General features: G+C 58.4%; 56 protein-coding genes (2 of these 56 cut by a window edge). 25 read left to right on the top strand and 31 right to left on the bottom strand.

Annotated elements, in window-relative coordinates; translation table 11 throughout:
* Both algB and BM395_RS13520 read left to right on the top strand, forming a co-directional pair.
* Window positions 1-508 carry the end of a sigma-54-dependent response regulator transcription factor AlgB gene (algB, locus tag BM395_RS13525; RefSeq protein ID WP_090512630.1) on the top strand. The gene continues 839 nt to the left of window position 1, outside the view, so 508 of the gene's 1,347 nt are visible here — the last part of the coding sequence; the start codon falls outside the window, past its left edge; it ends in the stop codon at window positions 506-508.
* The gene (locus BM395_RS13520; protein WP_090512627.1) at window positions 505-2,292 is read left to right on the top strand and encodes a KinB sensor domain-containing domain; all 1,788 of its coding nucleotides are present in this window, start codon (window positions 505-507) and stop codon (window positions 2,290-2,292) included. Before algB ends, BM395_RS13520 begins: the two co-directional genes overlap by 4 nt.
* Window positions 2,293-2,321: 29 nt before the next feature.
* Here the strand turns inward: BM395_RS13520 and BM395_RS13515 are convergent, their stop codons facing one another.
* From BM395_RS13515 to BM395_RS13490, 6 genes are all read right to left on the bottom strand, one after another.
* Entirely contained in the window at window positions 2,322-2,507 is a 186-nt protein-coding gene (locus BM395_RS13515) for a PA3371 family protein (RefSeq protein ID WP_090512625.1), read from the bottom strand.
* A 65-nt stretch (window positions 2,508-2,572) separates the two neighbouring features.
* Window positions 2,573-2,860 (bottom strand): hypothetical protein, encoded by a 288-nt coding sequence (locus tag BM395_RS13510; RefSeq protein ID WP_069900879.1) that lies wholly within the window; start codon window positions 2,858-2,860, stop codon window positions 2,573-2,575.
* Window positions 2,861-3,043: 183 nt separating this feature from the next.
* Window positions 3,044-4,264 carry a hybrid sensor histidine kinase/response regulator gene (locus BM395_RS13505; RefSeq protein WP_090512622.1) on the bottom strand — a complete coding sequence of 407 codons (1,221 nt, stop codon included), beginning with the start codon at window positions 4,262-4,264 and terminating at the stop codon, window positions 3,044-3,046.
* Window positions 4,258-4,875 (bottom strand): chemotaxis protein CheB, encoded by a 618-nt coding sequence (locus tag BM395_RS13500; protein ID WP_090512620.1) that lies wholly within the window; start codon window positions 4,873-4,875, stop codon window positions 4,258-4,260. Before BM395_RS13500 ends, BM395_RS13505 begins: the two co-directional genes overlap by 7 nt.
* On the bottom strand, window positions 4,872-5,693 hold the full coding sequence (locus tag BM395_RS13495; protein WP_090512617.1) for a CheR family methyltransferase: 822 nt from the start codon (window positions 5,691-5,693) through the stop codon (window positions 4,872-4,874). Before BM395_RS13495 ends, BM395_RS13500 begins: the two co-directional genes overlap by 4 nt.
* The gene (locus BM395_RS13490; RefSeq protein WP_090512614.1) at window positions 5,693-9,187 is read right to left on the bottom strand and encodes a response regulator; all 3,495 of its coding nucleotides are present in this window, start codon (window positions 9,185-9,187) and stop codon (window positions 5,693-5,695) included. Before BM395_RS13490 ends, BM395_RS13495 begins: the two co-directional genes overlap by 1 nt.
* Before the next feature lie 250 nt (window positions 9,188-9,437).
* Here BM395_RS13490 and BM395_RS13485 point away from each other — a divergent pair, with 250 nt between their 5' ends.
* The gene (locus tag BM395_RS13485; protein WP_090512724.1) at window positions 9,438-9,842 is read left to right on the top strand and encodes a response regulator; all 405 of its coding nucleotides are present in this window, start codon (window positions 9,438-9,440) and stop codon (window positions 9,840-9,842) included.
* Window positions 9,843-9,955: 113 nt separating this feature from the next.
* Complete coding sequence (locus BM395_RS13480) at window positions 9,956-10,366, top strand: DUF1330 domain-containing protein (protein WP_090512611.1); 411 nt, start codon at window positions 9,956-9,958, stop codon at window positions 10,364-10,366.
* A gap of 5 nt (window positions 10,367-10,371) precedes the next feature.
* Here the strand turns inward: BM395_RS13480 and BM395_RS13475 are convergent, their stop codons facing one another.
* From BM395_RS13475 to BM395_RS13445, 7 genes are all read right to left on the bottom strand, one after another.
* A complete protein-coding gene (locus tag BM395_RS13475; RefSeq protein ID WP_090512609.1) occupies window positions 10,372-11,148 on the bottom strand; it encodes an N-acetylmuramoyl-L-alanine amidase in 777 nt (258 codons plus the stop codon).
* A complete protein-coding gene (locus BM395_RS13470; RefSeq protein WP_069900892.1) occupies window positions 11,145-11,738 on the bottom strand; it encodes a MarC family protein in 594 nt (197 codons plus the stop codon). The genes BM395_RS13475 and BM395_RS13470 overlap by 4 nt, the downstream gene beginning before the upstream one ends.
* 101 nt (window positions 11,739-11,839) lie before the next feature.
* On the bottom strand, window positions 11,840-13,726 hold the full coding sequence (locus tag BM395_RS13465; protein WP_090512606.1) for a GGDEF domain-containing protein: 1,887 nt from the start codon (window positions 13,724-13,726) through the stop codon (window positions 11,840-11,842).
* A complete protein-coding gene (locus BM395_RS13460; RefSeq protein WP_090512604.1) occupies window positions 13,723-14,604 on the bottom strand; it encodes an endonuclease/exonuclease/phosphatase family protein in 882 nt (293 codons plus the stop codon). Before BM395_RS13460 ends, BM395_RS13465 begins: the two co-directional genes overlap by 4 nt.
* Window positions 14,605-14,632: 28 nt before the next feature.
* Window positions 14,633-15,262: a thiol:disulfide interchange protein DsbA/DsbL gene (locus BM395_RS13455; RefSeq protein ID WP_090512600.1), complete on the bottom strand. Its 630-nt coding sequence runs from the start codon at window positions 15,260-15,262 to the stop codon at window positions 14,633-14,635.
* A gap of 154 nt (window positions 15,263-15,416) precedes the next feature.
* Window positions 15,417-16,022, bottom strand: a complete 606-nt coding sequence (locus BM395_RS13450; protein ID WP_090512597.1) for a c-type cytochrome — start codon at window positions 16,020-16,022, stop codon at window positions 15,417-15,419.
* Window positions 16,023-16,068: 46 nt separating this feature from the next.
* The gene (locus tag BM395_RS13445; protein ID WP_069900902.1) at window positions 16,069-16,359 is read right to left on the bottom strand and encodes a c-type cytochrome; all 291 of its coding nucleotides are present in this window, start codon (window positions 16,357-16,359) and stop codon (window positions 16,069-16,071) included.
* Between the two features lie 255 nt (window positions 16,360-16,614).
* On the opposite strand from BM395_RS13445, the gene yihA reads away from it, so the two are divergent.
* On the top strand, window positions 16,615-17,250 hold the full coding sequence (gene yihA, locus BM395_RS13440) for a ribosome biogenesis GTP-binding protein YihA/YsxC (protein WP_069900904.1): 636 nt from the start codon (window positions 16,615-16,617) through the stop codon (window positions 17,248-17,250).
* A gap of 1,122 nt (window positions 17,251-18,372) precedes the next feature.
* Here yihA and polA read toward each other — a convergent pair.
* Complete coding sequence (polA, locus tag BM395_RS13435) at window positions 18,373-21,225, bottom strand: DNA polymerase I (RefSeq protein WP_090512595.1); 2,853 nt, start codon at window positions 21,223-21,225, stop codon at window positions 18,373-18,375.
* Between the two features lie 201 nt (window positions 21,226-21,426).
* On the opposite strand from polA, the gene BM395_RS13430 reads away from it, so the two are divergent.
* Complete coding sequence (locus BM395_RS13430; protein ID WP_069900908.1) at window positions 21,427-21,711, top strand: DUF2782 domain-containing protein; 285 nt, start codon at window positions 21,427-21,429, stop codon at window positions 21,709-21,711.
* 12 nt (window positions 21,712-21,723) lie between these two features.
* The gene (locus tag BM395_RS13425) at window positions 21,724-22,674 is read left to right on the top strand and encodes a homoserine kinase (RefSeq protein WP_069900910.1); all 951 of its coding nucleotides are present in this window, start codon (window positions 21,724-21,726) and stop codon (window positions 22,672-22,674) included.
* Between the two features lie 66 nt (window positions 22,675-22,740).
* Here BM395_RS13425 and znuA read toward each other — a convergent pair whose 3' ends face one another.
* The gene (gene znuA / locus BM395_RS13420) at window positions 22,741-23,736 is read right to left on the bottom strand and encodes a zinc ABC transporter substrate-binding protein ZnuA (RefSeq protein WP_090512592.1); all 996 of its coding nucleotides are present in this window, start codon (window positions 23,734-23,736) and stop codon (window positions 22,741-22,743) included.
* Window positions 23,737-23,765: 29 nt separating this feature from the next.
* On the opposite strand from znuA, the gene zur reads away from it, so the two are divergent.
* The 6 genes from zur to BM395_RS13390 all read left to right on the top strand — a co-directional run bounded on the left by zur (window position 23,766) and on the right by BM395_RS13390 (window position 28,582).
* Window positions 23,766-24,251 carry a zinc uptake transcriptional repressor Zur gene (gene zur / locus BM395_RS13415; protein WP_069900912.1) on the top strand — a complete coding sequence of 162 codons (486 nt, stop codon included), beginning with the start codon at window positions 23,766-23,768 and terminating at the stop codon, window positions 24,249-24,251.
* Complete coding sequence (znuC, locus tag BM395_RS13410) at window positions 24,248-25,021, top strand: zinc ABC transporter ATP-binding protein ZnuC (RefSeq protein ID WP_090512590.1); 774 nt, start codon at window positions 24,248-24,250, stop codon at window positions 25,019-25,021. Before zur ends, znuC begins: the two co-directional genes overlap by 4 nt.
* Window positions 25,014-25,805 carry a zinc ABC transporter permease subunit ZnuB gene (gene znuB, locus BM395_RS13405; protein ID WP_069900916.1) on the top strand — a complete coding sequence of 264 codons (792 nt, stop codon included), beginning with the start codon at window positions 25,014-25,016 and terminating at the stop codon, window positions 25,803-25,805. Before znuC ends, znuB begins: the two co-directional genes overlap by 8 nt.
* A 227-nt stretch (window positions 25,806-26,032) precedes the next feature.
* The gene (locus BM395_RS13400) at window positions 26,033-27,040 is read left to right on the top strand and encodes a methionine ABC transporter ATP-binding protein (protein WP_069900918.1); all 1,008 of its coding nucleotides are present in this window, start codon (window positions 26,033-26,035) and stop codon (window positions 27,038-27,040) included.
* Window positions 27,040-27,705, top strand: a complete 666-nt coding sequence (locus BM395_RS13395) for a methionine ABC transporter permease (protein WP_069900920.1) — start codon at window positions 27,040-27,042, stop codon at window positions 27,703-27,705. Before BM395_RS13400 ends, BM395_RS13395 begins: the two co-directional genes overlap by 1 nt.
* 97 nt (window positions 27,706-27,802) lie before the next feature.
* Complete coding sequence (locus BM395_RS13390; protein ID WP_090512587.1) at window positions 27,803-28,582, top strand: MetQ/NlpA family ABC transporter substrate-binding protein; 780 nt, start codon at window positions 27,803-27,805, stop codon at window positions 28,580-28,582.
* A 37-nt stretch (window positions 28,583-28,619) separates the two neighbouring features.
* Here the strand turns inward: BM395_RS13390 and BM395_RS13385 are convergent, their stop codons facing one another.
* On the bottom strand, window positions 28,620-29,489 hold the full coding sequence (locus BM395_RS13385; protein ID WP_090512583.1) for a LysR family transcriptional regulator: 870 nt from the start codon (window positions 29,487-29,489) through the stop codon (window positions 28,620-28,622).
* A 111-nt stretch (window positions 29,490-29,600) separates the two neighbouring features.
* On the opposite strand from BM395_RS13385, the gene BM395_RS13380 reads away from it, so the two are divergent.
* Window positions 29,601-30,026: a VOC family protein gene (locus BM395_RS13380; RefSeq protein WP_090512581.1), complete on the top strand. Its 426-nt coding sequence runs from the start codon at window positions 29,601-29,603 to the stop codon at window positions 30,024-30,026.
* A gap of 551 nt (window positions 30,027-30,577) precedes the next feature.
* Here the strand turns inward: BM395_RS13380 and BM395_RS13375 are convergent.
* A complete protein-coding gene (locus tag BM395_RS13375) occupies window positions 30,578-30,793 on the bottom strand; it encodes a dodecin (protein ID WP_090512578.1) in 216 nt (71 codons plus the stop codon).
* Window positions 30,794-30,877: 84 nt separating this feature from the next.
* Window positions 30,878-31,768 carry a LysR family transcriptional regulator gene (locus BM395_RS13370; protein ID WP_090512575.1) on the bottom strand — a complete coding sequence of 297 codons (891 nt, stop codon included), beginning with the start codon at window positions 31,766-31,768 and terminating at the stop codon, window positions 30,878-30,880.
* A gap of 135 nt (window positions 31,769-31,903) precedes the next feature.
* Here BM395_RS13370 and trpB point away from each other — a divergent pair, with 135 nt between their 5' ends.
* Together trpB and trpA are read left to right on the top strand one after the other, a co-directional pair.
* Window positions 31,904-33,127 carry a tryptophan synthase subunit beta gene (gene trpB / locus BM395_RS13365; RefSeq protein WP_090512573.1) on the top strand — a complete coding sequence of 408 codons (1,224 nt, stop codon included), beginning with the start codon at window positions 31,904-31,906 and terminating at the stop codon, window positions 33,125-33,127.
* On the top strand, window positions 33,124-33,933 hold the full coding sequence (gene trpA / locus BM395_RS13360) for a tryptophan synthase subunit alpha (RefSeq protein ID WP_069900085.1): 810 nt from the start codon (window positions 33,124-33,126) through the stop codon (window positions 33,931-33,933). The genes trpB and trpA overlap by 4 nt, the downstream gene beginning before the upstream one ends.
* A gap of 73 nt (window positions 33,934-34,006) precedes the next feature.
* On the opposite strand, the gene BM395_RS13355 is transcribed toward trpA, so the two are convergent.
* From BM395_RS13355 to pbpG, 3 genes are all read right to left on the bottom strand, one after another.
* Window positions 34,007-34,990 (bottom strand): fatty acid desaturase family protein, encoded by a 984-nt coding sequence (locus BM395_RS13355; RefSeq protein ID WP_090512570.1) that lies wholly within the window; start codon window positions 34,988-34,990, stop codon window positions 34,007-34,009.
* A 26-nt stretch (window positions 34,991-35,016) separates the two neighbouring features.
* Complete coding sequence (locus BM395_RS13350; RefSeq protein WP_090512568.1) at window positions 35,017-35,850, bottom strand: PaaX family transcriptional regulator C-terminal domain-containing protein; 834 nt, start codon at window positions 35,848-35,850, stop codon at window positions 35,017-35,019.
* 175 nt (window positions 35,851-36,025) lie between these two features.
* The gene (gene pbpG / locus BM395_RS13345) at window positions 36,026-36,940 is read right to left on the bottom strand and encodes a D-alanyl-D-alanine endopeptidase (protein ID WP_069900082.1); all 915 of its coding nucleotides are present in this window, start codon (window positions 36,938-36,940) and stop codon (window positions 36,026-36,028) included.
* Window positions 36,941-37,233: 293 nt separating this feature from the next.
* On the opposite strand from pbpG, the gene BM395_RS13340 reads away from it, so the two are divergent.
* On the top strand, window positions 37,234-38,802 hold the full coding sequence (locus BM395_RS13340) for a SulP family inorganic anion transporter (protein WP_090512565.1): 1,569 nt from the start codon (window positions 37,234-37,236) through the stop codon (window positions 38,800-38,802).
* Window positions 38,803-38,876: 74 nt separating this feature from the next.
* Here BM395_RS13340 and aroE read toward each other — a convergent pair whose 3' ends face one another.
* The 3 genes from aroE to hemF form a co-directional block, all read right to left on the bottom strand.
* Complete coding sequence (aroE, locus tag BM395_RS13335) at window positions 38,877-39,695, bottom strand: shikimate dehydrogenase (RefSeq protein WP_090512562.1); 819 nt, start codon at window positions 39,693-39,695, stop codon at window positions 38,877-38,879.
* Window positions 39,696-39,795: 100 nt separating this feature from the next.
* Window positions 39,796-40,398, bottom strand: a complete 603-nt coding sequence (locus BM395_RS13330; protein ID WP_069900079.1) for a transglycosylase SLT domain-containing protein — start codon at window positions 40,396-40,398, stop codon at window positions 39,796-39,798.
* 11 nt (window positions 40,399-40,409) lie between these two features.
* Window positions 40,410-41,324, bottom strand: a complete 915-nt coding sequence (gene hemF / locus BM395_RS13325; protein WP_090512558.1) for an oxygen-dependent coproporphyrinogen oxidase — start codon at window positions 41,322-41,324, stop codon at window positions 40,410-40,412.
* Window positions 41,325-41,582: 258 nt separating this feature from the next.
* On the opposite strand from hemF, the gene BM395_RS13320 reads away from it, so the two are divergent.
* Window positions 41,583-42,560, top strand: a complete 978-nt coding sequence (locus tag BM395_RS13320; RefSeq protein WP_069900077.1) for an NADPH:quinone reductase — start codon at window positions 41,583-41,585, stop codon at window positions 42,558-42,560.
* Between the two features lie 847 nt (window positions 42,561-43,407).
* On the opposite strand, the gene tsaC is transcribed toward BM395_RS13320, so the two are convergent.
* The 3 genes from tsaC to BM395_RS13305 all read right to left on the bottom strand — a co-directional run bounded on the left by tsaC (window position 43,408) and on the right by BM395_RS13305 (window position 46,328).
* The gene (gene tsaC, locus BM395_RS13315; RefSeq protein WP_090512555.1) at window positions 43,408-43,965 is read right to left on the bottom strand and encodes an L-threonylcarbamoyladenylate synthase type 1 TsaC; all 558 of its coding nucleotides are present in this window, start codon (window positions 43,963-43,965) and stop codon (window positions 43,408-43,410) included.
* Window positions 43,966-44,103: 138 nt separating this feature from the next.
* Entirely contained in the window at window positions 44,104-45,216 is a 1,113-nt protein-coding gene (gene dprA / locus BM395_RS13310; RefSeq protein WP_170860594.1) for a DNA-processing protein DprA, read from the bottom strand.
* Between the two features lie 86 nt (window positions 45,217-45,302).
* Window positions 45,303-46,328: a LysM peptidoglycan-binding domain-containing protein gene (locus tag BM395_RS13305; RefSeq protein ID WP_090512552.1), complete on the bottom strand. Its 1,026-nt coding sequence runs from the start codon at window positions 46,326-46,328 to the stop codon at window positions 45,303-45,305.
* A 150-nt stretch (window positions 46,329-46,478) separates the two neighbouring features.
* On the opposite strand from BM395_RS13305, the gene def reads away from it, so the two are divergent.
* From def to BM395_RS13280, 5 genes are all read left to right on the top strand, one after another.
* Complete coding sequence (gene def, locus BM395_RS13300; RefSeq protein WP_069900074.1) at window positions 46,479-46,985, top strand: peptide deformylase; 507 nt, start codon at window positions 46,479-46,481, stop codon at window positions 46,983-46,985.
* A gap of 89 nt (window positions 46,986-47,074) precedes the next feature.
* Window positions 47,075-48,016, top strand: a complete 942-nt coding sequence (gene fmt / locus BM395_RS13295) for a methionyl-tRNA formyltransferase (RefSeq protein WP_090512550.1) — start codon at window positions 47,075-47,077, stop codon at window positions 48,014-48,016.
* Complete coding sequence (gene rsmB, locus BM395_RS13290) at window positions 48,013-49,326, top strand: 16S rRNA (cytosine(967)-C(5))-methyltransferase RsmB (RefSeq protein ID WP_090512547.1); 1,314 nt, start codon at window positions 48,013-48,015, stop codon at window positions 49,324-49,326. Before fmt ends, rsmB begins: the two co-directional genes overlap by 4 nt.
* Before the next feature lie 13 nt (window positions 49,327-49,339).
* The gene (gene trkA / locus BM395_RS13285; protein WP_069900071.1) at window positions 49,340-50,713 is read left to right on the top strand and encodes a Trk system potassium transporter TrkA; all 1,374 of its coding nucleotides are present in this window, start codon (window positions 49,340-49,342) and stop codon (window positions 50,711-50,713) included.
* 442 nt (window positions 50,714-51,155) lie between these two features.
* Window positions 51,156-51,476 carry a tetratricopeptide repeat protein gene (locus BM395_RS13280; RefSeq protein WP_090512544.1) on the top strand — a complete coding sequence of 107 codons (321 nt, stop codon included), beginning with the start codon at window positions 51,156-51,158 and terminating at the stop codon, window positions 51,474-51,476.
* 82 nt (window positions 51,477-51,558) lie between these two features.
* Here the strand turns inward: BM395_RS13280 and BM395_RS13275 are convergent, their stop codons facing one another.
* From BM395_RS13275 to BM395_RS13260, 4 genes are all read right to left on the bottom strand, one after another.
* Complete coding sequence (locus BM395_RS13275) at window positions 51,559-52,200, bottom strand: 7-cyano-7-deazaguanine/7-aminomethyl-7-deazaguanine transporter (RefSeq protein WP_425287613.1); 642 nt, start codon at window positions 52,198-52,200, stop codon at window positions 51,559-51,561.
* A gap of 140 nt (window positions 52,201-52,340) precedes the next feature.
* Complete coding sequence (locus BM395_RS13270; protein ID WP_090512541.1) at window positions 52,341-52,604, bottom strand: PilZ domain-containing protein; 264 nt, start codon at window positions 52,602-52,604, stop codon at window positions 52,341-52,343.
* A 120-nt stretch (window positions 52,605-52,724) separates the two neighbouring features.
* Entirely contained in the window at window positions 52,725-53,612 is an 888-nt protein-coding gene (locus BM395_RS13265; RefSeq protein ID WP_069900067.1) for a lysophospholipid acyltransferase, read from the bottom strand.
* A gap of 66 nt (window positions 53,613-53,678) precedes the next feature.
* Entirely contained in the window at window positions 53,679-54,233 is a 555-nt protein-coding gene (locus tag BM395_RS13260) for a DNA-3-methyladenine glycosylase I (protein WP_090512540.1), read from the bottom strand.
* Between the two features lie 84 nt (window positions 54,234-54,317).
* On the opposite strand from BM395_RS13260, the gene glyQ reads away from it, so the two are divergent.
* Both glyQ and glyS read left to right on the top strand, forming a co-directional pair.
* Complete coding sequence (gene glyQ / locus BM395_RS13255; RefSeq protein ID WP_069900122.1) at window positions 54,318-55,310, top strand: glycine--tRNA ligase subunit alpha; 993 nt, start codon at window positions 54,318-54,320, stop codon at window positions 55,308-55,310.
* Window positions 55,307-56,396, top strand: partial view of a glycine--tRNA ligase subunit beta gene (glyS, locus tag BM395_RS13250; RefSeq protein WP_090512537.1) — the 5' portion only. Its footprint extends 965 nt past the window's final position; 1,090 of the gene's 2,055 nt are visible here — the first part of the coding sequence; it begins with the start codon at window positions 55,307-55,309; the stop codon falls past the right edge of the window. The genes glyQ and glyS overlap by 4 nt, the downstream gene beginning before the upstream one ends.

Below are 56,396 nucleotides of genomic sequence, written 5' to 3'. Positions count from 1 at the left end.
CGTGCGCATCGTCGCGGCCACCAACCTCAATCTTGACGAGATGGTTCGTCAGGGGCGTTTCCGCGAAGACCTGCTCTACCGCCTCAATGTAATCACCCTGAAACTGCCGGCGCTGCGCGAACGCACTGAAGACGTGCTGACGCTAGCCGAGCGCTTCCTTGCCCGCTTCGTCAAGGACTACGCCCGCCCCGCGCGCGGTTTCAGCGATGAGGCATTGAGCGTACTGGCGAATTACTCATGGCCGGGCAATATCCGCGAACTGCGCAACGTGATCGAACGGGCGAGCATCATCTGCCAGGAAGAAATGGTTCAGGTGATTCATCTGGGCCTGACCGAATCTACCAGCAATCAGGCGCCACGCGTGGGCGGCGCACTGAGCCTTGAAGAGCTGGAAAAAAGCCATATCGCCGCCGTCATGGCCAGCAGCGAAACCCTCGATCAAGCTGCCAAGGCACTGGGTATCGACGCTTCAACCCTGTATCGCAAACGCAAACAGTACGACCTATGAAGTTAAGAACCCGGCTGTTCGTCAGCGGCAGTGCGCTGCTAACCGTGGCGCTGATCGGCCTGATACTGGGCATGGTCAGCGTGTGGCAGATCACCCGCGTACAAAACCAGGCCATGAGTCGCAACCTCGAGATCATTGATGCGACCATCGGCTTTCGTCAGGAAATGGGCACGCAGGTGATCCTGCTGCTGGAGGATAGCTTCGACCCACTGGCGTTGAAGGAATCAGATGTACGTTTTCGCAACTGGTTGACTCAAGCGCTTGAAAGCAGCACCGAAGAGGCCGATCGTCAGGCCATCAGCGAAATCGCCCGCTCCTATGAGCTGTTCGGCAAACTGCTCGACTCACCGGTGCAAGTACGCCGCGATTTACTGCATAACGATGCGTTCACGCGTGCCTTGCAAGCGCTGCGTGATCGCATCAATGCCGTGCAAATGCGCTACGTCGAAGCCGTGCAGAATGCCCAGCAAAGCTCCCGCGAACGCGCGACCATCGTCAGCGCCCTGCTCGGTTTGATCGGCCTGGCGTTGTTGCTGATCGGCTTCATTACCGCACACAACATTGCCAAACGCGTCGCCCGGCCAATCGAGGCGCTGGCCAGTGCCGCCGACCAGATTGGTAAGGGGGACTTGCAGATATCCCTGCCCACCTCGCCAGTGGCTGAACTCTCGGCGCTGAGCCGGCGCTTTGGCCTCATGGCGCAATCGCTGCAACAGTTCAAGGACAGCAATATCGAAGCCTTGATGGCCGAACAGCAACGCCTGCAAGCGGTACTCGACAGCATTGATGACGGCCTGCTGATGTTCGACCGCAACGGCTTGCTGCAACACTTCAATCCGGTTGCCGGGCGTCAGCTTGGTTGGGGCCTGGAACACATTGGTGAACGCCTTGATCAGGCGTTAGGCAAAGAAGGCCTCGATGAACAGATCAGCCGCGTTTTGCAGGGCAAAACCCTGGAATCGGCGATAGCCGACCTTGAGATAGACGCCCATGGCGAACATCGCCTGCTCAGCTACAGCCTGACGCCCGTAAGCCAAGGTGGCGGGAATATTCAGGGCGCGGTGATGGTGCTGCGCGATGTGACCAAACAGCGGGCTTTCGAGCGAGTGCGCAGCGAGTTCGTGCTGCGCGCCTCGCATGAGCTGCGCACGCCAGTCACCGGCATGCACATGGCCTTTGCCCTGCTTCAGGAGCGGCTCAAGTTCGCCCCGGATTCACGCGAGGCAGATCTGACCCAGACGGTTGACGAGCAAATGCAGCGACTGGTTGATCTGATCACCGACCTGCTGAATTTCTCGCGTTATCAAAGCGGCTTGCAGAAGCTTGATCTGGCGCCATGCGACCTTGCGGACCTGATCAATCAGACAGGCCAACGCTTCGCCAATGAGGCCGCCGAGAAAGGCATTACCCTGCGCTGTGAACCGGATGATGACCTGCCGTTGTTGCCCATCGACCGTGCTCAGATTGAACGCGTGCTCGACAACCTGCTGGTCAACGCTTTGCGCCACACGCCGGCAGGCGGCGATATTCTGCTGAATGCGCAGTACCAGAACAACGAGATCATCATCTGCGTCAAGGATAACGGCGACGGGGTGGTGTTCAGCCAACAGTCACGGATATTTGAACCGTTCGTACAAGTCGGCAAACGTAAAGGCGGGGTTGGGTTGGGCTTGGCGCTCTGCCAGGAGATCATTCAGTTGCACGGTGGCCACATCACCCTTGAATCACGCCCGGGTGAAGGCGCGCTGTTCTGCATCAACTTGCCGATGCGCAGCTTGAGCTAACGCTCAGAGAGGTTTGGACGGGTGCTGCCTTAACGCAGCACCGGGTCAAACTTGATCCGCCGGCCCAAAGCCAGCGCAACAATTGATGCACCCAATGTCAGGCCAAACAGGCCCTTGATCACTGCTGAACTGGATACGCCGGTGATCGCGTCCGTTGCCAGTACAGCCCCGAGCACAACGCTCAGTATCAATAATCCCAGTCCTGCTTTCGACATATTCCCCTCCAGTGTGCACGCAGATAAATCGGTTGGCGCACGGTAAAATCCGCGCTGAACCTAAATCAGAAAACCCAACGCTGATTAGCCTCGCGATCCAGCTCAAACTGCAGCGGCTGGCTGTCGACCAGACTGTCAGCAGAAGAATTAGCTGAAGAATCACTGACCGAAGGTATGAACGACGCTGTGCGCGCCGCCGAATTAGCCGGCAACTGGGTCGGCAAAGTAGGCTGGGTATGAATAATCACCTGAGCGCTTTGTGGCGCGGTGCTTTCGATGGTCGGCGCTGTGGATGCAACCGTTCCGGTGACCACAACTGCTGCAGCACTTAGCAAGTTCAGTACAGTATTCATCGGCGCGACACCCTTCTTAGATTTTGATAATGCAGGGTGTTTTGCAGGCAGCGTGCCAATCAATCTGTAAAAATAAATCCTTATATATCAACAACTTACAAAATTAAAATCGTGCATATAGTTGCATCCTGCACGATAGCATTTTGCATGCATTGCAAAATGCACGACCGAATCCCCGCTAGCTTATTGCGTAGCCGCTACCGGCTCAGAGCTCTCAGCCTGCTTGAGCGGCAAGATCACCTCGAAGGTTGAGCCAGCACCCAGCTCACTGTGCAGCTTGATCGTGCCGTTATGCGCGGTGACGATTTGCTCGGTGATAAACAAGCCAAGCCCCAACCCTTGCGCCGAATGGTTGGCATTGACCCGCTCGAACTGCTCGAAAATCCGCGCCTGATCTTCAGCAGAAATGCCCACACCGTTATCACGCACCTGCACATGCGCCTGATCATTATCGGCAAACACCCGCACCGCCACCGGTTGCTTGGCGCCATAACGCATGGCATTGGTGAGTAGGTTAATCACCACCTGTTCGATCCGGAAAGCGTCCCAATAACCCACAACGCCTTCGCTGATATCGCGCTCCAGTGTGCAACCCGCCTCTGCGAGTTGGGCGCTGTAACTTTCGAGCACGTGCTCGACCAGCACACCGAGATCCACCTCAGCGGGGCGAATCGACAGTTTGCCGGTGCGAATCCGCGAAACATCGAGAATATCTTCGATAAGGCGGATAAGACTGTTGATCTGGCGCTCATCGCGCGTGGTCATGATTTCCAGTCGCTCTGGGGTAAAGGCCTGCAGATTGCCGTTTTGCAGGTGCAGTTTGCGCAACTGGGTTTCCAGAATCAGACCGTTAAGCGGGGTGCGCAGCTCGTGCGAGACTATCGACATGAAGTCATCGCGCATGCGCACCGCCAACTTGAGTTCTTCCTGCGCGCAGCGCAGTTCGCTCAACAGCGCTTCCTGTTCCCGGCGGCTCTGCTCAAGTGCCTGCACCTGGATTTTAATGGCCTGACGCTGGCGATAGAGATCGACAAATACCGCAACCTTGCTCATCACCGCCTGCACATCCAGCGGCTTCTGCAGAAAGTCCACGGCGCCGGTTTCGTAGCCCTTGAAGGCGTAGTTCAGCTCGCGGCCGGCGGCACTGACAAAGACAATCGGAATATTCTTGGTTTTCTCGGTGCCGCGCATCAGCTCGGCCAATTCAAAGCCGTTCATGCCCGACATCTGCACATCGAGAATCGCCAGCGCGAACTCATGCTGGAGCAATAGCCCGAGCGCCTCTTCGCCGCTGCTGGCGTGATAGATGATGCGATCCTTACCCCGAATCAGCGCATCCAGTGCAACCAGATTTTCGGGGGTGTCATCGACAATCAACAGTTTTGTTTCGATCTTGCTCAGCATGTTCGAGTAGCTTCCAGTTCGGCGAGCAATGCTCGGATTTCGACCAGCCCGGCGATAACATCCGGCTGCTGCAAAGCCAGTGCGGCCATAGGCATGGTCGGTACATGTGCCTCGTTCGGGTCTTGCACGACGGTAAAACCGCCCTGTTGCTTGATGGCGGCCAGCCCGGCAGCGCCATCCTGATTCGCTCCGGTCAGGAGAAAACCCGCCAGCGCGGGGCCATAAACATCCGCTGCTGATTCAAATAGAAAATCAATCGCAGGCCGCGAGTAATACACCGGCTCTTCCCGGCTAAACGACAAACTGCGATCAGCCTCCACCGACAGGTGATAGCCAGGCGCTGCAAAATAGATCATGCCGGGCTGCAACTGCTCGCCGCTGTCCGCCTCTTTGGCCGGCAGCCCGAGCCGCCGTCCAAGCACCTCAGCCAGGCTGCTGCGGTGCTTGGACGGCAGGTGCAAAACCACCACGATGGGCACGCCAAAGCCCGGTTGCAGGCCGGCAAAAATCGCCAGCAACGCATTCACGCCTCCCGCCGAGGCGCCCACCACCAGCGCTTCGATTGCTGCCGGATGCGCCGCCAGTGCGGCCCGCCATGCCTGCTGGCTCATAACTTGCGGAAAATCCGCTCGGGTCGGCAGAGCGTCTCAAAACTACGTGCGTAGCTGGAAAAGTCGATGCTTTCCTTACCGCCCAGACCGAGAAAACCACGGTGGCAAAGGGACTCGTGAAACAGACCGAATGCACGATCCTGCAGCGGCTTGTTGAAATAGATGAGCACGTTGCGGCACGACACCAGATGGGTCTCGGCGAACACCGTATCCGTGGCCAGGCTGTGGTCGGCAAAGGTCACGTTGGCGCGCAGGCTTTTGTCGAAAATAACCCCGTCGTAGGCTGCGGTGTAATAGTCGGACAATGCCTGGCGGCCACCCGCAGCCTGATAGTTCTCGGTGTAGGCGCGCATGTTGTCCTGAGCAAAAATCCCGCGCTCGGCGCGCTCCAGTGACACCGGATTGATGTCCGTGGCATAGATGATCGAACGTTCCAGCAGGCCTTCTTCCTTGAGGAGGATGGCCATCGAATAGACCTCTTCGCCGGTGCTGCAACCGGCAATCCAGATCTTCAGCGATGGGTAGGTGTGCAGCACCGGCATGACCTGTTGGCGCAACGCCAGAAAGTAATCGGGGTCGCGAAACATCTCGCTCACCGGAATGGTCAGGTATTGCAGCAGCTGCATGAACGCGCCCGCATCGTAGAGAATTTTCTCTTGCAGGGCGGAAATGCTCTGGCATTCAAGCTGCACCAGCGCATGGCGCACACGGCGCTTAAGCGAAGCCCCGGAGTAGTCGCGAAAGTCATAGTTGTACTTGAGGTAGATCGCCTCGATCAGCAGGCGCAACTCAATATCGCGAGTTCTCTCGGGTGCCATCAGATCCGTTCCAGTTTGGGCATCCATACCCGTATCAATGAAAACAGCCGGTCGAGATCGATTGGCTTGGCCAGATAATCATTGGCGCCGGCCTTGAGGCAGCGGTCCTGATCGTCCTTCATCGCCTTGGCGGTCACCGCAATGATCGGCAGCTTGCGCCAGCGCGGGTCTTTGCGAATGATCTGAGTGGCTTCGTAGCCATCCATTTCGGGCATCATGATGTCCATCAACACCAGGTCAATATCGTCGATCTGATTCAGCTTTTCGATCGCCTCACGGCCATTACACCCAACCTCGACCACCGCGCCCTTCTGTTCCAGCGCGCTGGTGAGGGCGAAGATGTTTCGTACATCGTCATCAACAAGCAGAATGCGCCGGCCTTCAAATACCTTGTCGCGACTGCGGGCAGACTTAAGCATGGTCTGGCGTTCAGTAGACAACTGCGACTCAACTTTGTGCAGGAACAGCGTAACCTCGTCGAGCAGGCGTTCCGGGGAACGCGCACCCTTGATGATGATCGACTTGGAGTACTTCATCAGGTCGGCTTCTTCATCACGCGTGAGGTTACGACCGGTATAGACGATCACCGGCGGGAACGCGCAAATATCTTCACCGGCCATGCGCTTGAGCAACTGATTGCCCTGCATATCCGGCAGTTTGAGGTCGATGATCATGCAATCGAAGATGGTCGTGCGCAGCAACTCCAGCGCCTCTTCACCGAACTCGACGGCGGTGATTTCGATATCGTCATCACCAATCAGGCGGGCAATGCTGTCACGCTGCAAGGCGTCGTCTTCAACCAGCAGGACGCGTTTAACTTGCTGCGAGAGCTTGGCTTCGAGCTTGGCAAATACCGCTTTCAGATGTTCGCGCGTGGTCGGCTTCACCGCGTATCCGATGGCCCCCAACTGCAACGCGGCTTCCATGCGGTCTTCCACCGAGATCACGTGCACCGGAATGTGCCGGGTCAGCGGATTGTTCTTCAGGCGCTGCAAGACAGTCAGGCCGGAAGCATCCGGCAGGCGCATGTCGAGCAGAATGCCTTGTGGCAGCAACCGCCCGGCCAGCTCGACGCCTTCATCGGCGCCATGCGCAACCAGGCAGCTGTATTCCAGCTCATGGGCCAGATCAAAGAGGATTTGCGCAAATTTCGGTTCATCCTCGATCACCAGCACGCAGCGACCGGCTGCTGGCAAGCGCTCGCGGTCGTCGGCAAAGGTTGGCAACGCTGCCGACAGCGCCGGGACAGGCTCATGCGCGACGACTGTCTGCAACTTGGGCGACTCGATTGCGCGAACCGGCTCACTGGCGGGCTCTGCAGACGGCGACTCTTCGAAGGTTTCCGGCAATACCAGAGTGAAGGTACTGCCCTCGCCCGGCGTGCTCTGCAAGCTGATAGAGCCGCCGAGCAATGCCGCCAGATCACGTGAAATCGACAGCCCCAGGCCGGTGCCGCCGTAGCGACGGTTAATCGCCCCATCCGCCTGACGGAAAGCCTCGAACACCGTCTCGTGTTGTTCATCGCTGATGCCAATACCCGAATCCTGCACGGCAAAGGCAACGCCTGCGCCCGGCTGTCGGCCAACGGTGAGTGTAACCTGGCCTTTCTCGGTAAATTTGATCGCGTTCGACAGCAGATTCTTGAGGATCTGCTCGACCCGCTGCTGGTCACTGAACAGGGCGTCCGGCACACCGGCAAGCAGTTCGATGGAGAAGTTCAGTTGCTTGTCGTTGGCCAGCGGTTCGAAGACGTTGCGCAGCCCTTCGACCAGGCGCTCGACTCTGAATTCGTGCGGGCGGACTTCAAGCTTGCCTGCCTCTACTTTGGAGATGTCGAGAATGTCATTGATCAGTGTCAGCAGGTCATTACCGGCGGCGTAAATCGACTCGGCAAACTTGATCTGCTCGGCACTCAGATTGCCCTGCGGGTTATCCGCCAGCAGCTTGGCCAGAATCAGCGAGCTGTTGAGCGGCGTGCGCAACTCATGCGACATGTTGGCGAGAAATTCAGACTTGTACAGGCTGGCGCGTTGCAACTCCTGCGCGCGCTCCTCCAGCAATACCTGCACGCGGCTCAACGAGGCATTGCGTTCATCCAGCGCATCACGCTGGTCGGCCAATACCTGCGCCTGATCCGCTAACTGCTCGTTGGTTTGCTCAAGCTCGGCCTGCTGGGTTTCGAGGTACGCCTGCGACTCCTTGAGCACCCGCGACTGTTCTTCTAGCTCTTCATTGGCGGTGCGCAATTCTTCTTGCTGCACCTGCAACTCTTCGTTGAGCTGCTGGGTTTCAGAGAGCATCTCCTGCAGACGTTGACGATTGCGCACTGCATCAATCGAAGTTCCCAGCGCATCGCTGATCAGTTCTAGAAACTCGCTGACTTGCGCAGGAATAGGCTGCAAAAATGCCAATTCGACTACGCCGTTAACTGAATAGCCATTGCTGATAGGCAACAGCACAATGCTCACCGGGTTGGTGCTGCCCAGACCGGAGTTTACTTTCAGGTAACTGTTGGGCAAGTTGTCGAGTTGCAGCAGTTTGCGCTCGCTCGCCGCCTGCCCGACCAGCGATTCCGTGCTGCCAAAATTCTGCTCGGCCTCTTCCATCTCCTTCGAGAAACCGTAGCTGGCCACCCGGCTGATATCGCCCTGCTCCGAGCGCACATAAAACGCGCCCACAGAAACCTGCAAATAGCCCGCCAGGCAATTTAGTACATTGCGTCCGAGCGCCGGCAAACTGGGCTGTCCAAGCACCTGCTCGGCCAGCAGGCTCTGGCCACTACGCAGCCAGGCCTTTTGCTCGATAAGCTCTGTGCTCTGCTGCTGACGGTCGAAAATTTCACGGTACTCGGCCGCCAGTGTCATCAAGTCGCGGCGGCCAAAATAGGCCAGCAGACAACTCAGCGTCAGGCTACCGAGCACATAAAGGGCGACATACAGGGTCACCGAATCGTTGGTTTTCTGGTTACGCGCCTGGCGCTGCTGCTGCTCGATCTGAATAAAGTTGTCGTACTCTTCCCGCGCATTATCGGTGATCCGCTTGCCGCGTCCGGCGCGCACCGCACTCTGAAAATCGACGTTGTCACGACGCAACTCGATCATCATTTTGGCGTAGTCGTCCCATTCCTCGTGCAGCGCCTGAATCCGGCGCAAGCGAGCACTCTGATCCGGGTTTTCTTCAACCAACTTGGCAAGATCGGCCAGCTCGACCTTGATCAGGGGCTTGGCCTCTTCATACGGTTCCAGAAAACTGTCATCACCGGTAATCAGAAAACCGCGCAGCGAGGTTTCCAGATCAACCGTCAGCTTGATCGAGTGATTGGCGCTGCTGATGATCTCATCAGTTCGCTCCACCCACTTCTGCACACTCATCAGATAGAAGATCAGGCCAATGAAAAAAACGGCGCTGACCAGCCCGATAGCAAGCGGCAAAGTGATGTTGCGGCGAACAAGCTGGCGAAAGCTTTGCTCACTCTTGGTGGCTGCGATGGTCATGGTCTGCCCCGAGCTAAAAGTTTGGATTTTGCAGGAAAAAGTTCAAATAATCATACTTAAGCGCTGCGACAGATGAGAAAATGCAAAATAAACATCTGTTTCGTCGAGTCAACGATACTCATGTCACACGCCAGCCGCAGAACAATCTATAACCTTATTGAGCCGCATTTGGTGGCTGTAATGGGCAGATTGCGAGACGCAAGTGCTCAACTCTGTCACCATTAACAGCTATTTTTTTGAAGGCCTGCCCATGCATAACCCGTCTGACAACACACAAAGGACAAGTGCTCAAACCATCTTGCTGGTTGAGGACGATGCCGTGGTCAGAACGCTCACCCTGGAAGTACTTGAAGCCTTTGGCTACAACGTTTTCGGCGCAGAGGATGCCGACTCAGCCCTGACAATCCTGCGCAGCGAGCAAGCCCTCAGCCTGCTCATGACCGACATCGGCCTGCCGGACATCAGCGGTCTGGAACTGGCCGAACAGGCGCAGGCATTACGCCCGGACATTCCGATACTGCTCGCCAGTGGTTATGACGCGCAGCCACACCAAGGCCTGCAGAACGGCGGCGGTAATGGCCTGATCGCGACCATCACCAAACCATTCCAGCTCGACCAGCTACGCAACACGCTGCAAAGCTTGCTCGCCATCTGATCCAAACGCCGCCGCGTCGCACCCCAGTCGAATTATCAGGCAAATCAATGAGCCTTGACCCGCACTGGGAGTCAGGCACTCTCGGGCAGATGATCACTCAATGGAAATCTGCCATGCCGAGCCTCAATCCCAGTCGCGAACAGCTTGCCGAATTTGCCGAACGGATGCCCGCCAACACGCCGATCCTTATGCTCAATCTGCTGCGCTTCAATTCGCAAGCGGCCTACCCGGCAGATAGCCCGCACAGCCCCTGCAGCGGCCAACAGGCCTACGCGCGCTATAGCCGCGTTGCGCTGAAAAAGGTGCAAGGTGTGGGTGGGTCGGTCGAAGTGCTGGCCAATGCGCATGTGGCGCTGATTGCCCCGGCGGATGAGCAATGGGATCAAGTGTTGCTGGTGCGTTATCCGTCCAAGCAGGCATTTCTGGGCATGATCAGCGACCCTGAATATCAGGCGGAAACCGGACACCGCACGGCGGCGCTGGCCGACTCCAGACTGATCGGCACAACGCCTGCGGCAAACTGAAACGCTCAGCGCATGCTGTTAAGCACCAGCAAAATTGCTGCGGTTTCGGTGTCTGGCTCGCCATCATAACGGGCCTGACGGTATTTCATCTGGAAGGCGGCAATCACGTTGCGTGTGGCCTTATCCAGCTCGCCAGTCTGCTCCACGGTGTAACCCTGGCGCTTCAACTGTTGCTGAAACCAGCTGGCGCTGGGTACTTGTCCGGCCATTTGGCGTTGAGTCAGCAGCACCCGATTGGCGTCTGGCCAAGGCACCAACCCGGCATCGGCTAAACGCTTCCAGGGGAACAGCGGGCCCGGATCAACCTTGCGCTGCGGCGCGGCATCGCTGTGGCCGATAATGCTGCCAGGCTTGAGATTGTGACGCTGCATGATGTCTTTGAGCAGCACGATCAGGGTGTCGATCTGCTCCTCGTTAAACGGCACCCACTGGCGGCCATTCGGCGTGTCGCGGTAACCCTGATTGACCAATTCGATGCCAATCGTGGTGCTATTCAGCCAGGTGCGGCCCTGCCACTCACTGACTCCGACATGCCAGGCGCGGCGATTTTCATCGACCAGCCGGTAGATGGTCGCCGGGCTGTCGCCAATCAGGTAATTGGCGCTTACATCGGTCTGGGTCAGCAGTTGCAATGAGCGCGGCAGATCCGCTGCGGTGTAATGCAGCACGATGTATTGCACGCGGCTGCCCTGCCCGGTTGCCGTGTAGCTGGTGTCGATACTCGGCCCGCTGCTGCAACCGGCCAGCACTGCGAAAAATAAAGCAAAAACAAAAAATCTCATGGCGTTATGTGCAACACACTTTGCAGGTTATCGAGCAACATATCGACGCTGAGCATGATCAACAACATGCCCATCAGCCGTTCAACTGCTGTTAACCCGCGAGGACCTAAGAAACGCTGCAGGAGCGATGCCTGCAACAATATGAAAGCAGTCGCTGCCCACGCCAGAATCAGCGCCAGGTAAAGCTCCCACAACTCGCCCTGATGAGTATTGCGCAGGGTCATCAACACTGCCAACGCAGAGGGACCAGCCACCGCCGGAGTCGCCAGCGGCACCAGCATCGGCTCGCCATCCGGAACATCGCCAAGCACACCTTGCGGGCTCGGAAAAATCAGGCGCATGGCAATCACGAACAGGATGATACCGCCGGCAATCGCCGTTGCTTCACGCGACAGGCCCAGCCCACTGAGAACTTTGTCACCAAAGGTAAGAAACAACAGCAACAAGGCCAACGCGAACAGCAACTCACGAGCGGCAACTTTAAGCCGGCGCTTGGGTTCGACGTTTTTCAGGGCAGCAATAAAGATGGCGATATTGCCAAAGGGGTCGGTAACCAAAAAAATCAGCACCGCGATACTCAGTATTTCCATGCACCACTCTCCAGACTATGCGCATAGTCTAGAGGGGTTCGCGCCTCACGTCTGTTGGCGAAGCGCTGCAAGTTCCTGATTGGCAGGTGGAAATGGACGAATCAGGCGCGCGAATCAGCCTTGACCACGCGGTTGCGCCCTGCTCTTTTCGCCCGGTACAACGCCTGATCGGCCCGCTCGAAAACCTGATCGGCCTGATCGCCCGGACTGAACGCACTGATACCGGCTGACAGCGTGATGGTCACGCGCTCACCTTTAAAGTGGAACGGACAGGCTTCGACCGAGGTGCGCAGCAGATTGACCAGACGAATGCCGCTGTCGAGCGATGTAGCAGGCATCAGCACGACAAATTCTTCGCCGCCATAACGGGCCATGAAATCGGTCTGGCGCAGCCGCTTGTTGAGTATCTTGGCGATAATTTTCAGCACCCGATCACCGGCCAGGTGACCGTAGTCATCGTTGATGCGCTTGAACAGGTCGATATCAATCACCGCCAGCAGCAATTCGCCGCCGTAGCGCTGCCAGCGGGCAACCTCAAGCTCAAGGCGCTCGTTCCAGGCGGCACGGTTGGGAATTCCGGTGAGCGTATCGAGCAACGAACGCTGGCGCTGCTTCTCAATATGTTCCTGAAAGCCGAGGGCCTCCTGCTCCATCTTGGCGACGCGCTCGACCAGTGTGCGCAAGTGCTCGGCAATTCCACGGTCACGGTCTTCACGTTTCTGCTGATGTTCGCTCAGGGTGCCCAGCAAGCCATTGAGGCGTGAGTCGACCACTTCCTTGAGGGAGCGCAGATCGGTCGCCTCTTGCACGCTGGTATTAAGCCCGCTGACTTGCTCGCGCAGCTCGGTATCCAGATCGCGCGCGGCGTTGGAGGCGTCATCATGGCCTTCCTGCGCCTCTTGCAGGCTGCCCTGAAAACTTTCGAGGCGCTCGTTGAGCTGCTTGAGATAGCCTTCAAATTCGTGCTGACTAACATCAGCGATGGCCAGCATGAGCACGGCCAGATCCTCAAGGATCGGCACCAGTTCATACATGTTGAGCCCGACCAGAATGCGCTCACGCATCATTTCGGCCTGCTGCTGATGCTGCTCCGGCAGGGGCAGATCCGTCAGCAATTTGAGCAGCGTGTGCTCAACATGATTGGCGATCAGGCTGTAGACCTGCTCGGGCTCCGGTTCAGGTGTCGCCGGTTGGGCATCGGCGGTTTCGGCTTGTTCCGGGCTTGCGTCGTCTGACGACTCAGCAGCCGATAGCGCAGTGGGCGCAACCAACAGACTGTCGGCAGGCATGGGCAACGTGTCGAGCGCGCCGTTTGCTGGCACGGCGGCGATCTCGGCCTGAACACTTTCTGCGCTGCCGGCGACAGGCTCTGCAGTGGCGTCGGCTTGAACCACCGGCGCACTGTCTTGCGCGCTGACCAGCGGCGCAAGCTGTTCGCCACCGTCCTGACGGCCACCGCTTTGACGGCCACCAAACAAACGAGCCAACAATGGCTGCCGCGCTGGTTCATTGGCATTGCTGGTGTGCGCAGCCAGCGTCTGGTTCTGCAAATGGCTCAGCTCGGCAAGCAGCCCGGGCAATTCACTCGAATGCCCTTGGCGCTTTTCCAGCCGCCGGGAGAAGTCCTTGAGTGATTTTCGCAAATCGCGCGGCAATTCAAGTTCGAGCAATTGACTGGCCAGGCGCAACAACGCCGAGTCGATTTTCTCGATATTCAGGTGGCGATTTTTTTCCGAGTCCAGCACCGCTTTCTCAAGCCGTGGGATCAGGCCTGAAAGGCCTTTATCGATGTCGTCCTGACGCAGCACTTCGCGCAGCGAATGCATGCACTGATCCACAGCCGCATCGGCGCCTTCAGCAGCCAGGCTGCTGCGCACCAGACCTCTGCGCATGAGATCGAGTCTTGCTTGCCAACGGGCGTCAATTGCTTCTTGTTGTTCTAGACCGGCCAGATATTTTTCTTTCCAGCGATCGGCGTTGTCGCTCATTCAATACTTCCGGTTGAAGGCGTATCGAACGCCATTAACTGGCCGCTACTCAACGCTTGGGGCAAACGAATTTCCATGGCCACTGGCAGGTGATCCGAAATCGGCAGGGCCAACACCTCAACCCGCTCCAATGCCAGTTCCGAGCTCAATAATATATGATCGAGACAGCGTTGCGGACGCCAGCTGGGGAACGTTGCCGCGACCTGTGGGGCCAGCAATTGCAAGTCTCGCAGCGGTGAGTTCTGCAGCAGATCTGTGGCGTGGGTATTCATGTCACCCATCAGGATCTGGTGTTTGTAGCCGCCAATCAGCTCGCGAATATACGCCAACTGGCGGTTACGGGCGCGTGACCCAAGCGACAAATGCATCATCACGACTGCAATTGCGTCATCGCCCTCGCCCAAACGCAGCAATAGCGCCCCACGGCCGGGCGGGCCGGGCAACGGATGGTCTTCCAGCAGGGCCGGACGCACACGACTGAGCACACCGTTACTGTGTTGGGCAAAGCGCCCGAGATTACGGTTGAGTTGCTGATACCAGAAGGGAAATGCGCCCAGGCGAGCCAGGTGCTCGACCTGATTGATATTGCCGCTGCGGACACTGCCGCCATCGACTTCCTGCAAGGCCACCAGATCGTAATCGGACAGCATCTCGCCAATGCGCTGCAGATTGCCTGCGCGCCCGGCATGCGGCAACAAATGCTGCCAACTGCGAGTCAGGTAATGGTGATAACGCTCGGTGCTAATACCCACCTGAACGTTGAAACTGAGCAGGCGCAACCGGCCATTTTCCGGCAAGTGGCTACTCGCTGGACACTCAGAGTTGACCTGTGGAGTACACAGGCCAACCTTACGGCTTGATGTCCAGCGACGCAGCATGCGCGAGCTCCGCGCCTCGGATCGCGGCTTATTTGGCGGCGCGTTCCTTGGCGATCAGTTGATCAGCAACATCCAGTGCCTGGGTCGGGCCACCAGCGCTGGTGATATCAAAGCGATACTTGCCATTGACGATCAATGTCGGTACGCCGCTGATCTGGTAAGCCATCGCCAGCTTCTTGTCTTTCTCGATCTGGCTCTTCACGCCAAACGAGTTGTAAGTTTTCAGGAAGGTGTCTTTGTCGACGCCCAGAGTGGCGAGAAACTCAGCCATCTCTTCCGGTGTCGCCAGCTTCTTGCCTTCTTTGTGGATGGCTGCGAACACGGCGCCGTGCACCTGATCTTCAACCTTCATGCTCTCCAGCGTTACGAACAGCTGGCCATGCACGTTCCACAAGCCGCCAAACATGGCTGGAATACGGACGAAGTTCACGTCATCCGGCAGCTGCTTGACCCACGGGTTGATAGTCGACTCGAACTGATAGCAGTGCGGGCAGCCATACCAGAACAACTCGACGACTTCGATTTTGCCCGGTTGGGAAACTGGCACCGGATTAGCCAGTTCAACATATTGCTTGCCTGCCTCAATCGGCTCGGCCTGAACAGCCATGCCAAAAACGCTGGCGGCAACCAGTGCAGCACCCAGAATCAATTTACGCATGCAGTACTCCTTAGCAAATAAGCATCGCCCAGCGGCAGAATATTTTCGACCCGCTGCCTGGGCTCAGGTTCAAGCTATTGTAGCGACGAACTCAACAAAAAAGGGTGGCCACTGCCACCCTTTCTCGATCACATCATTACCAGCGGTTACGCGATCAGTGCAGACCCTGCACGTAGCTCGAAACGGCAGCGATGTCTTTGTTGCTCAGCTTGGCAGCAATCATACGCATGATTTTAGCGTCGCCGTCGTTGGTGCGGTTGCCTTCGCGGAAGTCAGTCAGCTGCTTGGCAATGTAAGTCGCGTGCTGGCCGCCCAAGTGCGGGAAGCCTGCAGCCGCAATACCTGCGCCATTCGGCGAGTGGCAACCGGTGCATGCAGGCATGCCGTCTTCTAGCTTACCGCCACGGAACAGTTCTTCACCGCGCTTGACCAGTGCCGGGTCAGCTGCGCCAACGCTCATTTTCTGGCTGGCGAAATACGCCGCGATGTCGGCAATATCCTGCTCGGACATGTTGTCGAGAATACCGGTCATTTCCAGAACGGTACGGCGACCTTCCTTGATGTCGTGGATCTGCTTTTGCAGATAACGCTCACCCTGACCGGCCAGTTTAGGGAAGTTCGGTGCAGCACTGTTGCCATCAGGACCATGACAGGCGCCACACACAGCAGCTTTGCTCTGACCAGCAGTGGCGTCGCCAGCGGCATGGGCCAGGCCGGTGATCCCCAGGGTCAACAGCAGACTCACGAGTATTTTGTTCATCAGCTAATCCAACTACGGCTAAGAGAAAATAAGTTATGGACCGGGTTTACTCGCTCATCAACTTGATGACAGCTTGGTAATCCTCGGCCGTGCAGTCCATGCACAAGCCGCCGGGCGGCATGGCATTAAGACCATTGGTAACGCTCTGCACCAGTACATCAGTACCCTTGGCCAGACGCGGTTCCCAGGCAGCCTTGTCGCCTCGTTTTGGCGCGGTAGGTAAGTTACCACTATGACATGCAGAACAAGCCTTGGCATAAACCGCCTCAGGATCTTGCGCAGCCTGCAGGTTCAAAGATAACAACAGCGCACCAGCACCTAACAGCAACTTCTTCACATGATCTACCTCATCTGGGGGGAACGGTCTGCGTTCTACGCGCAGAAGATGTTAGTCGTTCCCGTGGACACTTACCTGAATCAGGACAAAGCGCACACAAAATCGCCGGCATTATATACTGACGACACTGAAACTTAAACGACGCCGCTTGCCGTGCTAACCAGCAGAGGGCAGGATGCGCGCAATTGTCGCAAGTGCCGCACCGCAGTCAGTATAAGCTGAGCTGTAGTTAAGCCCGCCCTCACCGGATGTCCTATGCAAGCTAAAAACCCCATCATCGGCCTGTGCCAGCAATCGAGCTTCTTGATCAGTGCCGCCAAGGTTGATCAATGCCCTGACGATACTGGCCATGAAGTGGCCTTTGCCGGGCGCTCCAATGCCGGCAAGTCCAGCGCACTGAACACGCTGACTCACGCCAACCTCGCGCGTACCTCGAAAACCCCCGGCCGCACTCAGCTGCTCAACTTTTTCCGCCTGGACGAAGAACGCCGCCTGGTCGACTTGCCGGGCTATGGCTATGCCAAGGTACCGATTCCGCTGAAACTGCACTGGCAGAAACACCTTGAAGCGTATTTGGGCAGCCGCGAGAGCCTGCGCGGATTGGTATTGATGATGGATATTCGTCATCCACTGACCGAGTTCGACCAGTTGATGCTGGATTGGACCCAGGCCAGCGACATGCCGATGCATATTTTGCTGACCAAAGCGGACAAACTGACCTTTGGTGCGGCCAAGAACACATTGCTCAAAGTGCAGCAGGAAATCCGCCAGCGCTGGGGTGATCACGTGAGCATCCAGCTATTCTCGGCGCCAAAGCGCATGGGCATCGAAGAAGCGCACGCGGTATTGGCCGACTGGCTGCAACTGACCCCGCCTGACGAGGCGCAATAAGCGCCGGAGGATGGATAGCCTCAAAAGGGGCTATCCGTCATAACCATTCGTGCAGCATTGGGTATACCCGCCAGACCGCAATGACGGTTTACCCTGCGGGTTAACCATCCTCCGTGCCTGACCGGACGGCTTGATGGAGGATGGAATCCGCAACGCGGCTTCCGTCATGGCGGTTTTTCGACATGCGCGGCATTGCGTCGAATGTTTAATCGTTATGACGGTTTACCCGGCGGGTTAACCATCCTCCGTGCGTGACCGGACGGCTTGATGGAGGATGGAATCCGCACCGCGGCTTCCGTCATAACGGGCTCTCGACAGGCGCGGCCTTTGCGTTGAATGTTCGATCGTCATGACGGTTTACCCTTCGGGCTAACCATCCTCCGTGCGTGACCGGACTATTTGATGGAGGATGGAATCCGCATCGCGGCTTCCGTCATGACGGTCTCTCGACAGGCGCGGTCTTTGCGTTGAATGTTCAATCGTTATGACGGTTTACCCTGCGGGTTAACCATCCTCCGTGCGTGACCGGACTGCTGGTGGAGGATGGAATCCGCATCGCGGCTTCCGTCATGGCGGCCTCCCGGCAGGCGCGGCCTTTGCGTTGAATGTTTAATCGCTATGACGGTTTACCCTGCGGGTTAACCATCCTCCGTGCGTGATCGGACTGCTGGCGGAGGATGGAATCCGCACCGCGGCTTCCGTCATGGCGGCCTTCCGACAGGCGAGATTTTGCGTCGAATGTTCAATCGTTATGACGGTTTACCCTGCGGGTTAACCATCCTCCGCCAGCCTGTTCCCGTCGATGGCGACGGGATCGTTGTTTGGCCTGCCTGAACTTTTCTTCAGGCAAAAAAAACCCCGAGTCTCGTATGGGGAGGGAGAGGCCCGGGGTTTAAGGTCTGAACCGCTAGGGCGGGGTCCAGATGTCTGCCAACACTTAACACAACAAAGGAGCAATGAAGGGCTTTATAGGCCGTTCACAATCTCTGACTGTGCGTGTTCAGACAAAGTTCAGGGATTTTTCAAAACGTTTTGCGATTAAATAAATAACCTTAATAATTCAATGGCTTATGTTGCACACGCGGTCGAATAAAATCTTCCGACCGCTCTATCTAGGGCGTATCAGTGCGCCTCGTCCCAGTTGTTGCCCACGCCAACCTCGACCAATAAAGGCACATCCAGCTCAGCGGCAGCCGCCATTTTCTGCTTGATCTGCTCGGTGACCTGTTCGACCAGATCTTCGCGCACTTCAAGCACCAACTCATCGTGAACCTGCAGGATAACCCGCGCATCAAGCCCGGACTCGACGAGCCAGTTATCCACAGCAATCATTGCCCGCTTGATGATATCTGCCGCCGTGCCCTGCATCGGCGCATTGATCGCGGTGCGCTCGGCGCCTTTGCGCAGAGCGCCGTTCTTGGCGTTGATTTCCGGCAGGTACAGGCGACGGCCAAACAGGGTTTCGACATAACCTTGCTCACCCGCCTGCTCACGCGTGCGCTCCATGTAGGCCAACACACCCGGATAACGCGCGAAATAACGGTCGATATAGGCTTGCGACTGTTTACGGTCCACGCCGATCTGTTTCGCCAGGCCAAACGCACTCATGCCGTAAATCAGGCCGAAGTTGATCGCCTTGGCGCTGCGGCGCTGATCCGTGCTGACCTGATCAAGCTCAACCCCGAATACCTCGGCTGCCGTTGCGCGGTGCACGTCGAGGTCGTGGCGGAAGGCGTCGAGCAGGCCCGCGTCCTGCGCGAGATGGGCCATGATTCGCAGTTCGATTTGCGAATAGTCGGCCGCCAATAGCTTGTAGCCCTTGGGCGCGACGAAAGCCTGACGAATACGCCGGCCTTCGGCGCTGCGAATCGGAATGTTCTGCAGGTTCGGGTCAGATGACGACAAGCGCCCGGTCGCCGCCACAGCCTGATGGTAGCTGGTGTGGATGCGCCCTGTGCGCGGGTTGATCTGCTCCGGCAAACGGTCGGTGTAGGTGCTTTTAAGCTTGCTCAGGCTGCGGTATTGCATCAGCACTTTCGGCAGCTCGTAATCCTGCTCAGCCAGCTCGGCAAGTACCGCTTCGGCCGTGGAAGCCTGGCCCTTGGCGGTCTTGCTGATAATGGGATAACCCAGCTTTTCGTACAGAATCACCCCCAATTGCTTGGGTGAGGCCAGATTGAACTCCTCGCCGGCAATCGCGAACGCCTCACGCTCAAGCGCCACCAGCTTCTCGCCCAACTCCTGACTCTGTTCGCCAAGCAGCTTGGCATCGACATACGCGCCCTGACGCTCAATACGCGCTAGCACCGGCACCAGCGGAATTTCGATTTCCTGCAACACCTTGACCACGCTCGGCACAGCCTCAAGCTTTTGCCACAGCGTGTTGTGCAGGCGCAGGGTTACGTCGGCATCTTCCGCGGCATACGGGCCGGCTTGTTCGAGGGAGATCTGATCAAATGTCAGCTGTTTAGCGCCTTTGCCGGCGATGTCTTCGAAACGGATATTGCTGTGGCCGAGGTATTTCAGCGCCAGGCTGTCCATGTCGTGACGGGTCGCGGTGGAGTCGAGCACGTAGGATTCGAGCATGGTGTCGAATGCCACGCCTTGCACGCTGATCGGCGTTGAGGCGTTGGCCAGAATGTTGATGTCATATTTGGCGTTCTGACCGACCTTGGCTTTTTTCGGGTCTTCAAGAATCGGCTTGAGGGCCTTGAGCACTGCATCGCGGTCGAGTTGAGTCGGCACGCCCATGTACGAGTGCGCCACCGGAATGTAAGCCGCTTCACCGGCTTTAACCGCAAACGACAGGCCCACCAGCTGCGCCTGCTGAGCATCGACGCTGGTGGTTTCGGTGTCAAAGGCGATGAGGTCGGCTTTATTAAGCTTTTCCAGCCAACGGTCGAAGTCGGCCTGCTCAAGAATAATCTGATAGTCGCCCGCAGGCGCTGCATCAGTGGTTACATCGGCGTCTGCAGCAACGGTCTCAGCCGGCGCAGACTGCTCATAAGCAACACCTGTCAGCGGTGCAGTGGCGGGCGCATCGGAGAACAGGTCCACGACCGAGTCCGCAGGTGCGGCCTTGGCTGCCGGTGCTTTGTTCTTACGCTGCACGGCATCCAGCCAGCTTTTGAACTCAAGCGTGGCGTAAAGCTCGGCCAGCGCCGGCAAGTCTTCTTCACCGGGATGCAGATCGTCTATTTCGATGCTCAGCTCAACATCGAGTTTGATCGTCGCCAGCTTGTAAGACAAATACGCCATGTCGCGGTGTTCTTCGAGCTTGGCGGGCAGGGTCTTGGCGCCGCGAATTGGCAAACTCGGAACCTTGTCGAGATTGGCGTAGATCACATCGAGGCCGCCGCCAACACCCACCAACAAACCCAGTGCGGTTTTTTCACCGACTCCGGGCACGCCTGGAATGTTGTCGACCTTGTCGCCCATCAGCGCCAGATAATCGATGATCAATTCCGGGCCGACGCCAAACTTCTCGATAACCCCGGCAATGTCATACACGCTGCCGGTCATGGTGTTGACCAGCGTTACGTGCTCGCACACCAGCTGCGCCATGTCCTTGTCGCCGGTGGAGATCACCACATCACGGCCTTCGGCAGCAGCTTTGCGGGCGAGGGTACCGATAACGTCATCGGCCTCGACGCCTTCAACGCACAACAGCGGAAAGCCCAGCGCCTTGACGCTGGCATGCAACGGCTCGACCTGCACGCGCAGATCATCCGGCATGGACGGGCGATTGGCTTTGTATTCGGCGAACATCTCATCACGGAAGGTGCCGCCCTTGGCGTCGAAAATCACCGCAAAGGGGCTGTCCGGGTATTGCTTGCGCAAACTTTTGAGCATGTTCAACACGCCCTTGACCGCGCCAGTAGGCACACCTTTCGAGGTGGTCATCGGGGGCAGGGCATGGAAGGCGCGGTACAGGTACGAGGAACCGTCGACCAGTACGAGAGGGGTTTGGCTCATGAGCAGATTCAACCTTTGCGACGGAGGCAGATTCACCAACAGGGCGCGGCAGACAACTGAGGCGGACAATCACCCGCTAAATTGCTACAGGTCATGAATTTGCCCTCATGTACCTGCGCATTAAGCGCGTCTGGCCCTCAGTAGTTTGCCAATAGCCTGTTAGAATAGCCTTATCGTTGACGACAAAAGAGCAAGGTTACCATGCGCACAATAAATCGCCTTTTGCTTGCTGGTTTACTCGCCACTGCCGCACTCTCAGCTCACGCCGAAGAACCGGTGTCGGGCGAGCCGGATGTCACCATTCGCCAGGAAGGTGACCGTACCGTTTCCGAATATCGGGTAAACGGTTTTCTCTATGCGATCAAAATCACCCCGAAGAACGGCCCACCCTATTTCCTCGTGCGTTCTGACGGCAGCGATGGCAATTTCGTCCGTTCAGATGACCCGGACATGCTGATCCCGGCATGGAAAATTTTCGAATGGTAAGGCACGCCTGACATGTCGGTTTTTACCCCTGTGCAACGCCCCGAGCTTGAGACGTTCCTTGAACCTTATCGGCTGGGGCAGCTGCGCGACTTCCAGGGCATTGCCGCTGGCAGTGAGAACAGCAACTTCTTTATCAGCATGGAGCAGGGCGAGTTTGTCCTGACCCTGATCGAGCGCGGCCCAAGTGATGACTTGCCGTTCTTTATCGAACTTCTTGATGTGCTGCATAACGCAGGCCTGCCGGTGCCATATGCACTGCGCACTGAAAGTGGCGATGCCTTGCGGCGCCTCTGCGAAAAACCTGCGCTGCTGCAGCCGCGCTTGAGCGGCAAGCATGTGCGCGACGCCAATGCGCATCACTGTCAGGAAGTGGGTGCGCTGCTCGCACGCATTCACCTGGCAACCCGTGACGCGATTATAGAGCGCAAGAGTGACCGCGGTCTCGACTGGATGCTGCTCGAAGGGCCGGGGCTGGCGTTGAACCTGCCCGACAGCCAACAGCCGATGGTACAGGCGGCACTGGCTGAGATCGCCGAGCTGAAACCGAGCATTCTTGATCTGCCGCGCGCCAACTTGCACGCCGATCTGTTCCGCGACAATGTGCTGTTCGACGGCAATCACCTGACCGGCGTTATCGACTTCTACAACGCCTGCTCGGGGCCGATGCTGTATGACTTGGCGATCACCCTGAACGACTGGTGCTCCGATGCCGACGGCCAGCTCAATGCGCCGCGTGCCCGGGCATTGCTGGCGGCTTATGCAGCGCAGCGCTCATTCACCCCCCGCGAAGCCGAGTTGTGGCCAGCGATGCTGCGCGTGGCCTGCCTGCGTTTCTGGCTGTCACGCTTCATTGCCGCCGAGTCGCATGCCGGACAGGAAGTGCTGATTCACGACCCTGCAGAGTTCTTGCACCGTCTGGAGCAGCGCCAGCAAGTGCACTTGCCGCTGCCAATGGCGCTTTAAACCGCACGCCTGAAGCTGCTCGATCAGTGCTGCGCAAGCCGTGGCAGCACTGATCGGGCGCTGCACTCACAAGCCGCCAAGGCAACCGCTGAGATTCTTGCCCAGATTGGCGAGCAAGGTCGTATAGCCCTGCGCATTAGCTGCCAAACCGTTACCCATCGGGTCCAGTTCCATCACCTTGACCGGCAAACCTTCAGTCAGGGTGTCGGCAAGGCGAGGGCGCAGCGGCGGCTCGGTAAACACGCACGTCGGTCCCGCCTGCTCAAGTTGCTTGCGCATGGCGGCGACGTGTCGTGCGCCCGGCTGAACTTCGCTCAACGCGCTGAACACGCCGGCATGCTTAATCCCGTATGCAGCCTCGAAATAGTCGTAGCCTTCATGGAACACGAAGTAGGGCGCGTGCTTGATCGGCTCGATCTGGCCGCGCAGGGTCACATCCAACGCTTCGACCGAAGCCTTAAAGGCCTGCAGATTCGCGGCATATTTATCGCCATTGGCCGGGTCCAGCGCCGTCAGATCAGCCGCCATGCGCGCTGCAATCACCTCAGCGTTGGCCGGTAATAACCACAGATGAGCATCAAGGCTGCCGGGACGATGATCATGGTCGTGATGCTCGTGCTCGTGCTCGTGCTCATGCGCGTGGGCATGTTCGTCTTCGTGCGCATGCGCTGCCTCTTCACCTTCGCCAAAATAGCGCAACTGCATACCCGGCAAGTCTTTCACCGCAACGCTGGGTAATTTGCGATCGGCCAGTACGCGCGGCAAGAAGGTCTCAAGCTCAGGGCCGACCCAATAAAACAGATCGGCATTGCCGACCCGGCGAATATCCGAGGGCCGCAACGCGTACTGATGCGGCGTAGCGCCGGGCGGCAGCAAAACGTCAGGCGTGCCGACGCCGTCCTGCACCGCAGCAGCAATTAACTGGAGAGGTTTGATACTGGTCAGCAACTGCACATCAGCGCGTGCCAGCGCACTGCCCAGTAGAGTCGCCAGAGATAACGCGCCAGCGGCAAAAATACGCAGCACAGGAAACACCCAATTGGAGAGAAGATGTAATATCATAACGTCTCTTTTGCAAAACGTCGCCGCTCATGACTCAGACACCGCTCGCCTCAAGGCCTCACGACCACTCGCACTGCGTCAGCCACGCGCTGGCAGAAGCAGAAAGCATTTGTGCGCGTCAGGGTTTGCGCCTGACCACGCTGCGCAAGCGCGTGCTTGAACTGGTCTGGCAGAGCCACAAGCCGTTGGGCGCTTACGACATTCTCGCGGTGCTGAGCGAAGAAGACGGTCGCCGCGCCGCGCCGCCGACAGTTTACCGGGCGCTGGATTTTCTTCTTGAAAACGGCCTCGTGCACCGCATTGCCTCGCTCAACGCCTTTGTCGGCTGCAACCAGCCGGAGCTTGCGCATCAGGGCCAGTTCCTGATCTGCCGGACGTGCCACGCCGCCATCGAACTTGAGCAGGCCGCCATCAGCGACGCGATTATCCAGTGCGCCCAGACCGTCGGCTTCACCGTCGAAAGCCAGACCGTCGAAGTGGTTGGACTGTGTGCTGGCTGCCAGGAGTCGGCATGAGCGAGGCTCTGATTCGCCTGGACGGCATTACCGTCAACTTTGCCGACCAACCGGTGCTGCAAAATGTTCAGCTGAGCGTTAAGCGCGGCGAAATCGTCACGCTTATCGGCCCCAACGGCGCCGGTAAAACCACCTTGGTACGCGCGGTATTGGGCCTGCTCAAAGCCGACAGTGGCGAGGTGTGGCGCAAACCCAAATTGCGCGTGGGCTACATGCCGCAAAAGCTGCACGTAGACGCCACACTGCCGCTCAATGTGCTGCGGTTCCTGCGCTTGGTGCCAGGGGTCGATCGCGCCAGCGCACTGGCTGCACTCAGTGAAGTGGGCGCCGAACACGTTCTGGAGAGCCCGCTGCAGACGGTTTCGGGCGGCGAGTTGCAGCGCGTGCTGCTGGCCCGCGCCCTGCTGCGCAAACCCGAATTGCTGGTACTCGACGAGCCGGTACAAGGCGTTGATGTTGCCGGTCAGGCCGAACTTTACCGGCTGATTACCAAACTGCGCGACCGCCACAATTGCGGCGTGCTGATGGTGTCCCACGACCTGCATCTGGTCATGAGTACCACCGATCAGGTGGTCTGCCTCAATCGCCACGTCTGCTGCTCCGGCCACCCGGCGCAGGTCAGCGGTGATCCGGCGTTCGTCGAACTGTTTGGTCAGGATGCCCGCAGCCTGGCGATTTATCACCACCATCACGACCACGCGCATGATCTGCACGGCGCTGTAGTCACCAACTCACCTCATGTACACGGGCCGGATTGCAAGCATGGCTGATTTTCTTGTGAACGCCTTGCTCGCAGGTCTCGCGCTTGCAGTAGTTGCCGGCCCACTGGGCTCGTTCGTGGTGTGGCGGCGCATGGCCTATTTTGGCGACACGCTCTCACACGCCGCGTTGCTCGGCGTGGCGCTGGGCCTGATGCTGGACGTGAGCCCGACCTTCGCCGTTACCGTTGGCTGCCTGTTGCTGGCCGCCTTGCTGGTCACCCTGCAAAGCCGGCAGCCGCTGGCCTCCGACACGCTGCTGGGAATTCTCGCGCACAGCACCTTGTCGCTGGGTCTGGTGGTGCTGAGCTTCATGCGCGATGTGCGCATAGACTTGATGGCCTACCTGTTTGGCGATCTGCTCGCCGTCGGCCCCACCGACCTCGCCTGGATACTCGGCGGCAGCGCGATTGTGCTGATTCTGCTGGCAATCTTGTGGCGGCCATTGCTGGCCATCACCGTGCACGAGGAACTGGCCAAAGTTGAAGGCCTGCCCGTCGCGGCTATTCGCCTGAGCCTGATGCTGTTGATTGCCGTGGTGATTGCCGTGGCAATGAAAATTGTCGGCGTATTGCTGATCACCTCGCTGCTGATCATTCCGGCTGCCGCGGCCCAGCGCCACGCCAGAACACCCGAGCAAATGGCCTTTGGCGCCAGCCTGCTGGGGATTGTCGCGGTGTGCGGCGGGCTCAGCCTGTCGTGGTTCAAAGACACACCGGCCGGGCCATCCATTGTGGTGTGCGCCGCCGGGCTGTTCTTGCTCAGCTTCGCGTTGCCCCGGCGCAATGGCCGTTAAACCAACACGGCAAAAGGTCGCGCGCCGAGGCAATCTGCTGCAGGCAGCGTGATCTGAGGTCTATGCTGATCATCGCAGGCAGTAATCTGCGCCAGTCAGTCACATTTTTAATGCAATCCAGCTATAACCATAGGTCTACAAAGATTTTTGCGACCTAACCAGCGCCGGTTAAACTAAGCGGCTTTTGTGCCTATCCGGCAGCTCGACAAACCCAAAAGGTTTTAAGCGTGATCAATTTTCAACAGGTTCATAAGGCCTATCGCGTCAATGGCGAAGAGATTCCGGCGTTACAGCCAACGGATCTGCACATTGATCGCGGCCAGGTGTTCGGCATCATCGGCCATTCCGGCGCGGGGAAAAGTACCCTCATGCGCCTGATTAACCGCCTTGAAGAGCCGTCTGGCGGACGTATCGATATCGACGGTGAAGATGTCACCGCACTCGACGCCAACGGTTTGCGGCGCTTCCGCCAGCAAGTCGGCATGATCTTCCAGCACTTCAACCTGCTGTCGTCGAAAACCGTCGCCAATAACGTCGCCATGCCCCTGCAACTGGCCGGCGAAATGTCGAGCAGCCAGATTGCCCAGCGCGTCAGCGAACTGCTGGATCGCGTTGGCCTTACCGAGCACGCTGATAAGTATCCGGCGCAGCTCTCCGGCGGCCAGAAGCAGCGTGTCGGCATCGCCCGTGCGCTGGCTACCCGCCCGAAAATCCTGCTCTGCGACGAAGCGACCAGCGCCCTTGATCCACAGACCACAGCGTCGGTCTTGCAGTTGCTGGCCGAGATCAACCGCGAACTGAACCTGACTATCGTGCTGATTACCCACGAGATGGATGTTATCCGCCGTGTGTGTGACCGCGTGGCAGTGATGGACGCCGGCATTGTGGTCGAGCAGGGCGCGGTTGCCGATGTGTTCCTGCACCCGCAACACCCGACTACCAAGCGCTTTGTGCAGGAATCGGAGCAGATTGACGAAAACGAGCAGCGCGATGATTTTGCCCATGTTCAGGGCTGCATTCTGCGCCTGACATTCCAGGGCGAGGCCACGTATGCGCCGCTGCTGGGCACCGTTGCCCGCGAAACCGGCGTGGACTACAGCATTCTCGCGGGGCGCATTGATCGCATCAAAGACACCCCGTACGGCCAACTGACGCTGGCCCTCACCGGCGGTGATCTGGCGGCCGCACTGGAGCGTTTCAAAGCGGCAGATGTTCACCTGGAGGTACTGCGCTAATGACCAGTCTGTTCCCTAACGTCGACTGGCTGGAAATCTGGCAGGCCACCCTCGACACGCTGAGCATGCTCGGCGGCTCGCTGCTGTTTACCATCGTGCTCGGCTTGCCACTGGGCGTGCTGCTGTTCCTCACCAGCCCACGGCAGATGTTCGAACAGAAAGCCTTTTACGGCTTCCTATCGCTGCTGGTTAACGTGTTGCGCTCGGTGCCATTCGTGATCCTGCTGATCTTGATGATCCCGCTCACCGTAATGGTCACCGGCACCTCGCTGGGCGTTGCCGGCGCGATTCCACCGCTGGTAGTGGGCGCCACGCCATTCTTCGCACGCCTGGTTGAGACCGCGCTGCGCGAAGTTGATCGCGGCATCATCGAAGCCACGCAGGCGATGGGCGCAACCACGCGCCAGATCGTAATCAATGCCTTGCTGCCGGAAGCGCTGCCGGGGATTTTTGCCGCCATCACCGTTACCGCCATCACCCTGGTTTCGTACACCGCAATGTCCGGCCTGATTGGCGGCGGCGGTTTGGGCGACCTGGCTGTGCGCTACGGTTATCAGCGCTATCAGCCGGACGTAATGATCGTCACCGTGGTGCTACTGCTGATTCTGGTGCAGGTGCTGCAAACCGTCGGCGACAAGCTGGTGATCCACTTCTCGCGTAAATGAAATTCTAACAAGCGGCCAACAGCCGCAGTGGTGGCGCTGATCCAGGCTAAACAGCTGGGCAGCGCCACCCGCCAACCCATCCCACAAGGAGTTGAACATGAAAAAACTGCTGACCGCTTTTGCTGCCGCTGCAGCCTTCACCGCTGTTGCCGCACAAGCCGAAACCCTGACCGTTGCAGCCACTGCTGTGCCGCACGCCGAAATCCTCGAATTCGTTAAGCCGACGCTGGCCAAAGAAGGCGTCGACCTGCAAGTGAAGGTTTTCACCGACTACGTACAACCGAACATTCAGGTTGCCGAGAAGCGCATCGACGCCAACTTCTTCCAGCACCAGCCGTACCTCGACGAGTTCAACAAGAGCCGTGGCGCTGATCTGGTCAGCGTTGTTGGCGTTCACGTAGAACCGTTCGGCGCTTACTCCAGCACCATCAAAGACCTCGCTGACCTGCCGCAAGGCGCCAACGTGGTGATTCCGAACGATGCAACCAACGGTGGCCGCGCGCTGCTGCTGCTGCAAAAAGCCGGCGTGATCAAGCTCAAGGACAGCAGCAACATCACTGCGACCCCGAAAGACATCGTCGAGAATCCGAAGAAGATCAAAGTACGTGAACTGGAAGCCGCCACTCTGGCGCGCGTTCTGACTCAAGTCGATCTGGCCCTGATCAACACCAACTACGCACTCGAAGCCAAGCTGAACCCGACCAAGGATGCACTGGTAATCGAAGGCAGCGAGTCGCCATACGTCAACGTGCTGGTTGCCCGCCCGGACAACAAAGACAGCGCCGCCATGCAGAAGCTGGCCAAAGCGTTGACCAGCCCTGAAACCAAGGCATTCATCCTTGAGAAGTACCAGGGCGCAGTGGTTCCGGCGTTCTGATCATTCAGCGCTAATTGCTTTACCCGACAAGCCCGCTTCATGCGGGCTTTGTTTTGCCCGTTAAACAGCCAAGCAAGCACTCCACGGCAGGCTGACGCTGGGCGCGACGCATGACGGCGACCAGTTCACGCTGAAAACCCAAAGCGCCCAACTCGATAACCCGCAGTTGCGTTGGGCGTTGCAGCCAGAGCCCGGCATAGGGAATAAGCGAAACGCCAAGCCCGCATTCAACCATACGCACAATAGCTTCCAGCTCATCCAGCTCCAGCGCCTCCTGTACTTCAATTCGCTGCTCGCGCAAGAAATCGCTCACTAACCGGCCACCAAACGAGCGCCGGTCGTAACGCACAAAAGGCTCGCGGGCGAGTAACTGCAATGGATCATCGCCCGCGACATCCTGCGGGGCGATCAACACAAAGCGCTCATGCGCCAGGCTGATGACCTCAAGCTCCTTGGGCAGCGCGAAGGGCGGTTTGATCATCAGTGCCAGATCCAGCTCACCGGCGTCTATCTGGCTCAGCAACTGCAAAGAAACGCCGGGCACCAGTTGCAGCTCAACCTTGGGCGCCAACGCCTTAAAGCGCGGCAGCGCCTCGGGCAGCCAACTGGTTTGCACGGTCGCGATGGCGCCGATCTTCAGTTCACCTTGCCATTCGGCCAGCGAGCCGGGGAGGGCCATTTGCGCCGCCAGCGCGAGCATTTGCTCGGCCAAAGGCAGCGCATGCCGACCAGCAGCATTGAGCTGCGCGGTACGCCCGCTGCGATCAAACAAGCGCACACCGAGGGTTTGCTCCAGCGTGCGCATTTGCGCACTGACAGCCGACTGAGTAAGCCCGACATGGCGCCCGGCGGCCGCAAATGTGCCGTGACGGACGACCATCACAAAGGTTTTCAGCTCGCGCAGCATGGCAGTCTCATTGATCAATTTTATTTGTGCTTGGTAGCAAGAATATTCGCTTTTAATCAATTTTATAGCTAATAGAATCAGTTAACCGCTGATCATCCGAGGATTCAAACAATGGCACTCGCGCCTTTCCATTTGGCTATTCCCGTCCACGACCTCGCCGCCGCACGGCACTTTTACGGCCAGGTATTTGGTTGCGACGAAGGCCGCAGCAGTGATCATTGGGTCGACTTTGATTTCTTCGGCCACCAATTGGTAATTCACCAGGCGCCACAAATGCCTCATCAAGCCGAAGCCCACAGCAACGCCGTAGACGGCCACGATGTGCCGGTGCCGCACTTCGGCGTGGTGCTGGCGTGGGAAGATTGGGAAGCGTTGGCTGAGCGCCTGCAGTCATTGAAAACCCGCTTCGTGATCGAGCCGTATGTACGGTTCAAAGGGCAAGTGGGCGAGCAGGCCACAATGTTCTTGTTTGACCCATGCGGAAACGCCCTCGAATTCAAGGCGTTCAAAGACATCTCGCAGATGTTTGCCAAATAAGGAAGGTTTAGGTTTAACCGGACGATGCGGAGGATGGATAGCCACCAAAGGTGGCAATCCGTCATACGATTTATGCCCCGCAACACAACCCACGCCGGGCCATCAAACGTCCGACCATAAATCGCAACGCGGCAGCCGATGTACGACATGAATTTTGTGGCGACACGGTCGCAAGCCGTACACATAATGGAGGATGGATAGCCACCGAAGGTGGCAATCCGTCGAGCGATTCACGCCCCGCAACATAACCCACGCCGGGCCATCAATCATCCGACCACAAATCGCAACGCGGCGGCCGATGTACGATATGAATTTTGTGGCGACACGATCGCAAGCCATACACATGACGGAGGATGGATAGCCACCGAAGGTGGCTATCCATCGAGCGATTCACGCCCCGCAACATAACCCACGCTGGGCCATCAACCATCCGACCACAGACCGCAACGCGGCGGCCGATGGCCGCCATGACGGATTAACCTACGGTTTATCCATCCTCCATGTACGACACAAGTTTTGGGGCGATTCGGCCGTAAGCCGGGCTAACGGGCTTAGCTGTCGCTTAAGCGAAAGCCGACTTTTAGGGTCACCTGAAAATGCGCAACCTTGCCGCCTTCAATGTGCCCGCGGGTGTTCACCACCTCAAACCAATCGAGATGGCGAATTGATTTCGCGCACTCGGCAATCGCATTGTTAATAGCGTCATCGGTGCCAACTTTCGATGTTCCAACCACTTCCACGACTTTATAAGTGTGATGATCTGACATGAGTTTCTCCCTGACTGTTGTTTAAAAACGCAACACGTTGCTGTCTTCACAATAGTCGACAGGGTCAGCCGGCCTAAAGTTCTATCAGGACGGCTGCAACTCATTGCGCAGCCACTGCGCCAACAACTGCGCACGCTTGTCGAGCAATCGCGAAGGCACCCACAGCGCCAGCCGCGCCGGGGTTTCGACAAAACCCCAAGGCGCCACCAAACGCCCCGCGGCCAAATCATCAGCCACAAGTTGTTGCGGTGCGATAGCCACACCCAACCCGGCCGCCGCCGCTTCCAGCAAGTAATACAGATGCTCAAAGCCTTGGCCCAATTGCAGATCGGCAGGATTCAGCGCATTGCTATGCGCCCAACTTGGCCATGCCTGCGGACGCGAGATGGTATGCAACAACGGCTCACCCAGCAGGCTTGCCGCTGGCGCGCCATGCAATTGTGGGTAGCGCGAATAACGCGGGCTCATCACCGGACCGATGCATTCGGTTGCCAGTTCAAACACCTGCATGTCGGCTGGCCACGGCGGCTCGGCGAACCACAAAGTGGCATCGACGCCACTGCGCCGTGGATCAAGCTCGCCTTCGCTGGCAGATAATTGCAGGCGCAGCTCCGGCAACTCGCGATTCAGCCGGTCGAGGCGCGGGATAAACCAGCGGGCCAGCAAACTACCGGGACAAGCCAACACGAAAGGGGCGTTGGCCTGACCTTGCTGCAGCTCCGCGCAGACACTGCGCAAACGAGCGAAAACCTCACTGCTGGTATCGCGCAAACGCACGCCTGCATCTGTGAGTTTAAGGCCGCGCCCATCCTTGACGAACAAGGCCAGCCCCAAATGCTCTTCAAGTGCACGAACCTGCCGGCTCACTGCACCGTGAGTGACATGCAGCTCGTCAGCGGCCAAGCTCAGGTTGCTCAGCCGGGCGGCAGCTTCAAACGCGCGGAGGGCATTAAGAGGGGGAAGCTCGCGACTCATATGTGAGTTTTCCTAACAGGTCGAGTCAATCTTATCGCTTTTGTCCGATCCGCCACAGCATTATCCTGTGCTCATTGTCCCAAATCGCCCCGGTGCGCCTTGGCAGACCCACAGTTCCAGCTTCAGGAGAACACCATGACTTCATTTCGCAGCGGCCCAGACGCCACAGGCCTGTTCGGCTCGTTTGGCGGCCAGTATGTCGCCGAAACCCTGATGCCATTGATCCACGATCTGGCAGACGAATACGAGAAGGCCAAGCAGGACCCCGAGTTCGCCAAAGAACTGGCCTACTTCCAGCGCGATTATGTGGGTCGCCCGAGCCCACTGTACTTCGCCGAGCGCCTGACCGAACACTGCGGCGGGGCGAAGATTTACCTCAAGCGCGAAGAACTCAACCACACCGGCGCGCACAAGATTAACAACTGCATCGGCCAGATTTTGCTGGCCCGGCGCATGGGTAAAAAACGCATCATCGCCGAGACTGGCGCGGGCATGCACGGCGTTGCAACCGCCACCGTTGCCGCACGTTTTGGCCTGGATTGTGTGATTTACATGGGCACCACTGACATCGACCGTCAGCAGGCCAACGTATTCCGTATGAAGCTGCTGGGCGCTACCGTGATTCCGGTAACCGCCGGCACCGGCACCTTGAAAGATGCCATGAACGAAGCGCTGCGCGACTGGGTGACCAACGTCGACAGCACCTTCTACCTGATTGGCACAGTGGCTGGCCCACACCCGTATCCGGCAATGGTGCGTGATTTCCAGGCCGTTATCGGCAAGGAAACCCGTGACCAGTTGCAGGATCAGGAAGGCCGTCTGCCCGACAGCCTGGTTGCTTGCATCGGTGGCGGCTCCAACGCCATGGGCTTGTTCCACCCGTTCCTCGACGACAACTCTGTCGAGATTATCGGCGTCGAAGCAGCCGGTTACGGCATTGAAACTGGCAAGCACGCGGCCAGCCTGAACGGCGGTGTTCCCGGCGTTTTGCACGGCAATCGCACCTTTTTGCTCCAGGATGACGATGGTCAGATCATCGACGCCCACTCGATTTCCGCCGGCCTCGATTACCCCGGCATCGGCCCTGAACACGCCTGGTTGCATGATATCGGCCGCGTTCAGTACACCTCGGTAACAGACGACGAAGCGTTGGAAGCCTTCCACAGCTGCTGCCGCCTCGAAGGCATTATCCCGGCACTGGAAAGCGCCCACGCACTGGCTGAAGTATTCAAGCGTGCGCCAAGCCTGCCCAAGGATCACCTGATGGTGGTCAACCTGTCCGGCCGTGGCGACAAAGACATGCAAACCGTCATGCACCACATGGCAGAGACCGTAAACCAGCAGGAGAAAACTGCATGAGCCGCCTGCAAACCCGCTTTGCCGAGTTGAAACAACAGAACCGCGCTGCACTGGTGACCTTCGTGACCGCTGGCGACCCCGGCTATGACGCCTCGCTGGCGATCCTCAAGGGCCTGCCGAAAGCCGGTGCCGATGTGATCGAACTGGGCATGCCGTTCACCGACCCAATGGCTGATGGCCCGGCGATTCAGCTGGCCAACATCCGCGCGCTGGCCGCCAAACAGGATCTGCGCAAAACCCTGCAAATGGTCCGCGAGTTCCGCAAAGATGACCAAAGCACGCCGCTGGTGCTGATGGGTTACTTCAACCCGATTCATAAATTCGGTGTGGATAACTTTATCGCCGAAGCCAAGGAAGCCGGTGTTGATGGCCTGATCGTGGTCGATCTGCCGCCAGAGCATAACGTCGACCTGTGTGATCCGGCGCAAGCGGCGGGCATCGACTTCATCCGCCTGACCACTCCGACCACCGACGACAAGCGTCTGCCGAAAGTGCTTAACGGCAGCTCCGGCTTCGTTTACTACGTCTCCGTTGCCGGTGTTACCGGTGCAGGCTCGGCCACGCTGGAACACGTAGAAGCCGCCGTTGCGCGCTTGCGTCGCCACACTGATCTGCCGATCAGCATCGGTTTCGGCATCCGCACGCCAGAGCACGCCGCAACGATTGCACGACTGGCTGACGGTGTTGTGGTGGGTTCGGCACTGATCGACCAGATCGAGAAAGCTGACAACAGCGAAGACGCTGTTAACGGTGTACTGCAACTGTGCAGTGAACTCGCTGAAGGCGTTCGCAGCGCCCGCCGCTAAGCAACAACTGCGCTAAGCAAAAGCCGCTGCCCGATCAGGCAGCGGCTTTTTCATATCTACTCCAACCTAAAAGCTAGAGCGCCCGGCTGCTGACCAGCCGCAGCACATCGAAGTAACTCGGTGGCGTCGGCACATGGCCGCGCTCAAGCAGCATCTGATGCATCTGCGGCAGACGGAAGTAGGGCACCGACGCCATCAGATGATGCTCGATGTGATAATTCACCCGAATCGGCGCCACAAACGCGCGCGCCACAAAGCCTGCGCGAGTCGTACGAGTGTTGCGCAAGGTGTTGCGGCTGCTGCCCAGACACGCGTGCTCGGCCATCGAGCGGATGCGGATAAACAGCGGGAACGGGGTGATATACGCCACCACCCAAACGCCATATAGCCAGGCATTGCCTGTGGCTGCCAACGCGGCAAACAAAATGCCATTGGTTATCAACATGCCTACCGCATTGCGCAAAAAGGCTTGTGGATAACTCCACCATTTGCGCCCGTCCTGCGGCAGCGGCTGAACATCGTTGGCCACCGTCCACTTGATAACTTCGGCGTCCATCAGCACCCGTCCGAGCACAAACTTGAAGCCGGTGATGCCAAAGGTGTCGCGGGCGAGCTTGCGCAGCAGCGAGCGCCGGGTGGTGGGAAAACCGGCGACCAGACTCAGGTCGGGATCATCTTCGGTCGAGGTTTTGGCGTGGTGCACCAGATGGTACGGACGATACTTGTGCAACTCATTCCACACTGGCCGCGCGCATAACCAATCGCTGAGAACATCATTGCCCCACTTGCTCTTGAACAAGGTGCCATGCGCGGCGTCGTGCTGAAGAATCGCCAGGCACAACTGACGGCCAGCGATCACCGCCAGGCCGACGACCAACGCTGCAATGAACGCCCACAACGGCAGATGACTTTGGGCATAAGCCAGCAGCGCAAACGTCAGCCCGATCACAGCCCAGGTCGAGCCTACCGCCCACGCACCATAGGCATCCGAGCGAGCAGTGAGTTGCTTGATTTCGTCGCGGCTGAATATCTCGGTTATTTTTATTTTTTCGTTCATCAGGTTTTTCCGGGAGTGTTAATCCATCAATGCAATGGGTGTTGAGTGCTGCAAGCAGGCTCGACAGGGACAGGCGACAAGCCATTGGCAAACAGCTCCAACCAGATGCGCCGACCCTCGGCGACAAAGTTCTGGGCACATTCGACAAACGCGTGGCGCACCTGCGCGTCGACAAAAGGCTCGGGCAGCAGCGGGTCGAAGAGCACCTGACGAATTGCCGCGCTGCCCAACACAAAGACCTCGCGCGCACGAACCTCTGGCTCAAGATCAACGGCACTGGCAAGCCACTCATTGAGCTGGTGGGTCAGTTGCTGGTAACGCTGAGTCAGGGCTGCGCCGTCCCAAAGTATGCGAATGCGCGCCAGTTCTTCGTCAGTGAAACCATTGCCGGTGAACACCAGCGCCTGGGGCTCCAGCCCCAGCGCCAGAAGCCGCTGACGGACCGCAGCAATGTCGTCTTCGATGTTATTGGGACGGATATACAGGCCTTTCTGCAGTTCGCAAAAGCCGAGCATCTGCAAGGCACGCTCACGCTGGCGCAACGCGGTGCGGTCGGTGCGGCCCAAGGCTGCGGCGTATACCAGCAAGTAATCACCCGCCCATGGCCGCATACGCTGTTCAGCCTGCTGCCAGGCCGCCAGCTCTGCCGACAACTGCAAAGCATTTGGCCCCAACTTGTAGCTGCCGCGCCCGGCGCCTTTGATCAGCGACTCAGCGGAAAGACGCGCCAGAGCAACCCGCACGCTGTTTTCGCTGATCCCAAACAGGGCACACGCCGCCACCGCCTCACGCGCCAGCAAAGGCTTGTCGCCAGCGGCAACCAGTAGATCGAGAATCATGCTTTTGGCGGTGTTTTTCATCGCGGCTGAGTGCGCCTTATTCTTACTTTTAATTACATTATTTATCCTTATATTTAAGATTATGTAATATTTCAAGACGCGCCTGAGCGAGACGCCGCCAATTGCAAAACCCGCAGACACAAAAAAGCCGCTGCCTGATTGCTCTGGCAGCGGCTCTTCGGTTCGCGTTAGCGCGTTACTCGACTTGCGCCTGCAACTGACGCTGCGCCTGCTTCTGTTGGCGATAGCTGATTGCAGCCGCTGGCACTGGGGTAATCGCGCCCGTTTCCATCCACTTCTTCAGACGGTTGGCGTCGGCCATGTGGGTGTATTTGCCAAAGGCATCAAGCACCACGAACGCCACCGGACGATTTTTCATCACGGTACGCATAACCAGACAATGCCCGGCTTCATTGGTGAAGCCGGTTTTGGTCAGTTGCACGCTCCAGTTGTCCTTGCGCACCAGGCCGTTGGTGTTACGAAAACCCAGGGTGTAATTAGGTTTGCGAAATGCCACGGTCTTGTCGTCGCTGGTGCTCAATTCGCTGAGCATCGGGTACTTCTCAGTGGCCTTGAGCAGCTTGACCAGATCCGTCGCCGTCGAGACGTTATGCGGCGACAAACCCGTAGGCTCAACATAGTGTGTATGGCTCATGCCGAGCGCACGCGCCTTGGCATTCATGGCCGCGATAAAGGCCACCTGACCGCCCGGATAATGGTGCGCCAGACTGGCCGCCGCACGGTTTTCAGACGACATCAGCGCCAGCAGCAGCATGGTCCGGCGGCTGACTTCACTGCCCACCCGAACCCGCGAATAAACCCCACGCATTTCCTTGGTATCGGCGATGTTGATGTCGAGCATCTCATCCATCGGCAGCTTGGCATCCAAGGTGACCAGAGCAGTCATCAACTTGGTGACCGAGGCAATCGGCAACACCATATTGGGGTTGCTCGAATACAGCACTTCATTGGTTTTCAGGTCGACCAGCAGGGCGCTGCCTGCCGCCAATTCCTGTCGCGCCGGCGCCTTGCTGGTGGCGTTGGCGTGCGTTGCAACTACAACACTGCTGCAAACCAGCAGCAAGCTGACTAACGTCTGACGAATTTTCACGTGGAGATTCACTAGGTTAAGTGGGGTGGGTCTGAACCATCGATCCAGAGCGCGCAGTATACGGAATAAGCCCAGCAGCTTTGGAGCCCCCTGCCACAACTGTGTTCCTACCTTTCGTCTGGTGTTACGACTACTCTTAGAATACCTGCGCAACCAAACACACTGTTTAAGCGCCAGTGTGGCTGCATTAAAGTTATCCACAAACGCTGTACTGTGCAAATACGGCCCTTCACTCAGGCCCGCTAACGCGCCATCATGGCTCACACAACCAACCAGGCAGACAACCAACCCTGATGCGATTACCTACCCGTCAGTCTTTATTGCCGTTTCTGCGCTGGCTGCCCTCGGTTAACCGCAAGAAGCTGAGCAACGATGCATTGGTCGGGCTGACGGGTGCGATTCTGGCGCTGCCGCAATCTATTGCCTATGCGTTGATCGCTGGGCTGCCCGCCGAGTATGGGTTGTACGCGGCGATTGTGCCGGTGATTATCGCGGCGCTTTGGGGCTCATCCTGGCACCTGATTTGCGGGCCCACAGCGGCGCTTTCCATCGTTTTGTTTACCAGCGTTAGTCCTATGGCGCCGCCGGGCAGTGAGACGTACATCGGCCTGATTTTGCTGCTGAGTTTCATGGCCGGAATCTTTCAATGGCTGCTCGGTTTGCTGCGCTTCGGCGCACTGGTCAACTTCGTTTCGCATTCGGTGGTGCTGGGCTTTACCCTGGGTGCAGCGCTGGTGATTGCCTTGGGCCAACTGCCCAACCTGCTCGGAATTGAAATCGCCAGCCAGCCAACAGCGCTGGCGACAGTACTTAACCTGGGTCAGCACCTGAGCGAAATCGACTGGCCAACCTTTGCCGTGGCAGGCTTTACGCTGGTGATCAGCGTGTTGATAAAGCTGCTGTTGCCGCGCTGGCCAGCGCTTCTTATCGGTCTTTTGGCCGGCAGCCTGCTGGTGCTGTTTATGCCCAAGCAATTTGCTCATGTCGGGCTGGTAGCAGCGTTTGAGGGCAGCCTGCCGCCAGTGCATATTCTCGACTTCAACCTGAATGACATCACCCGCCTGCTGCCCGCAGCAATTGCCTGCGGCATGTTGGGGCTGGTTACAAGCTTGTCGATTGCCCGTTCGCTGGCGACCAAATCGCGGCAGTTTCTCGATGCCAACCAGGAGGTTCGCGCGCAGGGTTTTTCCAACATGGTCGGGCCGTGGTTTTCGGCCTACGCCTCTGCCGGCTCATTCACCCGCTCGGCGCTGAACCTGCAAGCAGGGGCAAAAACTCCATTGGCCGGGGTGTTTTCAGCAATTCTGGTCGCGCTGTTTGCACTGTTCGGCACCCAGCTGATCGAGCATATTCCGTTGCCCAGCATGGCCGCTGGCATCTTGATTATCTGCTGGGGCTTGCTCGACTTTGCCGGCGTCAAATCGCTCTACCGGGTGAGTCGCTCAGAGTTTCTGGTGATGCTGCTAACGCTCGGCGCAACCTTGCTGATGGAGCTGCAAACGGCGATTTATGCCGGGGTTCTGGCATCGCTGTTCTTCTACCTCAAGCGCACCTCGCAGCCACGCGTACGCTTCTGGCAGGAAGATGAAGAAGCGCTGCTGCGCATTGAGGGCTCGATCTTCTTTGGCGCGTGCCATTACGTGCAGCAGATTCTTCAGCGCAGCCAGGGTGAGCGGGTCATCATCGATGCCCATCACGTTAACTTTATTGATTACGCTGGCGTCGAAATGCTCCATCAGGAAGCTCGCCGCCTTGGCAGCCTGAAACGCCAATTGGTGATGCGCCGCGCACGGCAACAGGTGATCGACGAGATCCAGAAGCTTGAAGGCGCCGAAGCGTGCCCGATTGTGTTTGAGGATTGATCTCTGGGGCAGCGTCGGTGCCGCCACCCAGTCTAAGGCCGCTAACTAACGGCGGCGGTTTGCAAGGCCAGCTCTCAGCCCAACAACCGGCGCAATTCGGCTAACACCGGCGCAGTATCCGGGCGCACACCGCGCCACAGATAGAACGCCTCTGCCGCCTGCTCGGCCAACATGCCCAGGCCATCCAGCGTACGCGCTGCACCGTGCTCACCAGCCCAGCGATTGAACGCGGTGGGCTCCTTGCTGTACATCATGTCGTAGCACAGGGTGTGGCCCGGTTTGATCAGACCGGGCGCAATTGGCGGCAGCTCGCCGGCAAGGCTTGCCGAGGTACCGTTGATGATCAGATCGACCGGGGCGTCGATCCAGTCAAAGCCGCTGGCCACCACCGGGCCCATATCGGCGAACAACTGCGCCAGCAGCTCGGCTTTGGCGACTGTGCGATTGGCGATAACCAGCGAGGCGGGTTGCTGCTGCAAAATCGGCTCGAGCACACCGCGCACCGCGCCGCCTGCACCCAGCAGCAGGATGCGTTTATCGCGCAAAGAGAAACCGGCGTTTTCCTGCAGATCACGCACCAGCCCGGCGCCGTCGGTGTTGTCACCGAGCAGGCTGCCGTCGTCTGTGCGCATCAAGGTATTTACCGCACCCGCACGTTCGGCGCGTGCAGTGAGGCTGTCGGCCAACTGATACGCCTGCTCCTTGAACGGCACCGTGACGTTGGCGCCTTTGCCTTCTGCAAAGAAGGTTTTGGCAAATTCGGCAAAGCCATCCAGCGGCGCCAATAGCGCCTCATAAGTGAGCTGCTGGCCGGTCTGTTCGGCGAACATTTTATGGATCAATGGCGACTTGCTGTGGCCAATGGGGTTGCCGAAGACGCCGTAGCGGTCCATGAGCGAAATCCTTGATCAAGCTGAAAACGATGGCGCCATCATAGCCAAAGTACCACCGCATGGCCTGCGAAAAATCACCGTTGCGATCGACCTAACGCGGCTAGAACGGCCACCAGCTGCGGTTGTCTTCCAGCTCTTCGCGGCATTGCTTGAGTTGCCAGCCATAATTTTTGGCCTGCGTTTCAACCTTGCGTGCGACCTGCAACAGCCAGGGCTTGGCGTTGTGCGAACCGCGACTAAACCCACCACGCCCCTCGTGATACGCGAGGTATTGTTTGTAGGCGTCCCATTTGGAAACCCCGAGCTGGCGCTGGGTGCCGTCGGTGTACCAGCCGATAAACATGATCGCGTCGTCGAAGTTGTCTCGCGAGCCGCCGTTACCGGTCTGGTCTTTGTATTCGCCCCACACCGGATCTTGCGCCTGTGCATAACCGTAGGCCGAGCTGACCCGGCCCCACGGAATTATCCACAGCAGGTAATCACGCGGCGGCAACGCGTCACTGACGTAGCTGCTCTCCTGCTTCATGATCGCCATCGCCACATTCATCGGCGTGCCGTAGGCTTTTTCCATGTCGAGCGAATCTTCATACCAGTCCGGATACTGGCGATAGATATTGCACAGGTTGGTTTGATCGCGGGGCGGCGCCGTTGAGCAGCCCGCAAGGACTGCCAACGCGCTGAGCAGGATCAGCAAACGAGCCATTGGCTGCAAACTCAATCTGCTGCCAGCCAGTCGCGGTCGGTCAGGAAGTACTCGGTGAGACGAGCCTCTTCACTGCCCGGTTCGGCCTTCCAGTCATAGCCCCAACGCACGTGCGGCGGCAGGGACATGAGGATCGATTCGGTGCGCCCGCCAGACTGCAAGCCAAACAGGGTGCCGCGGTCGTAAACCAGGTTGAACTCGACGTAACGTCCGCGCCGGTAAGCCTGAAATTCGCGTTGGTGCTCAGTGTATGGCAACGCTTTGCGGCGCTGCACAATCGGCAAGTAGGCTTCTAGATAAGCGTCACCGATGGCGCGCAGGAAGGCGAAGCTGGTGTCGAAGTCCCACTCGTTGAGGTCGTCGAAGAACAAACCGCCAATGCCACGCGGCTCGTTGCGATGCTTGATGTGGAAATAACGGTCGCACCACTCTTTGTAGCGCGGATACACATCAGCGCCGAAGGGATCGCACGCCGCTTTTGCTACGCGATGCCAGTGGGCGCAGTCTTCTTCATTGGCATAGTAGGGAGTCAGGTCGAATCCACCGCCGAACCACCACACAGCTTCTTCGCCTTCTTTTTCGGCAATGAAAAAGCGCACGTTGGCGTGCGAAGTCGGGATGTGTGGGTTGGTCGGGTGAATCACCAACGACACACCCATTGCCTCGAATCCGCGACCGGCCAGCTCTGGGCGATGGGCGCTGGCAGACGGCGGCAAGCCGGTACCGAATACGTGAGAGAAGTTGACCCCGCCTTTTTCAATCAGGCCGCCGTTTTCCATGACACGCGTACGACCGCCGCCACCTGCCGGGCGCTCCCAGGCGTCTTCGAAGAACTGCGCGGCGCCATCTTCGGCTTCCAGAGCAGCGCAAATTCGGTCTTGCAGGTCGAGCAGGTAAGCCTTCACGGCTTGGGAACGATCACTCATAGCGGCACCTTAAAACGGGTCGTGCCTGACAGCATACAAGCTGACAGGCGAAATCTGGCGCAAGCATAACATTCCCGCCAGTGCGCCCGCAGTTGACTGGTATCAAACCTAGGGTCAGTAATGCGCCTGCGCAACTTTGTGCCATTAACCGGCAAGGCAGACGATAGGAGTAATGCCCGCCGCGCAAATTAGCGGCATTATGGGCGTCTACTGGCGTTTAATCGCAGCGTCCATTTCACCATCAGCAAGGAGTCTGGCATGGCCAAGCGCATTCAATTCAGCAGTCACGGCGGCCCGGAAGTACTCGAATTCACCGACTATCAGCCCGCGGCTCCCGGCCCTAAAGAAGTCCGCGTGCAGAACCACGCCATCGGCCTGAACTTCATCGACACCTATTTCCGCAGCGGCCTGTATCAGCCGCCAGCATTGCCTTCGAGCCTGGGCACAGAAGGCGCTGGCGTGGTTGAAGCGGTCGGCAGCGAAGTTTCATCGTTCAAGGTGGGTGATCGCGTCGCCTACGCCACCGGCCCGCTGGGTGCGTATAGCGAACTGCATGTGCTGCCGGCCGAGCGACTGGTGAAACTGCCCGATGAAATCAGCTTTGAGCAGGCCGCTGCGGTAATGCTCAAGGGTTTAACCGTGCAGTATCTGTTCCGCCAGACTTACCAATTGCAGGGCGGCGAGACGATTTTGTTCCACGCAGCAGCGGGTGGTGTTGGCTCGTTTGCGTGCCAGTGGGCCAAAGCGCTCGGGGTTAACCTGATCGGCACCGTCAGCTCCGCCGCCAAGGCCGAGCGCGCGATGCAGCAGGGCGCATGGGCAACTATCGACTACAGCCACGAAGACGTTGCCAAGCGCGTGCTTGAGCTCACCGACGGCAAGAAGTGTCCGGTGGTTTACGACGGCGTAGGTAAAGACACGTGGGAAACCTCGCTCGACTGCACCGCGCCGCGCGGCCTCGTCGTCAGCTTTGGTAATGCATCTGGCGCAGTAAGCGGGGTCAACCTCGGCATTCTGGCGCAGAAAGGCGCGTTGTTCGTGACCAGGCCAACCCTGATGGGCTACGCCGATACGCCGCAACGCCTGCAAAGCATGGCCGATGAGCTGTTCGCCATGATCAGCAGCGGCAAGCTCAACGTCGAAATCAGCCAGCGTTACGCTTTGGCCGATGCCGCAAAAGCACAGATCGCACTGAGCGGCCGCCAGACCACCGGCTCAACAATCCTGTTGCCGTAAAGGTTGCGCAGCGCAATGACGGAACACCCGTCATTGCGCCAACCCGGCTTTAATCCGATCACGGCCCGCCACATCGCCAAAATCAAACGCGGAACCGCGTACACACCACAGATGGCCATGACGGATTAACCTGCGGTTTATCCATCCTCCATTGGGGAAATGTTGTTGTGGGGGCAATCGTGCGGCTCGGTTTTGCGCCGTACCACAGACCGGAGGATGGATAGCCCCGAAGGCGGCAATCCGTCATGACGATTCATGCGGCGCGGCATTACGCAAGACATGCCCGCCACACCGCCAAAATCAAAGGCGGAACCGCGTACACACCACAGATGGCCATGACGGATTAACCTGCGGTTTATCCATCCTCCATTGTGAATTGTTGTGGGGCTAATCGTGCGGGTCGGTTGCACGCCGTACCAGATCCGGAGGATGGATAGCCCCGAAGGCGGCAATCCGTCAAGACGATTTATGCGGCGCGGCATTACGCACGACTTGCCCGCGACACCGCCAAAATCAAAGGCGAAACCGGGTACACGCCACCGATGGCTATGACGGATTAACCTGCGGTTTATCCATCCTCCGTTGGTGAATGTTGTTGTGGCGCCAATCGCGCGGCTCGGTTTCACGCCAGACCAAAGGCCGGAGGATGGGTAGACCCGAAGGCGGCAATCCGTCATGGCGATTGGTGCGGCGCGGCATTACGTAAGACATGCCGCCATACCGCCAAAATCAAAGGCGAAACCGCGTACACGCCACAGATGGCTATGACGGATTAACCTGCGGTTTATCCATCCTCCATTGTGAATGTTGTTGTGAGGCTAATCGCGCGGCTCGATTTTGCCCCGCCTCATGAAGGTCGAACAACATCCCCGCTGATCAGGTCGCGGATCAGGCTGGGGTTTTTGCGTCCGCCCAATTTACCGTTGAGAACCTTGTCCAGCTGGCGTGGGAAGTATTGTTCGACGCGCAACCGCGTGCGTGCGGACGGGCGGCCTGCTGGGTTTGCCGAGGTTGAGACGATAGGGCCGGTGAGGGCGCACAGTTCGCGCACCAGCGGATGATCGCTGACGCGGATCGCCACGCTGTTGTGCTCGCCCGTAATCCACTTGGGCAAACGGTCCTGATGCGGCACCAGCCACGTGGTTGGGCCCGGCCATGTGCTGGCGACGCGGTCCTGCCAAATCTCGGGCAGGTCTTCGAGCAGGAAGTCGAACTGATGAATGCTGTCGGCAACCAGGATCAGGCCTTTGTGTATCGGCCGGCTTTTCAGCGCGAGCAAGCGCTCAACGGCCAGCTCATCAAACGGATCACAGCCAAGCCCCCATACGGCTTCGGTCGGATAGGCGATCACACCGCCCTGAAGTACAACACTTGCTGCCTGCCGAACTTGCCAACTGCTGACCATTAACTGCGCTCCATGAATGCATGCCGGGCAAGTGTATCCAAACGACGTGGACGAGGGGAAACCCAGTGCGCGGCGATGCGCTGGGGCCAATCGTTGAGCCGATGATGGAGTTCCGAGTTTCGCAATACATCTCTCAGGCTAAGAACTCTGGATTGCCCGGGCTTGCCAAAGGCCGTTTTCGCTGGCGACGCGACCATCTATTTCAAGTTCGGTCATCGTCGATAACACCTTGGGTAATGGCCAGCCGCTGGCGAACGCCAACGCTTCACTTGTTTGTGGGGCGGCGAATAGCAGCGCGAGCAACGGGTGCGATTCTTTGCGCGCCGGTTCCGCAGGCGGCGCGGGTTGATTCTGCCAGCCGCGCAGCGCTTGCAAAACATCGTCAATGCACTCGACCAGCGCGGCGCCATCGCGAATCAGCTGATGGCAGCCACGCGCGCCCGGATGATGGATTGAACCGGGAATCGCATACACCTCGCGGCCTTGTTCGGCTGCCAGTTTGGCGGTGATCAGCGAACCACTGGACGGACTGGCTTCGACCACTAATACGCCGACCGACAGACCACTGATAAGCCGGTTACGCCGTGGAAAATTACCGGCCAGAGGTGCGCAATCCAGAGGCAACTCACTGACCAGCGCCCCGCCTTGCGCGACGATATCCACAGCCAACTGACGATGCCTTGGCGGATATACACATTGCAAGCCAGTGCCCAGCACGGCGATGGTTTTACCGGTTGCAGCCAGCGCGCCACGGTGAGCGGCGCCATCAATGCCCAGCGCCAGCCCACTGGTAATAACGAACCCTGCCGCCGCCAGACTCCGCGCGAAAGCATGGGCGGTATCGAGCCCCGGCTTGGATGCGCGGCGACTGCCGACAATCGCCAGTTGCGGCTGCTCGAACAAAGCCCGGTCACCCGCCACAAACAGCAACGGCGGCGCATCGTTGAGTTCGGCGAGCAGTGCAGGGTAGTCCGCGTCATCCCACATCAACAGGTGATGCTGCTCTGCCTCAAGCCATTGCAGTGCGGCTCGGGCTCGCTCGCGCACCTCGCTGCAGCGACGTGACGCTGCACAAGTCGCGGGCAAACCCAGAGAACGCCAGGCACTGGCGGGCGCACTGATGGCGGACGAGGCATCGGCGAAGGCACGGAACAGGGTATGCAAGCGGCGCGGGCCGAGTTGCGGTAAACAATGCAGGCGGAGGCGGGCTTCGATTTCAGCCGGAGAATGGCTGGGCAGGCGTTGCGACATAATGATCATCCTTGATCTGTCGCGCCGCGCAGGCGGCTAAAGCAGCAAACCCCGCGCCCGAATCCGGGCGGCGGGGTTTTCGGGTATTACGGGTTACGCACTTTGTCCATGACTGCGAGTTGGCGCGTGGCACCCAAAATCAAACCATAGCTGAGTTTGTCGTAGGTGCGGAACACCATCAGCAAACCTGCACGTTCGTCAGGGATTTTTACCTGTTCGCCGGTCACACGATCACGCACGGTCTCGCCGGTCTTGTAGACCGCCAGCACGTTGCCTTCAGCCAAGCCATCGCGCAAGCCCTTGTTCAGGGTCACAACATCGAACTGGCCGATCTGCGAAACACCACGCGGAACATCGAGGATCAAACCATCAATTGGACCGGCTGGCTCGCTCGGCATGAATGTCGAGTTGATCGCACGCTCTTCGGTCGGGAACAGGCGGTCGCCGTTGCGCACTTCCTGATTGGCGTGGCTGAGCATCATGGTGCCGATATCGCCTTCTTCGGCAACAATCTCGCCGCCGCCGATCGAGTCGGCGTTAATGCCGAGAAACTCTTTGGTGATCGGGTCGTTGTAGGCTTTTCCCTGACGGAAGATGCCGTAAACCGGTGCAGACGGATCGAAGCTGCCGCGTGCGTACACACGATCGCCCGCGCCACTGACGACACGCTCGGCATTACCGGCAACAATATACGGCGCAGCGTTGAAGTCTTTATCGGACTCAACGATGCGGTTTCTCAGCAAAAAGCTGTTGATGGCTTCGAGCGGAATCGTCGGGATGGCTTCTGCCATTGGCGTGGTGCGAACTTTAGGCGACAGCTTGATGGTGCCGCGTGAAGCACCGCGGTTGAGCATCAGCCGAGGCTGGCCGTCGATATAGACCAGCGACAATTGGTCGCCCGGATAGATCAAGTGCGGGTTTTTCACCTGAGGATTTGCATGCCAAATCTCTGGCCATTTCCAGGGCTCGCTCAGGAAACGCCCGGAAATATCCCAGAGCGTATCGCCGCGGACCACTGTATAAGTGTCCGGGTGCCCCTCTTTAAGCTGAACTGCAGCCTGGGCCAAGCCACCCGCGGCGAGCAGTAGCAGGGCGAGTAGTGATTTCCTCATTCGGTGAATCCCTTTATTATGTGTCTTCTGTGAAGCGCCCTAGCGCCGCGTCGTGACATCAATCGCGCCACGATGTGAAGCCTTTTTCATGCTGTTCATCATCTTAGCAGCGCTTTTTGACTTTATTCCATAAGTGCATCACAAACATATATGGCTATCTTAAACATCCTAGAATTTCCAGATCCTCGACTACGTACCATTGCTAAGCCTGTGGACGTCGTTGATGACGAATTACGCCAGTTGATAGACGACATGTTTGAAACCATGTACGAAGCCCCTGGCATTGGTCTGGCTGCAACACAGGTCAATGTGCATAAGCGCATTGTGGTCATGGACATCTCCGAAGACCGCTCCGAACCACTGGTTTTCATTAACCCGGAGTTCGAGTCGCTGACTGACGAGGTTGATCAGTATCAGGAAGGCTGCCTTTCGGTGCCGGGCTTCTATGAAAACGTCGACCGCCCGCAGAAGGTCAAGGTCAAGGCTTTGGACCGTGATGGCAAGCCTTACGAGCTAATCGCCGAAGGCCTGCTGGCCGTGTGCGTTCAGCACGAGTGCGATCACCTCAATGGCAAGCTGTTCGTTGATTACCTGTCTACGCTGAAACGTGACCGGATCAAGAAAAAGCTGGAAAAACAGCACCGCCTGCGCGATTAAGCGCTGACTTATCCACAGGCTTGGCGCCTCTCAACTCCGCGCGCAAGCCCGGCCAGTGCGTGCAAGCCTTGTCCATCTAGCGAGCCCACATGACTGAAGCACTGCGTATTGTCTTTGCCGGTACTCCGGAATTCGCCGCCGAGCATCTGAAAGCCCTGCTTGGCACATCTCATCAGATTGTTGCGGTTTACACCCAGCCAGATCGCCCGGCTGGCCGCGGGCAGAAGCTTATGCCGAGCCCGGTCAAACAGCTGGCGCTTGAACACGACATTCCGGTCTATCAGCCACAAACCCTGCGTGATGCGGATGCTCAGGCCGAGCTGGCCAACTTGCAGGCCGACTTGATGGTGGTGGTCGCTTACGGGCTGATCCTGCCGCAAGTAGTGCTCGATACGCCGCGTCTGGGCTGTATCAACAGTCATGCCTCGTTGCTGCCACGCTGGCGCGGTGCTGCGCCGATCCAGCGCGCGATTGAGGCCGGTGACAGCGAGTCCGGGGTTACTGTGATGCAGATGGAAGCGGGTCTCGATACTGGCCCGATGCTGCTCAAGACACATACCCCGATCAGCGCCGAAGACACCGGCGGCAGCTTGCATGACCGGCTTGCCAGCCTTGGCCCGGCGGCCGTGATCGAAGCGATTGCAGGCCTCGCGGCAGGCACGCTGAAAGGCGAAGTACAGGATGATGCGCTGGCCACCTATGCGCACAAGCTTAATAAGGAACAGGCACAGCTCGACTGGTCGCGTCCGGCGGGTGAGCTGGAACTGTTGATCCGTGCATTCAATCCTTGGCCGATCTGCCAGAGCAGCCTCAATGGCGCAGCGCTTAAAGTGCATGCCGCCAAACTGGGCAAGGGCAGTGGCAAGCCAGGTGAAATTCTCGCCGCCAGTAAAGAAGGCCTGACGGTCGCTTGCGGCAGCGGCGCGCTGTTGCTGACCCGCCTGCAATTGCCCGGCGGCAAGGCGCTGAACTTCGCCGACCTGTATAACAGCCGTCGTGACCAATTCGCCATCGGCACGGTGCTCGCATGAATCCGCGTCTGGCTGCAGCCCGCGCCCTGAGTGCGGTTCTATCCGGCAAAGCCTCGCTGGGCAGCAGCCTGCCGCCACAACTCGACAAGGTTGAACCACGCGATCGCGGCCTGACTCAAGAGCTGGCATTCGGCACCGCGCGCTGGGAGCCAAGGCTTTCGGCGCTGGCCGAGAAGCTTTTGCAGAAACCGTTCAAGGCCGCCGACAAAGACGTCGAGGCCCTGTTACTGGTCGGCCTGTATCAGTTGCTCTACACACGCATTCCCGCCCACGCCGCCTTGGGCGAAACCGTGGGTTGCGCCGACAAGCTGAAAAAGCCCTGGGCCAAAGGCTTACTCAACGCCGTGTTGCGCCGCGCCCAACGTGAAGCCGAACCATTGCTGGCGGAAATGGAGCGCGACCCGATGGTGCGCACCGCGCATCCGCGCTGGCTGCAAAAGGCCCTCAAAGCCCATTGGCCCGAGCACTGGGAAGCGATTTGCGCGGCTAACAATGCGCATCCACCGCTGATGCTGCGGGTTAATCGCCGCCACGGCAGCCGCAATGACTATCTGCAACAACTGCAAGCAGCCGGTATCGAAGCAGCCGCCTGCACCTTCAGCCGCGATGGCATTCGTCTGATTCAAGCCTGCGATGTCACCACCCTGCCCGGATTTGCCGAAGGGCACGTCAGCGTCCAGGACGAAGCCGCGCAACTGGCGGCAGACTTGCTCGATCTGGCGCCGGGGCAACGCGTACTCGACGCCTGCTGCGCTCCGGGCGGCAAAACCTGCCATATCCTCGAAGCCGAGCCCGAGCTGGCTGGCGTAGTGGCGATAGACCTCGAAGCCAAGCGACTGGTGCGCGTTCGCGAAAACCTCGCGCGCCTCAAGCTCGACGCCGAATTGATCGCCGCCGACGGCCGTGATGTCAGCAAATGGTGGGACGGCAAGCCGTTCCAGCGGATTTTGCTCGACGCGCCCTGTTCCGCCACCGGCGTAATTCGTCGCCACCCGGACATCAAACTGGCGCGCAAAGCCGAAGACATTGCCCCGCTGGCGCACCTTCAGGGCGAGTTGCTTGACGCACTGTGGCCAACGCTGGCGGTTGGCGGCATCATGCTCTACGCCACATGCTCGACCCTGCCGACCGAGAATAGCGAAACCATCGCGGCCTTCCTTGAACGCACGCCGGGTGCACGCGAATTGGACATTGCCGGGCCATTTGGCCTGCAGCAGCCACACGGTCGACAATTGTTGGCGCAAATGGACGGCCACGATGGCTTCTACTATGCCAAGCTGATCAAAATCGCCGCGACTCCTCGCGGCTGAGGAAAGGAAACGGATGAAAATCATCATTCTCGGCGCCGGTCAGGTTGGCGGCACACTGGCAGAGCATCTGGCCAGTGAAGCCAATGACATTACCGTTGTGGACACCGATGGCGACCGCTTGCGCGACCTCGGTGATCGTCTGGATATTCGTACCGTACAAGGCCGTGGCTCATTCCCGACCGTGCTGCGTCAGGCAGGCGCGGATGATGCCGACATGTTGGTGGCCGTGACCAACAGTGACGAGATCAACATGATCGCCTGTCAGGTGGCCTACACCCTTTTCCACACCCCGACCAAGATTGCCCGTGTCCGCGAAGCGGCTTATCTGAGCCGCAGCGGGCTGTTCGATAACGAGGCGATTCCGGTTGATGTACTGATCAGCCCCGAGCAAGTGGTGACCAACTACATCAAGCGCCTGATTGAACATCCGGGCGCGCTGCAGGTGATCGACTTCGCCGAAGGCAAGGCTCAGTTGGTGGCAGTCAAAGCGTATTACGGTGGCCCGCTGGTCGGTCAGCAGTTGCGTCAGCTGCGCGAGCACATGCCCAATGTCGACACCCGCGTTGCCGCTATTTTCCGCCGCAACCGGCCGATCATCCCGAAGGGCGACACGGTCATCGAGGCTGACGACGAGGTGTTCTTCATCGCCGCCCGCGCGCACATTCGTGCGGTTATGAGCGAAATGCGTCGCCTTGAAGACAGCTACAAGAAGATTGTGATCGCCGGCGGTGGCCATATTGGCGAACGTCTGGCCGAGGCCATCGAAAGCCGCTATCAAGTCAAAATCATCGAGATGAATCCGGCGCGCTGCCGTTATCTGTCAGAGACGCTGGACAACACCATCGTCCTGCAGGGCAGTGCCTCCGACCGCGACTTGCTGGTTGAAGAGAACATCAACGACGCGGATATCTTCCTGGCGCTGACCAACGACGACGAAGCCAACATCATGTCGTCCTTGCTGGCCAAGCGCATGGGCGCGCGCAAGGTGATGACACTTATCAACAACCCGGCCTATGTGGATTTGGTGCAAGGCGGCGATATCGACATCGCCATCAGCCCGCAGCTGGCAACCATCGGCACCTTGCTGACCCACGTGCGCCGTGGCGACATCGAGAGCGTGCACTCGCTGCGCCGGGGTGCGGCCGAGGCCATCGAAGCGATTGCTCACGGCGACGCCAAATCGAGCAAGGTTATTGGCCGGGCCATTCGCGACATTACCCTGCCGCCCGGCACCACCATCGGCGCGATTATCCGTGAGGATGAAGTGTTGATCGCCCACGACATTACCGTGATCGAAAGCGGCGACCACATCATCCTGTTCCTCGTCGACAAGAAGTACATCCGTGATGTTGAAAGCCTGTTCCAGGTGGGTTTGACGTTCTTCTAAGGCGGTGCCGGTTGTGGTGTGTGAAATATGACGCCTCGATCGCCATGACGGATTGCCTCCTTCGGGGCTATCCATCCTCCGGTTTGCGGGCCGCGCCTGTTCGGGGGATGGATAAATCGCGGGTTGCTCCGTCGTGTTGTGGGTAACTTTCTCCGACGATGGCATGTGCATATTCGAATCGTTGGGATAATCGCCATGACGGATTGCCGCCTTCGGGGCTATCCATCCTCCGGTTTGTGGGTTGCGCCTGATCGGGGGATGGATAAATCGCGGGTTAATTCGGCGTGTTGTGGATAGATCTCATCGGCGATGGCATCGGCATTTTCGTATCGTTGGGATAATCGCCATGACGGATAGATTGGGGGCGCGCCGTCCGGAGGATGGATAAACCGCAGGTTAATCCGTCATGCTGTGGATAACGCTCACGACTGTTGGAGTTTGCATGCTCGAATCTCTTGAAAGGATGCTCGATAAAGGCGTCGATAATGCGTTACTGCGCTTCGGGCTGGGCAAGGGTTATCTGGATGCCGGCGATTGCGCGCAGGCAATTGAACACCTGCAACGCTGCGTAGCATTTGATCCCAACTACTCCGCCGCCTGGAAGCTACTGGGCAAGGCGCTGCAAGCCGATGGCCAGACCGACGCGGCACGCAATGCCTGGGAACAGGGCGTGGCGGCCGCTCAGGCACATGGCGACAAGCAGGCTGAGAAGGAAATGAGCGTGTTTATGCGCAAGCTGGATAAAGCCAACAACCCGTCTTGAAACGCAGTCCGCATCCTCCATAAAGCAAAAAGCCCGGCCGAGATAACTCAGGCCGGGCTTTTTCTTGGCTGATCGACTCAGGTCAGGTCGCCGGGACGGCTCTTCCGGCCAGCAACTTGGCAATCGCGCCGAGCAAAATGCCGTACAGCGGCACGAACAGCACCAGGCTCACGGTGAGCTTGATGGCGTAATCGACACTGGCGATCTCCACCCAATGCTCGGCCATAAACGGATCGCTGCTCTGCCAGAAGGCGATAGAGAAGAATATGAAGGTGTCGAGCAGGTTACCCAGAATGGTCGAGGCGGTTGGTGCAACCCACCACTGACGCAGGCGACGCATGCGGTCGAACACCTGAATATCGAGCAACTGGCCGAACACATAGGCACAGAAACTGGCCAACGCGATGCGACCGACAAATACGTTGAACTCCTGCAGCGCTGCAAAGCCTGCGAATGCAGCGTTCTGGAACAGCACAGAAACCACGTATGAGGCCACCAACGCCGGCAGCATAACGCGGGCAATCACCTTGCGCGCCGGGCCTTTGCCAAGCAGGCGAACGGTGAGGTCGGTTGCCAGAAAGATAAACGGGAAGCTGAACGCGCCCCACGTGGTGTGCCAGCCGAAAATGGTAATCGGCAACTGCACCAGGTAGTTACTGGCGATAATGATAAGAATATGAAACGCGATTAACGCGACCAACGCGGGGCGTCGGATCGTACTCAAGGAAGTCTGCATGTCAGGCCTTTTTGGATGTTATGGGGTGAGGGAACCCATTGCGCTCGGGCTGGTTAGCCAAACGAGCGCGGCATTCTAGCCAATTCCTGACCTTGAGGATAGCTTTCGTACAATAAACGGATAATTGGTCACGTCAGGATGAAACGTAACCCGGCGCCTTCTGCATCGATGCGGATGACTTCCATCTCCAGGATCGGCGCTTCGACAGGCATATCCTGCACCTGCCCAGTGACCCGGTCACCTTTGTTGAGCCCCGCCATCTCCGGATGCTTGATGTAAACACCGGCATCTGAAAGGTCACGCGTCTGGGCGATCAGCTCGCCAAAACTCGGATGGCAGATTTTGATACGGCAGTTCATCGCCGTGCGAGGGTGCTGGCGTTGGTTAGACATAGCGGGTCCGTGCTCAAGGTGAACCTATTTAATAACCGAAAGCGTCATTTATGCACAGTATTAGCTATAAAAAAGGCGCCTGATTCGGCGCCTTTTGACTAACAGCTCAAATTTTTCCGCTCAATACCAGCGCGCCTCACCTTCGGGGCGTTTCTTGAAGCGCTTCATGGTCCACATGTACTGGCTTGGATAAGCGCGAACATAGCGGCCAATCACCTCGCTCATGGCCGCTACGCTTACGGCGATGTCGTCGCTGTACATGCCTTCTGGCGCGGCCTCGAGAATCACTTTATAGCCGCTGCCATCTTCAAGGCGCAGTGCATGCAGGAACACGCCAACGGCTTTACCGCCGGTCAGCATGCTCGGTACAAATTTGCTGGTAAGTGCAACGGTGCCCAGAAACGGCACGAACACACCGCTGGACAAGCTCGGCTCGGGATCGGCAGGAATGCCCACCGAGCCACCTTTGCGCACCTCTTTAATTACGCTGAGGATGCCTTCCTTGGTTGAGGCAGCTACGCGGTTGCCCATCTGCACGCGCTGCTTTTGCAGCAACTCGTCCACCGCCTTGAGCTTTGGCGGACGGTAAAAAATGATCGGTTTGCACTGCGCGCAGTAGAAGTGATTGAGCACTTCCCAGTTGCCCAGATGGCTGGTGATGCCGACCACGCCTTTGCCGGATGCCAGCGCTTGCTCCAGCACCTCGAGGCCTTCGACTTCGCGGATCAGACCAAGCGATTTCTTCGCTGGCCAGATCCACGCGCAAGCGCTCTCGGTCAGGGTTTTGCTGATGCCAACAAGCGTCTCGCCGAGCAGTTTTTCCTGCGCAGCGGCGTCCAGTTCGGGGAAGCACTTTTGCAGGTTGACGCGGGCCACCTCGCGCGAGCCGTTAGGTATTTTCAGCATCAGCCAGCCGATTGCCGCGCCGGTCGCTTGCACTGCGCGCCAGGGCAGCAATGCAAACAGGCGCAGAAAGCCCACCACGAGCGCACCTTTGAACTTCTCCACAGATCACTCCAACAGGGTCAAAAGGTCTATTGTAACGCCCCGCGCCGCAAGCCGCTCAGGTGCGACTCACGCTTTGGCCAACTGTGGATAACGAAAGCAGTCGGTGGTGTGATCCATCACCATGCCGCTGGCCTGCATGAAGGCGTAACAAATGGTTGGCCCGACAAAGTTGAACCCGGCCTTCTTCAACGCTTTGCTCATGGCCTCGGCAGGCGGTGTGATCGCCGGAACATCACCGCGCCCGGTAAAGTGATTGATCAGAGGCTTGCCGCCGACAAACGACCACAGGTAACTCACCGGGTCTTCCAGCCTGAGCCAGGCCTGAGCGTTTTGCCGAACGGCCTTGAGCTTGAGGCGATTTCGCACAATGCCCGGGTCTTGCATGAGCACCTCGATTTCATCGTCGGTGAGTTGCGCCAGACGCTGAACATCAAAGCCGTGCAGCACTTCGCGGTAGCGCTCACGCTTTTTCAAAACGGTTATCCACGAAAGGCCCGCCTGAAACCCCTCAAGCAGAAGCAACTCAAAGAGCTTATCGGGGTCTGTTAAGGGCACCCCCCATTCTTCATCGTGGTAAGCCATGTACAGCGGATCATCCGAACACCAAAAACAACGAGTCATAAGGCCTTCCCGGGCAAGTCCTGGCTACGTAGATTGCGCTATACTGCCGCCCTTTCTGTCGCAGCCAAAACAGGTGAATTTTTCGTGAGCCAGACTACGCCTGCCGTGCGCACCTTCCAAGATTTGATTCTCGCCCTGCAAAAATATTGGGCAGAGCAGGGCTGTGTTGTCTTGCAGCCCTACGATATGGAAGTCGGTGCTGGCACTTTCCACACCGCTACATTCTTGCGCGCTATTGGTCCTGAGACCTGGAACGCCGCCTATGTTCAGCCTAGCCGTCGCCCTGGCGATGGTCGTTATGGCGAAAACCCGAACCGTTTGCAGCACTACTACCAGTTTCAGGTGGTATTGAAGCCTAATCCGGAAAACTTCCAAGAGCTGTATCTGGGCTCATTGCAGGCCATTGGTATTGATCCGCTGGTGCACGACATTCGCTTCGTTGAAGACAACTGGGAATCGCCAACACTGGGCGCCTGGGGTCTGGGCTGGGAAATCTGGCTGAACGGTATGGAAGTCACCCAGTTCACCTACTTCCAGCAAGTCGGTGGCATCGAGTGCTATCCGGTGACCGGCGAGATCACTTACGGTCTTGAGCGTCTGGCCATGTACATTCAGGGCGTCGACTCGGTATATGACTTGGTGTGGGCGGACGGCCCGTTCGGCAAAGTGACTTACGGCGATGTGTTCCACCAGAACGAGGTGGAGCAGTCGACCTATAACTTCGAGCACGCCAACGTCGAAAAACTCTTCGAGCTGTTCGACTTCTATGAGTCCGAAGCCAACCGCCTGATCGAGCTTGAGCTGCCGCTGCCAACCTATGAAATGGTGCTCAAGGCCTCGCATACATTCAACCTGCTGGATGCACGCCGGGCGATCTCGGTGACCGCGCGTCAGCAGTACATTCTGCGCGTCCGGGCACTGGCTCGCGCCGTCGCCCAGAGTTATCTGCAAGCCCGCGCCAAACTTGGCTTCCCGCTGGCAACCGATGAACTGCGTGACGAAGTACTGGCCAAGATGATGGAAGCAGGTCTCCTGCAAGATGAAGCACAGAGCAACACCGCGGAGGCTGCAGAATGAGTGCACAAGATTTTCTGGTTGAACTGGGCACCGAAGAGCTGCCACCCAAAGCCCTGAAAACTCTGGGTCAGGCGTTTCTGGCCGGTGTTGAAAAAGGACTCAAGGCTGCCGGCCTGAACTACACCGCCTCTCGCTACTACGCCGCACCACGCCGCCTGGCCGTTCTGGTTAGCCAGCTCGACACCCATCAGCCAGACCGCGTGATGAATCTCGACGGTCCACCAATGCAGGCTGCCTTCGATGCCGATGGCAACCCGACTGCCGCTGCGCTGGGCTTCGCCAAGAAGTGCTGCGTGGACCTGTCTGAAATCGACACCAGCGGCCCCAAGCTGCGCTATAGCCAGTCGATTGCCGGTAAAACCGCCGCCAGTTTGCTGCCGGAAATCGTTGAGACTTCGCTCAATGAATTGCCGATCCCCAAGCGCATGCGCTGGGGTGCACGCCGTACAGAATTCGTCCGCCCGACTCAGTGGCTGGTAATGCTGTTTGGTGATGAGGTGCTCGACTGCGAAATCCTCACGCAAACAGCAGGACGCGTTTCGCGCGGCCATCGCTTCCACCACAATCAAGACGTGACCATCAACGCGCCGGCCAGCTACGCCGAAGACCTGCGCAATGCACGGGTTATCGCCGACTTTGACGAGCGTCGCGAGCAAATCAGCAAGCGCATCGAACAACTCGCCAGCGAGCAAAACGGCACCGCCATCGTGCCGCAGGCCTTGCTCGACGAAGTCAGCGCGCTGGTCGAGTGGCCGGTGCCGCTGGTGTGCTCGTTCGAGGAACGCTTCCTGGAAGTGCCGCAAGAAGCCCTGATTACCACCATGCAGGACAACCAGAAGTATTTCTGCCTGCTGGATGCTGAAGGCAAGTTGCTGCCGCGCTTTATCACCGTGGCCAACGTCGAAAGCACAGACCCTGCGCAAATCATCTCGGGTAACGAGAAGGTAGTGCGTCCGCGCCTCACCGACGCCGAGTTCTTCTTCAAGCAGGACAAGAAGCAGAAGCTCGAAACCTTCAACCAGCGCCTCGCCAACGTGGTATTCCAGGCTCAGCTCGGTTCGGTCTACGACAAAGCTCAGCGCGTCT

It is taken from the genome of Pseudomonas marincola (genome assembly GCF_900116605.1).
Lineage (GTDB): Bacteria > Pseudomonadota > Gammaproteobacteria > Pseudomonadales > Pseudomonadaceae > Aquipseudomonas > Aquipseudomonas marincola.
This window is presented reverse-complemented; position numbering and strand designations above follow the sequence as displayed.

Coding starts and splice junctions, on each gene's coding strand:
- BM395_RS13520 (WP_090512627.1), top strand. CDS start 505: ATGAAGTTAAGAACCCGGCTGTTCGTCAGCGGCAGTGCGCTGCTAACC.
- BM395_RS13515 (WP_090512625.1), bottom strand. CDS start 2,507: ATGTCGAAAGCAGGACTGGGATTATTGATACTGAGCGTTGTGCTCGGG.
- BM395_RS13510 (WP_069900879.1), bottom strand. CDS start 2,860: ATGAATACTGTACTGAACTTGCTAAGTGCTGCAGCAGTTGTGGTCACC.
- BM395_RS13505 (WP_090512622.1), bottom strand. CDS start 4,264: ATGCTGAGCAAGATCGAAACAAAACTGTTGATTGTCGATGACACCCCC.
- BM395_RS13500 (WP_090512620.1), bottom strand. CDS start 4,875: ATGAGCCAGCAGGCATGGCGGGCCGCACTGGCGGCGCATCCGGCAGCA.
- BM395_RS13495 (WP_090512617.1), bottom strand. CDS start 5,693: ATGGCACCCGAGAGAACTCGCGATATTGAGTTGCGCCTGCTGATCGAG.
- BM395_RS13490 (WP_090512614.1), bottom strand. CDS start 9,187: ATGACCATCGCAGCCACCAAGAGTGAGCAAAGCTTTCGCCAGCTTGTT.
- BM395_RS13485 (WP_090512724.1), top strand. CDS start 9,438: ATGCATAACCCGTCTGACAACACACAAAGGACAAGTGCTCAAACCATC.
- BM395_RS13480 (WP_090512611.1), top strand. CDS start 9,956: ATGCCGAGCCTCAATCCCAGTCGCGAACAGCTTGCCGAATTTGCCGAA.
- BM395_RS13475 (WP_090512609.1), bottom strand. CDS start 11,148: ATGAGATTTTTTGTTTTTGCTTTATTTTTCGCAGTGCTGGCCGGTTGC.
- BM395_RS13470 (WP_069900892.1), bottom strand. CDS start 11,738: ATGGAAATACTGAGTATCGCGGTGCTGATTTTTTTGGTTACCGACCCC.
- BM395_RS13465 (WP_090512606.1), bottom strand. CDS start 13,726: ATGAGCGACAACGCCGATCGCTGGAAAGAAAAATATCTGGCCGGTCTA.
- BM395_RS13460 (WP_090512604.1), bottom strand. CDS start 14,604: ATGCTGCGTCGCTGGACATCAAGCCGTAAGGTTGGCCTGTGTACTCCA.
- BM395_RS13455 (WP_090512600.1), bottom strand. CDS start 15,262: ATGCGTAAATTGATTCTGGGTGCTGCACTGGTTGCCGCCAGCGTTTTT.
- BM395_RS13450 (WP_090512597.1), bottom strand. CDS start 16,022: ATGAACAAAATACTCGTGAGTCTGCTGTTGACCCTGGGGATCACCGGC.
- yihA (WP_069900904.1), top strand. CDS start 16,615: ATGCAAGCTAAAAACCCCATCATCGGCCTGTGCCAGCAATCGAGCTTC.
- polA (WP_090512595.1), bottom strand. CDS start 21,225: ATGAGCCAAACCCCTCTCGTACTGGTCGACGGTTCCTCGTACCTGTAC.
- BM395_RS13430 (WP_069900908.1), top strand. CDS start 21,427: ATGCGCACAATAAATCGCCTTTTGCTTGCTGGTTTACTCGCCACTGCC.
- BM395_RS13425 (WP_069900910.1), top strand. CDS start 21,724: ATGTCGGTTTTTACCCCTGTGCAACGCCCCGAGCTTGAGACGTTCCTT.
- znuA (WP_090512592.1), bottom strand. CDS start 23,736: ATGATATTACATCTTCTCTCCAATTGGGTGTTTCCTGTGCTGCGTATT.
- zur (WP_069900912.1), top strand. CDS start 23,766: ATGACTCAGACACCGCTCGCCTCAAGGCCTCACGACCACTCGCACTGC.
- znuC (WP_090512590.1), top strand. CDS start 24,248: ATGAGCGAGGCTCTGATTCGCCTGGACGGCATTACCGTCAACTTTGCC.
- znuB (WP_069900916.1), top strand. CDS start 25,014: ATGGCTGATTTTCTTGTGAACGCCTTGCTCGCAGGTCTCGCGCTTGCA.
- BM395_RS13395 (WP_069900920.1), top strand. CDS start 27,040: ATGACCAGTCTGTTCCCTAACGTCGACTGGCTGGAAATCTGGCAGGCC.
- BM395_RS13390 (WP_090512587.1), top strand. CDS start 27,803: ATGAAAAAACTGCTGACCGCTTTTGCTGCCGCTGCAGCCTTCACCGCT.
- BM395_RS13385 (WP_090512583.1), bottom strand. CDS start 29,489: ATGCTGCGCGAGCTGAAAACCTTTGTGATGGTCGTCCGTCACGGCACA.
- BM395_RS13380 (WP_090512581.1), top strand. CDS start 29,601: ATGGCACTCGCGCCTTTCCATTTGGCTATTCCCGTCCACGACCTCGCC.
- BM395_RS13375 (WP_090512578.1), bottom strand. CDS start 30,793: ATGTCAGATCATCACACTTATAAAGTCGTGGAAGTGGTTGGAACATCG.
- BM395_RS13370 (WP_090512575.1), bottom strand. CDS start 31,768: ATGAGTCGCGAGCTTCCCCCTCTTAATGCCCTCCGCGCGTTTGAAGCT.
- trpB (WP_090512573.1), top strand. CDS start 31,904: ATGACTTCATTTCGCAGCGGCCCAGACGCCACAGGCCTGTTCGGCTCG.
- trpA (WP_069900085.1), top strand. CDS start 33,124: ATGAGCCGCCTGCAAACCCGCTTTGCCGAGTTGAAACAACAGAACCGC.
- BM395_RS13355 (WP_090512570.1), bottom strand. CDS start 34,990: ATGAACGAAAAAATAAAAATAACCGAGATATTCAGCCGCGACGAAATC.
- BM395_RS13350 (WP_090512568.1), bottom strand. CDS start 35,850: ATGAAAAACACCGCCAAAAGCATGATTCTCGATCTACTGGTTGCCGCT.
- BM395_RS13340 (WP_090512565.1), top strand. CDS start 37,234: ATGCGATTACCTACCCGTCAGTCTTTATTGCCGTTTCTGCGCTGGCTG.
- aroE (WP_090512562.1), bottom strand. CDS start 39,695: ATGGACCGCTACGGCGTCTTCGGCAACCCCATTGGCCACAGCAAGTCG.
- BM395_RS13330 (WP_069900079.1), bottom strand. CDS start 40,398: ATGGCTCGTTTGCTGATCCTGCTCAGCGCGTTGGCAGTCCTTGCGGGC.
- hemF (WP_090512558.1), bottom strand. CDS start 41,324: ATGAGTGATCGTTCCCAAGCCGTGAAGGCTTACCTGCTCGACCTGCAA.
- BM395_RS13320 (WP_069900077.1), top strand. CDS start 41,583: ATGGCCAAGCGCATTCAATTCAGCAGTCACGGCGGCCCGGAAGTACTC.
- tsaC (WP_090512555.1), bottom strand. CDS start 43,965: ATGGTCAGCAGTTGGCAAGTTCGGCAGGCAGCAAGTGTTGTACTTCAG.
- dprA (WP_170860594.1), bottom strand. CDS start 45,216: ATGTCGCAACGCCTGCCCAGCCATTCTCCGGCTGAAATCGAAGCCCGC.
- BM395_RS13305 (WP_090512552.1), bottom strand. CDS start 46,328: ATGAGGAAATCACTACTCGCCCTGCTACTGCTCGCCGCGGGTGGCTTG.
- def (WP_069900074.1), top strand. CDS start 46,479: ATGGCTATCTTAAACATCCTAGAATTTCCAGATCCTCGACTACGTACC.
- fmt (WP_090512550.1), top strand. CDS start 47,075: ATGACTGAAGCACTGCGTATTGTCTTTGCCGGTACTCCGGAATTCGCC.
- rsmB (WP_090512547.1), top strand. CDS start 48,013: ATGAATCCGCGTCTGGCTGCAGCCCGCGCCCTGAGTGCGGTTCTATCC.
- trkA (WP_069900071.1), top strand. CDS start 49,340: ATGAAAATCATCATTCTCGGCGCCGGTCAGGTTGGCGGCACACTGGCA.
- BM395_RS13280 (WP_090512544.1), top strand. CDS start 51,156: ATGCTCGAATCTCTTGAAAGGATGCTCGATAAAGGCGTCGATAATGCG.
- BM395_RS13270 (WP_090512541.1), bottom strand. CDS start 52,604: ATGTCTAACCAACGCCAGCACCCTCGCACGGCGATGAACTGCCGTATC.
- BM395_RS13260 (WP_090512540.1), bottom strand. CDS start 54,233: ATGACTCGTTGTTTTTGGTGTTCGGATGATCCGCTGTACATGGCTTAC.